Here is a 54,050-nt window from a genome sequence, read left to right as displayed (position 1 = left end):
GCCCCTCGCGTCGCCCAGAGCGGCACCTCGCCGCGTTGTCGTCGTCGCCCGTAGCCTCCGGCTACGAGCTCCTCCTCCGCCTTGCGATGCACCACTCTGGACACCGCTCGTTTCGGGCAAATCTTGCCGGTCAAGGCACTACCCTGATCGCAAAGGCGCCTTCGGAGGGGTCGGATGCGCAAGTTGGTCGTCGCCGTGGCCCTGCTGGCCATCGCGCTCGTCGTGCTCGACCGGGTCGCCGTGATCGGGGTGCAGCGCGAGATCGCCCGCCAGATCGAGGCCAAGTATGACCTCGAGGAGACCCCTTCGGTGCAGGTCAAGGGATTGCCGTTCCTCACCCAGGCCATCTCGGGGCGATACGAGGAGATCAGCATCGGCATCGGGAAGGTGGAGCGGGAGGGCGTGGAACTCGAACGAATCGACGCCACCGTCTACGGCGTCACCGCCCCGCTCTCCGACCTGATCCAGAACGCCGCGACCACGGAGATCAAGGCCGACCGCGTGACGGGCACCGTGGTCATCTCCCGGCAGACCCTGTCGGCCCGCGCGCCGCGCGGCATCAAGGTCGAGGGCACCGGCGACGACAAGATCCGCGTCTCGGGCAACGTGCCCGTGCTCGGAAACCAGGTGCCGGTCACCGCCGACATGAAGATCCAGGTGGTCAAGGGCGGGATACGGCTCACGCCCGCGAGCGTGAAGATCGCCGGAGGCATCCCCGTGCCTAACCCCGAGCGGTTCATCTCGTTCACGGTGCCGGTGAAGGACCTGCCGCTCAACCTCAGGATCACCCGCGTGAAGTCGACGAGCGAAGGGCTCGCGGTCCAGGGCACCGCGTCCGATGTCCCCCTTCGATGAGCCCCCGCGTGACGATGGTCACACCGCCGAACCGTCGCGGTCCGGCGTACGTGATGAGGGTGTGAGTCCAGCCGGAACAGCCGACGAGGAGCTCATACGCGCACTTTGGGAGGATCACGGAGGGCCGCTGTACGGCTACGTGCTGCGGCTGACCGGTGATCCGGGCAGGGCGGAGGACGTGGTGCAGGAGACGCTGCTTCGGGCCTGGCGGCATCCCTCCGGGCTCCAGGGACGTCCCGTTCGCGCGTGGCTGTTCACCGTCGCCCGCAACCTCGTCGTCGATCAGCACCGGGCCCGCAAGTCCAGGCCGCAGGAGACGGGGGACGAGGCGCTCGCCGTGCTGCCCGCCGACGACGAGCTGGAACGGGCCGTCGAGTCGTGGGGGATCGCGGAGGCGCTGGCCTCGCTCAGGGCGGAGCACCGCGAGGTGCTCCTGGAGACGTACTACCGGGGGAGATCGGTGAAGGAGGCGTCGGAGATCCTCGGCATCCCGCCGGGAACGGTGAAGTCGCGGACCTACTACGCCCTCCGGGCGCTGAAGCTCGCCCTGGAGGAACGGGGGCTGGCGCCATGACCTGCGAGGAGGTGCGGATCTCGCTCGGCTCGTACGTGCTGGGGGCGCTCGACGACGCAGAGACCGCCGAGGTCGAGGCCCACCTGGACACGTGCGCGGCCTGCCGGGCGGAGCTGTCCGAGCTGTCCGGGCTGCCGCCGCTGCTGGCCCGCGTGTCGGCCGAGGACATCGAGCGCGCCGCCGCGCCGCCGCGTGCCGTGCTCGACGGCGTCTTCGCGGGTGCGACGACGAGCGCGCCCCAAGCCGCGCAGCCCGTGCCCGAAGCCGTGTCCTTGGCGCTGGACGCGGTGGACGCGGTGGACGCCCCGCCCGCGCGTCGCGGGCGCCGATCCCGGGTGCTGCTGGCGCTCGCCGCGTCCGTCGTCGTCGCGGCCGCGGGTGGTACGGCGTGGGTGTCGGCGACGCTGCGGGGGACGGAGACGACGACGGCGGCGGGGTCGGCCGCGGCGGCCCCCGCCCAGGCGGACCAGGCAGGTCAGGGAGAGATGGCCCAGGACCAGTCGGCCCAGGACCAGTCGGCCCAGGACCAGTCGGCGAAGGATCAGAGGGCACAGGATCAGCGGGTGCAGGCCGACAGGTCGGCGGAGGCGCTCGTGGAGCCCTTCGCCGCCAAGGAGCCCCCGACGCCCATGCACTCGGCCGCGTCGTCGTCCGTGCCCTCGGCCGAGTCCTCCGCCGGGGGGGTGGCGCGAAAGGTCCAGCCGCCGCCCGCCGAGACGCCCGTGGCCGCGTCGCCCGTGCCGTCCGAGGTGCGCGGGAGCAGCGGCGACGTACGGATCGTCGTACGGCTCGTGCCGCACGACGGCGGCACGCAGGTCGTCGCCAGGGTCGCCGGCGTCCCGGCGGGCACGGTCTGCACGTTGCGCGCGGTGTCCAAGGACGGCGAGGTATCGACCCTCGGCAGCTGGACCGTGGGCAGGGGCGAGCTCCGCGGCCAGAACATGGTCCTCGAAGGCTCGACCGCGCTGCGCCCCGGCCAGATCGACCGGATCGAGCTCACCGACTCGGCCGGCCGCGTCCTGGTGACCGTCAGTCTGTGACCCTGCCGTTATCCGGCGCGGGAATCGGCCGCACCGGGCGTACGGTTGCAGACGGTGATGGCAGGAATCGCGACCCTCGCGGCCACGCTCGTGCTGGGCGTGGTCGTCGGGCTGCTCCTGAGACGGCGCGACGGAAGGATGCGAGTCGTGGGACACGCCGCGGTGACGAGTGCAGATCTCGGTGCCGACCTCGGCGAGCGCGCCACGCTCGTGCAGTTCTCGACCGCGTTCTGCCAGCCCTGCCGCGCGACCCGCCGCGTGCTGGACGAGGTGGCCGGCATGGTCCCCGGCGTCCGGCACGTGGAGATCGACGCGGAGTCGCGCCTCGATCTGGTGAGGCGCTTCGACGTGCTGCGCACCCCGACCGTGCTCGTCCTCGACGGGGCGGGCAACGTGGTGAAGAGGGCGTCCGGCCAGCCGCGGAAGGCCGACGTCATCGCCGTGCTCGGGGCGGCCGTGGACGGCGCGTCTCACGGGCCGTCTCAGCCATCGGACAAGGTGTGACAGATGCCGAGACGGAAGGTACTGTCGTGGTCATGACTCCCACGACAGAGCTGCTCACGAAGCGGCGCGCGGTGGACTTCTGCCGCGTGGCGACATCGCTCTGTCGCATGGCCTGAGGGTGATTCCTGCGGCTTCGTGCCGCGTTCCAAGAATCCTTCAGGAGCATCCCCACGATGCAGATCGACCCTCGTGGCCCGCGTTTCGGCGCGGCCGTGACCAGTGTGGTCCTCGCGGTCGTACTGGTCACTCAGAATCCCTGGCTGCTCGCCGCGCAGGCGATCGTCTTCGCGCTCGGCGCCGCTGACGCGTCGCCGTACGGGCTGGTCTTCCGCCGGTTCGTACGGCCGAGGTTGAGGCCGCCGGCCGAGATGGAGGACGCGGCGCCACCGCGGTTCGCGCAGGCCGTCGGGTTGGGGTTCGCGGTCGTGGGACTGATCGGATTCGCGGCGGGGATCACCGCACTGGCCTTGGGTGCGACAGCAGCGGCACTGCTGGCCGCCTTCCTCAACGCAGCGTTCGGCTTCTGCCTGGGCTGCGAAATGTACCTGCTCATTCGCCGTCTACAACCTGGGAGAATCCAATGAGCCGCTCCGCCGTTCTGGTGGACGCCGACTGGGTCGAGGCCAACCTCGACACGCCGGGTGTCGTGCTCGTCGAGGTCGACGAAGACACCAGCGCCTACGACAAGGGTCACATCCGCGGTGCCGTGAAGATCGACTGGCGGGCCGACCTGCAGGACCCGGTCCGCCGCGACTTCGTCGACAAGGCCGGTTTCGAGGCGCTGCTGTCGTCGCGCGGCATCGCCAACGACGACACCGTGATCCTCTACGGCGGCAACAACAACTGGTTCGCCGCCTACGCCTACTGGTACTTCAAGGTCTACGGCCACGAGAACGTCAAGCTGCTCGACGGCGGGCGCAAGAAGTGGGAGCTGGAGTCCCGCGAGCTGGTGACGGACGTCGTCGAGCGCCCGGCCACGCAGTACGTCGCCAAGGAGCCCAACAACGACATCCGCGCCTTCCGCGACGACGTCGTGGCGGCGATCGGCAAGCAGAACCTGGTCGACGTCCGCTCGCCCGACGAGTTCACCGGCAAGCTGCTCGCCCCGGCCCACCTGCCGCAGGAGCAGGCGCAGCGCGGCGGCCACGTGCCCACCGCCCGCAACATCCCGTGGTCGAAGGCGGCCAACGACGACGGCACCTTCCGCTCCGACGACGAACTCCGCGAGCTCTACTCCGGCGCCGGCGTGGACCTCTCCAAGGACACCATCGCCTACTGCCGCATCGGCGAGCGCTCCGCGCACACCTGGTTCGTGCTGCACGAGCTGCTCGACCAGCCCAACGTCAAGAACTACGACGGTTCGTGGACCGAGTACGGCTCGCTCGTGGGCGTGCCGATCGAGCTAGGGGAGGCCCGCTGATGACCACCATCCAGGGTTGCGCTGCTCCTGAGCAGACCGTCGCGCTGCCGGCCGGCATCGACCTGTCCAACCAGGCCGTGATCCAGGGCGTCGTCTCCGGCGCCGGCACGGCGTACGCCCGCCTGCTGGACCACAGCGGCGAGTTCACCGGCGAGGTCGTCGTCTCCGACGAGGGCATCTTCCGCTTCTTCGCCGCGCCCGGCCAGTGGACCGTCCGCATCATCGCCGGCGGTGGCGTCACCAAGGACGTCCCCGTCGAGGCCAAGCTCGGCGAGGTCGCCCAGCTCTCGGTCACCGTCTGATCCACCGCTTCACCAGAAGGCCGGTGCGTTCCCACGAACGCACCGGCCTTCTGCGTTTCCTGCCGGCGACTAGTATTACGTGCTACGTGTAATACGTGATGGGGACGAGCGCGATGCGACTGAACAGCAAGGGACAGGTGACCATTCCCGCCGAGATCCGGGAGAAGTACGGCCTGCACCCCGGCGACGAGGTCGACGTGATCGAAGTGGGGAACACCCTGCAGATCGTGCGCCGGGAGAGCAGCAGCACGCGGGGCAGCCGGGCCGCGCAGCGACTTCGGGGCAGTGCGACGACGTCCATGACCACGGACGAGATCATGGGGCTGCTGCGTGACGAGTAGCCCCCTGCGCGTCGTCCGCGAGCAGGTCACCCTCGTGGATTCCTGCGTCCTGCTCGACGTCGCCACCGATGACCCCAAGTGGGGGGCCTGGTCTGCCGATGCCCTGGCCCGGACGCTGGACGAGGGACGTCTGGTTCTCAATCCGGTCGTCTACTCCGAGGTGTCGGTCGGCTTCTCGAGCATCGAGCGCCTTGACGAGGCGTTGCCGCCCGAGGACTACGAGCGTGAGGACGTGCCCTTCGAGGCGGCCTTCCTCGCGGGCAAGGCGTTTCTCGCCTATCGCAGACGCGGGGGCGAGAAGAGGTCGCCGCTGCCCGACTTCTTCATCGGCGCGCACGCCGCGGTGCGGAAATACCGGCTACTCACCCGTGACACCACCCGATATCGGACCTACTTCCCCACAGTCGAGCTCATCGCTCCGTAGGGGGGACCGAGAGCCGATAGCATGCGGCAGGTGTCCGGAACGTCCGCACTTGCCGCCCCTCGCCAGGATGCCGCGCCGCGCCGGGCCTCCTGGACGATTTCGCCGTACGCGTTGCCGCTGAACGCCCTGCGGATCCTCGCCAGATGCGCCCTGCCGCTGATCCTCTGGTTCTCGGCCGGACGGCTGGTGCGGTGGGCGCTGCTCCTGCTGGCCGCCACCATCTCGCACGGCTCGTGGTATCAGGCCCGGCTGGTCCTGACGATGTTCCTGTTCACGCTCGTCGTGATGACGTCGCTCGCCACGACCGTCGGCATGCTGTACGTCGTCCGCGAGGCGTTGATGGAGACCCAGGCCCGGCGCGCGGGTGGCGAGGCCAAGGAGAGCCTGCTCAACGCGCTGAACCGGACCGCGCTCGTCTTCGCCGGCATCTACACGACCTGGGGGTTCGTCGCCGACGACGCCCGGGAGTTCGCCGACATCGACATGATGCGGCAGCCGGACCGCTACGTGCTCGACGCGGGAAGCGGCAACGACAGCGGGGTGGCGGCCGGGCTGCTCAACCTCGATCCGAAGGTCTCCCTGGCGACGATGATCGTCGCGTACGTGGTCAAGTGGTACTTCGGCCGTCGCCACGAGGCGGGGGAGGGCCGTTTCTCCGGCATCCTCGCCACGTTCGGGGAGCTCGCGTTCGCGTTCTACGGGCTCAACGCGATCGCCGCCGCCGTCGGGGCGCGCTCCGACTGGATCGGTCAGCGGTCCGCCGTCGCCGCCTGGCACGACTTCGCGGCCAACGCCGAGGAGAGCGTCCCGGGATGGAAGCCGGCCGCGGAGTGGCTGGGCGGCGTGTGGCCGCACGTCGTCGACGCCCTCGCCATCCCGCTCACATGGCTGACGATCGGCATCCTGGTCTACGGCGCGTACGCGGAGGACACCCGCACCACGATCAGGGGGACGCGCCTGGAGCAGGCGGCGGTCCACCTGGAGCGCACCCACAACTGGACGCGTCTCGCCCTCGCGAAGCTGAGCGCCGGCTGGACCGCGCGATGGATCCCGCTGCTCAACTCACTGCGCCTGACGGTGAGCGGGGGCGCCCCGCTGTTCGGGCTGTTCGCCCTCTGCTACGTCGGCCTGGACATCGGCGGCGACTATCTCCTCAGGGCCGGCCGCTATTTCACCGCAAGCGAGCAGCCGTACCTGTGGTTCGCGACCGGTGAGCCGGTCGTCTACGTCGTGGACCTGATCGTGACCCTGACGACGATGTGCCTGATCGCCGCCACGTTCGACCTCGCCGCGACCCGCCGCAGGCTCATCGCCGGAACCGGAGAACGTGATCGTCCCGCTCCGTCGAGCTGAAGGCGGCCTTCACGAAGTCTTCGGCGGACTGATCGGGCACGTCGCGGTAACTGCTCGGCCGTAGGACGACCTCGACCTCGTCGGCCACGGGCGGCGGCACCACGCCCATCATCTCCAGCCGATAGGGCGTGCCGATCTTGTTGTCCTTGACGTCGGGCGGCGTCTCGTCGTTCACCTTCTCCACCTGCCACGTGCGCCCGGCCCGGTCGGTGAACTTGACCTCCGCCGGTGCTCCGTGGCGAATGGCGCCCTCGGCGTCGAGCGCGGTCCTGGTGATCAGGATCTTCAGCCACTGGCGATCGGACCGCTCCGGCTTGCCGGTGGGATCCTTGATCTTCTCCACGGTGGCCCGCCATGACACGTGCTGCCAGACTCCCGCCTGGCCGGGCTGCACGGTTTGGACGATGTCGGCGGGCCGGCCGTACCTGTACGCCTGGTAGCCGAACGCCGTGGGGGCGCCGACGGCGAGCACGACGGACAGCACGGTTCCCCCCACGAGCAGGCCCGTACGCCGCTTGGGCGCGGCCGGCTCCTCCGGGGAAACCTCCGCGGGAACCTCCGCGGGCGCTGCCGCGGGCGGCACCCTGGGCGGCACCCTGGGCGGCATCCTGGGCGGCTCCGCGGGAGGCTCAGCGGACGACGGAGCGGGCGCGAGCGCCCCGGGCGGCGGCTGCCGGTTCGTCCGCAGCGCGGGGAAGGGCTGGGTGGACCTGTCCTCCCCCTCGGGCTCCTCGGGTTCAAGGGGCGGCCACACCCGCAGGTCGGTCGGCGGCTTCAGTGTGCCGGGGATGGGTATGGAGGGCGGCGCCGTCGGTACGGGCGGGGGAAGTGCCCCGCTGTAGGTGATGTCGGAGGGCTGCTCGGCCGGGGGCGCGAACCAGTCGCGGGCGTCGGGGCCGTTCCTCGGCGGGGTTCCGTCCATGGGCGTCTTGGTCATCGGCTCGCGCTCACGAGAGAGTGGTAGTCCTCCGCCTGTGAGATCAGCCGGCCGGCGGCGGCACCGGACAGCCCCAGGTCGATCTGCGCCTCGGGCGCGTAGTTGTCTCGCACCAGCGGGCTGACCGGAGGGATGAAGACGAGGTGCGCGCCCGGCACCGCGTCTTCGGGCACCTCGAAGACGAGCAGCCCGCTCGACCAGAACCCGGGCTGGATGTACTTGTTGAACAGCGTCAGGGAGTCGCTGACCTTGTCCGTCGGGTCATAGCGCCGGCCGTCCGCGGTCAGGAGGACCGGGGGGCTGAGCCTGCTCAGCTTGAAGGGCTCGCGCGCGCTCGTCGCCGAGACGTCGACCAGCAGGAACAGGTTGCTCGTGGCCACCTTGGACACCTTGTTGGAGTAGTCCGTGGTGTCCACGGCGTGAGCGGCCGTGACCGACAGGGCCTTGACGGTGAAGCGCTTGGTCTCCACCGTCTCGCCGATCCGGCCCTTGTAGGTCAGATAGGAGGTGCGCTGCTCGAAGGACACCGAGAAGTTCTGCTGTGCGTAGACCGCCGCCGCCGCGAGCACGATTCCCGCCACTCCGGCGGCGATCCGCCGCCCCACACCGCGCCGTGGCGGCTTCTTCCGCGCCGCGCGCCGTGCCGTGCGGCTCTCCACCTGGGTGATCGTCATCAGGTGCTCTCCTTCCGCACGGGAAGGGTGATCCGCGCGGCGACGTCGGGCTCGAAGTCGCCTTCGCCGTCTTCGTTCTCGCCGACGAGGAACCAGTAATGGGTCTGGTCGCGCATGCCGACCGTTTCGTACGCGAACGAGCCCACGTCGAGGCTGATCTCCGAGGGTGCGATCGCGGTGGGCTCGAGTTCGTACTTCACCACGACCGTGGTGGTGATCCCGGGTTGCAGCTGGTGGCTCTCGACGCCGAGACTGAGCACGGCGACGTCGGGGCCGTACTTGGTCTTGATCTCCGGGCGGGTCCGCAGCAGGGAGCTGGCGAAGGTCGTGCTCTGGTGGAAGCCCTTGCCGGGCTCGGGCATGACGCCGACCGAGGCGGTCTCCGTGCCCATGTTGGTGACCTTGAGGACGAGCTCCAGATAGCGCCTCTCGGTGTCGAAGTCGCCCTTTTCGGTGGTGTCGATCGCCTTGATGAACTGGGTGTGGAACTGCCCCTGGTCGATCACGTCCCCGGGCGAGACCGTGGGCGGCGGCTTCTCCGGGGCCTCCTCGAAACCGCCGAGTGCGGCGGTGACGCCGATGCCCACCACGGCCAGCGCGGTGGCGACCGGGACGAGGACCGGGCGTCGTCGGCGGGCGCCATTGGGGGATGACGTCATGGCAAGCGATCGTAGTACGACCACAGTTGCCCCATTGGTCGCATTGGTGCGGTCCCTCGCGCGGAAATACGTCCGAATGGCGAGAAGCGCGCCCTGACAGGGCTTCCAGCTCCTACGCTGAGACCGAGGCGGACATGGAGGGCCCGTGGGCGACCCGCACCCCGAGCATGCCCAGTTGCAGGCGGACCGGATCTACCTGGGCTGGCAGTACGCACTGCTGTACCCGGATCCCGGACCGCCGCCGAAGCGACCGGCGAGGGAGGACGTCACCGAGCCTCCGGTGGACACCGAGTGGGTCCACCGGGAGCGGCTGCAGAAGGATCTGCTCAACCGCCCGGTCAAGATCTTCCGTACGTTCATGGCCGTCGTGGCCGCCGGGATCCTGGTCCTCGGCGTGACCGGCCTGCTCACCTGGTCGTTCGTGCTGCTCGGCTTGGTCGCCGCCGGAGGCGTGGCCGCCATCTGCACCTACGCCATCCGGCAGGGCGACCGTACGGTCAACGAGCGGCTCGACGAGCGCCGGCGCAAGGCGCTGCGCGAGCAGGAACGCCGCCAGCGCGAGATCGTCATGGCCCAGGAGGAGCACGCCGCGAAATACCGCGACTGGGCCGAGAAGAAGAACCGCTTCGATCGGCAGATCACCTGGTATGCCGTGGCGGTGCCCGACGACATCGACCGGGTCGACGTGGCCGGGGGCACGCTGACCGGCTGGTCGGCGCTGGTCACGTTGATCGGCGCGACCCGGCTCTACAGCGGCGGCCACCTGACCGTGCTCGACCTGTCGGAGGGCGCGATCGCCAAGGACCTGATCGAGCTGGCGCGCAGGGGCGGGGACGACCCGCTCGTCTGGGTCCTCCCGGTGGACCTGCCCCGGCTCGACCTGGGCGCGACGCTCAAGCCCGAGGCGTTCGCCGACGTGCTCGCCCACGTGGTGAGCGTCAGCGAGGAGACCAGCAGGGACATCGGCTTCGACAACGCGATCCTGGAGCGCGTGCTGGAGGTCCTGGGCGAGAACGCGACGATCAGCCAGGTCACCGCCGCCCTGCGGGCGCTGGCCCAGGTGGGCGACCCGCGAGACGACATGAAGGACGGCCTGCTCACGGCGTCGCAGCTCGAACGCATCGGCACGCTGTTCGGCCGGGGCGTGGCCGACCGGGTGGTCATCGAGCGGGCCTGGGCGCTGGAGTCACAGCTGCGCAAGCTGGAGACGCTGGGCTCCCAGGCCGTACGGCTGCCGCCCGCGCGGCTGCGGGTCGTCAGCATGGACCGGCAGGCGGGGGTCTTCGGCAACCGGGTGCTCGGGACCTACGTCGCGACCGCGCTCACGCACATCCTGCGGCAGTCGCCGGCCAGCGAGCGGCCCTGGTATCACACGATCATCGTGGCGGGCGCGGACAAGCTGCGCGGCGACGTGCTCGACCGGCTCATGGACGCCTGCGAGACCTCGCGCACCGGGCTCGTGCTCACCTACCGCAGCCTCACCCCGACCGTGCGGGAACGGCTCGGCCGGGGACACGCGGCGGTCGCGTTCATGCGCCTGGGCAACGCCGAGGACGCCCGGGTGGCCAGCGAGCACGTCGGCACCGAGCACCGCCTGGAGCTCGCCCAGCTCACCGAGACGTTCAGCACGGCGGTGAACGGCCCGAGCGGCTACTACACCTCCACCGTCGGCGAGAGCCGTACGGAGGGGGAGGAGAAGGGCGAGGGCGACCTGCGCGAGGACATCACCGAGTCGACCGAGTGGGGGCGGCGCGCGCCCACGGTGGCCGACGGGGTCCTCCAGCGGTCGCGGGAGTTCCTGGTCGAGCCGCACCAGCTCCAGCAGCTCCCGACGACCTCCGTGATCGTCACCTATTCGACGGCGGAGGGACGCCAGGTGCGCCTCGCGGACGCGAACCCGGCGATACTCACCTTCCCCAAGACGACGCTGGGCGAGTTCGAGGAGATCCGGCGGGCCGCCCTCGCGCCCCCGGAGCCCGAGCCGGAGCCGGAGGAACCCGTGCTGCCCGACGTTCCCCCGAACCTGGGCCCCCCGCCGCCTCGCCTCGACTGGCGCAAGCGGTCATGAGGGGGCCCGCGTCAGATGTCCGTGCCGCCCGTGCCGCCCGTGCTGCCCGACGTTCCCCCGCTGCGCTTCCCCACGGTCGGGCCCCCGCCGCCCCGGCTCGACTGGCGCAAGCGGTCATGAGGGGGCCCGCGTCAGATGTCCGTGCCGCCCGTGCCGCCCGTGCTGCCCGACGTTCCCCCGAACCTGGGCCCCCCGCCGCCTCGCCTCGACTGGCGCAAGCGGTCATGACCGCCTCCGAAACGTCGTACGCGCCCATGACACCGTCCGCTCTCGGTAAGGGCATCGTCAACAGGGGTGTGCGGCCGTGATCGTTCGAGGAGTCTCTCCCCTGTTCGTCGTCACCTGAGGGGTCTGATGCAGCCGTTTCCCCTGAGCGGGCCGTGGTACCGGATTCAGGCGATCACCGCCCCATCGCGTAGTTCGTCCGCGGAGTGGGACTTCGTCACGGTGCTCCCCGCGGTCCTGTCCGCCGCGCAGCGCAACCGGCCGTTCGTCATCGGCTGGCTGTCGCGGGGTTCGGGTGCGCCGCTGGAGCTCATCACCAACGCGGGACCGCTCACACCGCCCAAGCCGCCCAAGCGCGCGGCGACCACGCCGGAGCCGCCGGTCACCGGCCCGCAGCCGCTGCTGTTCCCCGGCGGCGCGCGCGGCGTGGAGATCGGCGACGAGTGGCTGGCCGACCTTGCCGACCTCGTCTGGACGCCGTGCCCCGGCCGGCAGGCCCCGCCGCTGTACGGCAGGCGCGAGCCGGAGCCCGACGAGACCAAGCGGCCCACGCTGTTCGAGTCGACGCTGGTCACGCTCATGTCCCGGCCGTTCGCGTGGGTGGTGGTCGCCGAGCCGACCGACCTGCTCGACGCCGAGGTGGCCCACCTGCGCACCCAGCTCAACGTGCTGCGCCAGTATGGCGACGCCTCGGAGCGGTCGCGGTTCGACGCCGAGCGGGCCGAGCGCAGGATGCAGGAGCTCGACGCCTTCCGCGAGGCCGGGCTGTGGAACGTCCGGGTGCTGGCCGGCGCGGCCGGCCCCGACGAACTGCGCCAGATCGCGCCGGTGCTGGTCGGCTCGGTGGAGATGAGCCATCACCCCTATCGGCTGCGCAGCGCGATGTCGCTGCCCGCCCTGTCGGGCGACGGCGCCTGCGAGTCCGTGTACGGCTTCGGCGAGGCGCTGGCCGTCAACCTCCAGGACTCGGCCGACGGCGCGGCGGCGCCGTTCGCGGCGACGGCCGGGGCACTCGCCGCGCTCGCCGGGTTGCCGCGCCGCGAGGTGCCGGGGGTACGGGTGCTCGACGCGGGCTTCTTCGACGTGACGAGCGAGGCCGAGATCGAGGGGTCGGCGGAGACCGTCGATCTCGGCGCGATCGTCGACGGGCAGGACCGTGCGGTCGGGACGTTCCGGGTGCCGCTGGCCACGCTGAACCGCCACGCCTTCGTCACCGGCGCCACCGGCTCGGGCAAGTCGCAGACCGTACGCCACCTGCTGGAGCAGCTCACCAAGGCGGGCATCCCGTGGCTGGCGATCGAGCCGGCCAAGTCGGAGTACGCCGCGATGGCCGGCCGGGTGGAGCACCTGGCGCCGCTGACCGTCATCAACCCCTCGGCGCCCGACAACGTGCCGATCAGCGTCAACCCGCTCGCGCCTGAGCCCGGCTATCCCGTGCAGGCCCACATCGACATGGTCAGGGCGCTGTTCATGGCGGCGTTCGACGCCGAGGAGCCGTTCCCGCAGATCATGTCGCTGGCGCTGCAGCGCGTCTACGAGGCCAACGGCTGGGACGTGGTCACCGGCGGCGGCATCCCGGGGGCCGCCGTGCAGCCGGCCGTGCCCACCCTGGAGCAGCTCCAGCAGCAGGCGCTGGAGGTCATCCAGGAGATCGGCTACGGCAACGAGGTCCAGGCCGACGTCGAGGGCTTCATCAGTCTGCGCCTGCGCAGCCTGCGCGTCGGCAGCGCGGGCCGGTTCTTCGAGGGAGGCCACCCGGCCGACATCGGCGGCCTGCTCCAGCGCAACGTCGTGCTCGCCATCGAGGACGTGGCCAACGACGAGGACAAGGCGTTCCTCATGGGCACGCTGATCATCCGCATCGTGGAGCACCTGCGCATGCGCGCCCGCTCCGAACCGCGGGGCGAGGACGGCGCGGGCGGCCTGCGGCACGTCATCGTCATCGAGGAGGCCCACCGGCTGCTGCGCGACCGGGGCTCCCAGCGGGCCTCCACCCACGCCGTCGAGCTGCTGGCCGGGATGCTCGCCGAGATCAGGGCGTACGGCGAGGGCATCATCGTGGCCGAGCAGATCCCCACCAAGCTCGTCTCCGACGTGGTGAAGAACACCGCGCTCAAGGTCGTGCACCGGCTTCCGGCCGAGGACGACCGCGCGCTCGTCGGGGCGGCGATGAACCTGAGCGAGGACCAGTCGCGTCAGGTGGTGTCGCTCCAGCCGGGCTTCGCCGCGGTGTTCGCCGACGGCATGGACCGCCCGTTGCGCGTCCAGGTGCCGCTGGGCGAGGACCGCGAACGCGAGACGCTCGGCCCGGTGCCGCCCATCTGCGGGCGCCGTTCGGCCGCCTGCGGGCGCGAGTGCCGTACGGGGAAGGCGTGCACGCTGGTCGAGCTGCGCGAGGCCGACCTGCTCGCGGTGGCCCCGGAGTGGGCGTGGCTGCGGATCTGGACCGACACGGTCGTGCTCGCGTTCGTGACGAACCGGTCGCTGCCGGGCGTGCCGCGCGTGCTCGCCGACATCTGGGCGGAGCTGCCGGCCAAGCGGCGCGAGTGCCTGCTGGCCACGCTGGTCGAGCGGTCGGTCGCGCGCCGCGCCTGGTCGCTGCGCACGTGGTTCGACCCCGCGCTGCTCACCGAGAAGGCCGCCGAGGTCGCCGCCGGGCTGCTGGCGGCGGGCCAGGCGGACGGCGGGGAGAGCGAGCCGCCGATGCGGGCGGGCGAGCGGCCGGGCGCGGCCTGGGTGATTCCCCAGGTCCGCTGGCTGCACGAGGTGGACCGGCTGTTCCCGTTCGGGCATCCGGCGCCCAACCTGCGCAGCCCGGCCCCGGCGATGGAGTATCCGCTGTTCGGCACCGACCCCGCCGGCCGGCCGTACCCGCACCAGGGGGTCAACGGCGCCGAGCCGGCCGAGGGCGGGGTCGCCGTCGGCGTGCGCACCGAGCTGCTCGGCCACCGCGCCAAGGCGCTGCGCCACCACCCGCTGTCGATGGAGGTCGACCGCAACCGGGCCCTGGCCTGGCGGGTCATCCTGGGCGACGACGAGCACGAGGGCATCCAGCGCGACGTGACGACGGTCGCCATCGGGGTGGAGCCGCGCGAACGGGTCAAATACGTGGCCCAGACGATGAGCGCGGGCTGGCTGGAGACCGTGCTGTCCTGGCCGCGCCGGTTCGTCCTGCCGTTCGACGGCGACACCCCCGCGGAGCTGTCCTTCGGATCGTGATCCCCCAGCCCCGTAAGGAGTCCCGAGAGCCCATGCCCTCACCTCGCCTGCGGCGACTCGCGTCCCCGCTCACCTGGCACTGGGAGAACCAGCTCCCGCCACGCATGTCCGGCCTCACCGACACCGAGTGATCTTGCATGTGAACCGGGAGATCATCCACCACGGGGCCGAGATCGCGCTGCTCCGCGACCTCCTATCGGGCCACGCGGCCGGGTGACCGCGGGACGCCGTAGAGCGGCGCAGGCGTCGGGCGGGCGGCGTGCGGGCGGCGTGCGGGCGTCGGGCAGGCGCCGGGCGCGGTTAGGATCTCGGCATGAGTCAGCTTCCGTTGCGGGCGCAGCTCGCCAGCGCCCTGGGCCGCACGGCCGCGACGCTGTCCAGGGCCACCGGGCGTGGCGACGGCTCGGTGATCGGCGGCAGGGTCGGCCTCATGCTGGAGCCCGACCTGCTGCGCAAGCTCGCGGCCGACCGCAAGCTCGTCCTGGTCAGCGCCACGAACGGCAAGACCACGACGACGCGTCTGATCACCTCGGCGCTGCAGGAGCTCGGCGACGTCGCGACCAACGCCTTCGGCGCCAACATGCCCGCCGGCCACGTGTCGGCGCTCGCCTCCAACAAGGACGCGCCGTACGGCGTGCTGGAGGTCGACGAGAAATACCTCCCCGAGGTCCTCGACACGACCCACGCCGGCATCGTCTGCCTCATGAACCTGAGCCGCGACCAGATGGACCGGGCGGCCGAGATCTGGCTGCTGGCCCAGAAGTGGCGCCGCGCCCTCGCCGGCAGGCCCGTGCACGTGATCGCCAACTGCGACGACCCGCTGGTCACCTGGAGCGCGTCCACCGCCGCCCGGGTCACCTGGGTGTCGGCGGGGCAGCGCTGGCGTGAGGACTCGTGGTGCTGCCCCGAGTGTGGCGGCCCGCTCGACCGCTCCGGCTTCGGTAACGGCGGCCAGGGCCTCACCGCGGCGCAGATGGCCGAGACCAACTGGGCGTGCCGTGAGTGCGCCTTCCGCCGGCCCGAGCCGAGCTGGGTGCTCGACGGGGAGTACGTGACCGATCCCCGGGGCCAGCACTGGCGCCTGGACCTCCAGCTTCCCGGCCAGGCCAACCGGGCGAACGCCGCCGTGGCGCTGGCGGTCGCCGAGACCCTCGGCCTCGACCCCGCCCGGGCGCTGCCCCGGCTGCGTACGGTCACCTCCGTCGCCGGGCGCTACACGACCGTGGAGCGGGACGGCCGGTCGCTGCGGCTGCTGCTGGCGAAGAACCCGGCCGGGTGGCTGGAGGCGTTCGACGTCGCCGACCCGGCGCTGCCGATCATCCTGTCGGTCAACGCGCAGGGGCCCGACGGCCGCGACACCTCCTGGCTGTGGGACGTCGACTACCGCATCCTGCGGGGCAGGCCCGTCCTCGTCACCGGCGAGCGCCGCCGCGACCTCGCGCTGCGGCTTGCCGTGGCCGAGGTCCCGTTCCAGCTCTGCGACTCGTTCGAGCAGGCGGTGGGCCTCCTCGCGCCCGGCAAGATCGACGTGATCGCCAACTACACCGCGTTCCAGCAGATCCGAGCGGAGTTCGGCCGTGCAGTCTGAATTGTCCATCGTCTGGATCTATCCCGACCTTCTCAGCACGTACGGGGACCAGGGCAACGTCCTGGTGCTGGAGCAGCGGGCCAGGGCCCGTGGCATCCGGACCAGGACCATCCACGTGCGGTCGTCCGACCCCGTGCCGCAGCAGGGCGACGTCTACCTGATCGGCGGCGGCGAGGACCGGCCGCAGATCCTCGGGGCCGAGCGGCTGCGCCGTGACGGCGGCCTGCACGCCGCGATCCAGCGCGGCGCCGCCCTGCTGGCGGTCTGCGCCGGTTACCAGATCATGGGCACGGTGTTCGGCGGCGAGGAAGGGCAGCCGGTGCCCGGCATCGGCCTGCTGGACATCAGCTCGGGGCGGGGCGAGCGGCGCTCCGTCGGCGAGCTGGCCGCCGAGGTGGACCCCGCGCTGGGGCTGCCCACGCTGACGGGCTTCGAGAACCACATGGGCGTGACCAGGCTCGGCCCCGGCGTGCGCCCGCTGTCGCGCACCATCGTCGGCACCGGCAACGGGGACGGCACCGAGGGCTGCTACGCGGGCCGCATCATCGGCACCTACCTGCACGGGCCGGCGCTCGCCCGCAACCCCGCGCTTGCCGACCTGCTGCTGAGCTGGGTGGCCGGGCCGCTGCCGCCGATCGACGACCGCTGGTATCAGGCGCTGCGCGACGAACGCCTGCGCGCGGTGCTGCCGAGCTGACCCGCCGGCGAACCACGGCTCGCCGGCAGAGCCAGGTCAGTAGACCAGCGCCTGCACGCCCTCGCCCAGGGCCTCCTCGACGAACGTGGAGGCCCCGGCGATGCGCACGCCGTCGATCACATCGTCAACGGTGATGCCCCTGCGGGCCGCGCACTGGGTGCACAGCGTGACCCTGCCCGCGGCGAGCACGGCGTCGAGCAGGTCCTCCAGCGGGGCGGCCTCGGCCAGGGTGAACTCCTTGGCCCGGCCCGGCAGCGCGAACCACGCGGATTCACCGGTCAGCCACAGCGAGACCGGGACACCGCTCGCCAGCGCGGCCGCCGCGATCGTGAACGCCTGGTTGCACCGCTCCGGGGCGTCCGCCCCCGCCGTCACCTTTATCACCAGTGATCTCGCCATGGTGTTGAGCCTAGTCCGCCGGGGGTGGGTGGTGTGTCGGCGCATGCCGTACAAGTTGGGCAATCGGCGCATGCCGCGCATGGTGTGAGGGGTTGCTCGCGCGCCTCTAAGCTCGTGTCTATGGACGTACATCCCGACCTCGAGCCGATCGCCTTCCTCCTGGGCCGCTGGGAGGGGGCCGGGGTGATCGGATATCCCACCATGGAGAGCGCCAACTTCGGCCAGGAGATCGTCTTCGGGCACACCGGGAAGCCGTTCCTGACCTACGAGAGCCGCACGTGGCTGCTCGACGCCGAGGGCGACAAGGTCCGGCCCCTGTCCACCGAGACGGGGTTCTGGCGGATCCAGCCCGAGCGCCAGATCGAGGTGTGCCTCGCGCACCCGACCGGCATCGTGGAGATCTACGTGGGAGAGGTCGTCTTCCACAAGATCGAGTTGCGTACGGACGTGGTCGCGCGGACCACGACGGCCAAGGAGTACAACGCGGGTCACCGGCTCTACGGCCTGGTCAACGGCAACCTCATGTACGCCTACGACATGGCGGCGATGGGGCACCCGCTGCAGTCGCACGCCTCGGCGGAGCTCAAGCGGGTCGGCGACTTCGAGTCCGAATAGCGAAAAAAAAGAACCCCGGGCGCGCTCCGCCTCGTTTGAGGCGGGCCGGCTGGACCATGGCCGGGACGGTAGTCGTCCGCGGCCGCCGGCTGCCCGGGGTTCCGGTGTCTGTCGAGGATTCGCCAGGATGTCGTCCGACATCCAGACGGAAGGTCCAGATGGACGAGTCCTAGCGGACAGCCACCTCGCTAGCCCAAGAATGATCAACCATTGTTTGGACCACCTCCCTTCTGCGTGCCTTCACGCTATGCGATCGTCCCGCGGGCGGGCAAACAATTTATGTGGTGACGTTCCCGCCCTCCCGCCGCAGCCGAGAAGACGCCCCCCGGGGCACGACTTACACTCTGGGCATGGCCGAGACTTGGCACGAGGAGCTGCGGGCTCGCGGCTACCGGATCACCCCCCAGCGTCAGCTCGTGCTGGAAGCGGTCACCGAGCTGGGACACGCCACGCCCGAGGACATCTGCTGCCGGGTGCAGCAGACGGCCAGGGGCGTCAACATCTCGACCGTCTATCGGACCCTCGAACTCCTGGAGGAGCTCGGGCTGGTCACCCACACCCACCTCGGTCACGGCGCCCCCACCTATCACCTCGCCTCCGAGGCCGACCACGTCCACCTCGTCTGCCGGGGGTGCGGCGAGGTCACCGAGGTGGCCCCCGAGATGGTGGACGGCCTCGTCTCGGCCCTGGACAAGGAACTGGGCTTCGCGACCGACGTCCGCCATCTAACGGTTTTCGGGTATTGCAGCAAATGTCGCCTATGAGTATTCTGGTCCGTTTTGGGGGCAATGCTCGAGTGCCGGTAGCGTGACGAGTGGCGCATACGCCGATCGTCAGGAGATGAGGGTGACCGTTCCCGCGGAGGCCGCCAGGCGGCGCATAGTCGAGCTTTTTCTGTCCAGCGAGGAGTCGTTGCTCCGGCGGTGGACCCAATTGTCCGGAGCGTCTCCCGATGACCTTCGTGACCTCTACCAGGCATTGCGCACCGCTCTGAGCAGCGACGCCGGGGACTTCGCCGACGTACGCGGGCTGCTCGCCGAGCTCTCCCGCGCCCGCGTCCGGCAGGGGCACACCCCCTCCGACACCGCGCGGCTCGTCTTCTCGCTCAAGGAGGCGTTGTACGAGGCGGCCGAGGCCGACGGCGGCCCGGAGGCGCTGCGCGGGTTCGTGTGGTTCTCCCGGCTCGTCGACGACCTGGGCCTGTTCACCTTCGAGACCTACACCGCCGCCCGGGAGAGGATCATCCTCGACCAGGCCGAGCAACTGCTCGAACTCTCCACGCCCGTGGTCAAGCTGTGGGAGGGCATCGTCGCAGTGCCGCTCGTCGGCACGCTCGACTCGGCCCGCACCCAGGTCGTCATGGAGAAGCTGCTCCAGACCCTGGTCGACACCGGCTCGGAGCACGCGGTCATCGACATCACCGGCGTGCCCGCCGTCGACACGCAGGTCGCCCAGCACCTGCTCAAGACCGTCGTCGCCGCCCGCCTCATGGGCGCGGAATGCGTGATCTCCGGCATCCGCCCGCAGATCGCGCACACGATCGTCACGCTGGGCATCGAGTTCGGCGACATCGTCACCAAGGCCTCGCTGGCCGACGCGCTGTCGTACGCGCTGAAGCGGAGCGGCGTGGAGATCACGGGCGCGGCGAAGACGCGGGTCGCGGTCAGGGCGGAGCGCGCCTGATGGAACGCGTGCCGATTCTCAAGCTCGGCGACATCCTGATCGTCTCGATCCAGATCGACCTCGACGACCAGAGCGTGCTGGCCCTGCAGGAGGACCTGGCGGACACGGTGGTCTCCACGGGTGCGCGCGGGGTCATCATCGACATCACGGCCGTCGAGATCGTCGACTCGTTCATCGGCCGCATGTTCTCCACGATCGCCGCGATCACCCGCATGCTCGACGCGGAGACCGTCGTGGTCGGCATGCGTCCCGCGGTGGCGATCACACTGGTCGAGCTGGGACTGTCGCTCGGCGGCGTGCGCACGGCCCTCAACCTGGAGAAGGGCGTCGCGATGCTGGAGCACGTCAGGGACGGCGCGGGGTGAGCGCGACCCGGGAGCTGCCCATCGCCACCAACGGCGACGTCGTCGTCGTGCGTCAGCAGACCAGGATCCTGGCGGCGGAGATCGGGCTCTCCCTGGTCGACCAGACGAAGATCGTGACCGCCGCCAGCGAACTGGCCAGGAACGCCCTTGTGCACGCCGGCGGGGGCCGGGTGCTGATCGAGATGCTGGAAGGCGGGCGGCGGCCGGGCCTGCGGCTCGTCTTCACCGACGAGGGGCCGGGCATCCCGGACATCGCGCAGGCGCTGACCGAGGGCTGGAGCACCGCAGGGGGGCTGGGACTCGGGCTGAGCGGCTCGCGGCGGCTCGTGGACGAGTTCGACCTCGTCTCCGCGCCCGGTGAGGGCACCCGCGTCACGGTCACCAAGTGGGGCCGGTGACATGACGATGCCGCACCGGTATGAGGACGTCTGGGTCTCCACCGCCGATCCGAGCGTGATCGGCGCGGTGCGCCGGACGGCGGTCGCCCTGGCCACGGCCTCGGGGTTCGACCAGAACCGCACCGGCCAGGTCGCGGTGGCGGTGACCGAGGCGGTCTCGAACCTGGTCAAGCACGCGGTGGACGGCTCCGTGCTCGTACGCCCCCACCTGGAGCGGCCGGGCGCGGTCGAGCTCGTGGCCGTCGACAGGGGCCCCGGAATCGCCGACCTCGGCCGCGCCCTGCGCGACGGCTACTCCACCTCGGGCACGCTCGGCATCGGCCTCGGGGCGATCGCCCGCATGGCCACCGGCTGGGACGTCTACTCGGTGCCCGGCAGAGGCACCGTGCTGGTCATGCACTTCACCCCGGACGGGCAGCCCGGCCCGCCGCTGCGGGTGAGCGGGCTGCGCCGCCCCATCGGCGAGGAGAGCGTGTGCGGCGACGCCTTCGCCTTCGCCGACGACGGCGACACGATCAGCGTGCTGGTCTGCGACGGCCTCGGCCACGGCGACCCCGCCGCGCACGCCTCCCGCGAGGCCGTACGGATCTTCATGGAGGAGCCGCACGCTCTTCCGGCCGCCGCCCTCGAACGCCTCCATCAGGGGCTGGGCCACACCCGGGGTGGAGCGGTCGCGGTCGTGCGGGTGGGCCGGGAGAGCGTCACGTTCGCCGGGCTGGGCAACGTCTCGGGCTGGATCGCGCACGCCGAGGGCCGTCAGGGGATGATCTCGCTGCCCGGCATCGCCGGGCACAAGGGCAGGCGTCCCCGGCAGTACGAGTACGCGCTGCCGCCGCACGCCACGGTGGTGCTGCACTCCGACGGCCTCACCGATCGCTGGGACCCCGCCTCCTTCCCCGGCTTGTTCGCCCACTCCCCGGCCGTGGTGGGCGCGACCCTGCTGCGCGACGCCGGCAGCCGCAGGGACGACGCCTGCGTCGTCACGGTCAAACAGGGGCAGTGATGGGCGAGGTACTCACCCGCGTGGAGATCCGCAGGGAGCAGGACGTCTTCGCCGTACGGCAACTCGGCCGTTGGATCGCCGAACTCGTCGGGCTGGAATCCCAGGACCAGATCCGGGTGGCGACGGCGCTCAGCGAGATCGGCCGTGAGGCGCTGACCCGGGGCGCCGGGAGCGTCGTCGTCTTCGACCTGCGCGAGGACAGGCTGGTCATCACCGTGGACTATCCCGGCGGCGCCGGCGTGGGGCAGACCGAGGGTGTGAAGCTGGCCGGTCGCATGGTCGACGAAGTCACGCTCTCGGCCGAGGAGGGACGCGTCACGCTGGTGAAGCGGGTGCCCGGGCACCACAGCCGCCGTACGCTCGACGGCATCCGCGCGGAGCTGGCCCGCCGCTCGCCGTCCACGGCGGCCCTCGACGTGCTGCGGGAGCAGAACAGGGAGCTGGCCGCCACCCTGGAGGAGGTGCTCCGGCTCAACGCGGAGCTGACCGAGACCAACCAGGGCGTCCTGGCGCTCTACAACCAGCTGTCGGCCGAGCTGGAGGAGACCAACCGCGGCGTCGTGGCGCTCTACGCCGAGCTGGACGAGAAGTCGTCGCAGCTTCGGCAGGCGGCCGAGGCCAGGCAGCGGTTCTGGGCCAGCGTGAGCCACGAGCTGCGACTGCCGCTCAACTCGATCATCGGGCTGGTGCGGCTGCTGCTCGGCTCGGGCGGCGATCCGCTCAGCGAGGAGCAGGAGCACCAGATCACGCTCATCGGCACGTCCGCGGAGACCCTGCTGGCGCTGGTGGGGGAGCTGCTCGACCTGGCCAAGGCCGAATCGGGGCGGCTGGACCCGCATCCGTCGATGGTGGACGTGGTCGCCCTGGCCGAGGAGCTGCGCATGACGCTCCAGCCCACCGGACCGGCCGACAGGGTCACGCTGTCGGTCGACGTGCCGGGCGAGATCGGCGAGATGCTCGTCGACGAGGGCATGCTGACCACCATCCTGCGCAACCTGCTGTCGAACGCGCTGAAGTTCACCGAATATGGGGAGGTGCGGCTGGCGGCCGTCGTGGACACCGCCATGGCGGAGGTCGTCTTCACCGTCACCGACACCGGCGTGGGCCTTTCCTCCGAGCACCTGGAGCGCGTCTTCGAGGAGTTCTACCAGGTGCCCGGGTCGCTGCAGCTCAGGGCGAAGGGCACCGGTCTCGGCCTGCCGTACGCGCGGAGGCTGGCGGAGGCCCTCGGCGGCACGCTGGAACTGGCGAGCACGCCGGGCGAGGGCACCACGGCCACGCTGCGGGTGCCGCACCGGACGTCCGGTCCGGAGGTGGGCCGGGTGCTCGTGGCCGACGACGACGCGGGCTTCCGCGCGGCGGCCCGGCGGATGCTCTTCGGGTTCGCGGCCGCGGTGGACGAGGCGGCCGACGGCGTCGAGGCCCTGGAGCTGATGCGTGAGCGGCCTCCGGAGGTGGTCCTGATCGACCTGCTCATGCCGCGCCTCGACGGCACGGCGCTGCTGCACCGGATGGCCGAGGACGACGCCCTGCGCGGCATTCCCGTGGTCGTCGTGTCGGTGGCGTCCGAGCAGCCGGGACCGCCGCACGTGTCGTCCGAGCAGCCGGGACCGCTCGAGCAGCGGGGGCCGCTGCATCCTGTGCTGCTGCCGAAGCACGGGCTGCGCAGGGACCGGCTTCTGGAGGCGATCCGGGAGGCCGTACGCGACAGCGCTGGGAACGTGAGCGCCGGGAACGTGAAGGGGGACGGGCATGGCACCCGAGATTGACATCGCGGCGACGGTGCTGGTCGTCGACGACGTCCCCACCAAGCGCTACATCCTGGCGAGCTGGCTGCGCCGCGGCGGGCACCGGGTCATCGAGGCCGGCGGCGGCGAGGAGGCGCTGGCCCTCGTCGGCGAGCTCAAGCCCGACCTCGTCATCCTCGACGTACGGATGCCCGACGTGGACGGCATCGAGGTGTGCGAGAAGATCAAGGCCGACCCGGAGACCTCCTCGATCCCGGTGATCCAGGTGTCCGGCAACGCCGTCACTCCGGCCGACCGCGCCGAGGGGCTGGAACGCGGAGCCGATGCGTACCTGTCGGAGCCGATCCAGCCCGACGAGTTCGCCGCGACCGTGCGGGCCACCCTGCGCTACTACCGGGCGCGGCAGCGTGCCGAGCGGATGGCGGCCAGGCTCAGCGAGCTGGCCGAGATCACGCTGGAGATGAACCAGGCGGAGGACTTCGAGTCGCTCCTGTCCGTGGCCGCCGAGGGCTGCTCCCGCCTGCTGGAGCGCTACTCGCGGGTGCTGGCGATCCCGCCGGACGGCAGGGTGCGCAGGTTCTCCGCCCGGCCGGGGGAGCACGCGGCGCCGCGGCTGGTCCATCCCGACACCCTGGAACGGCTGAGCACGATCTCCATCGGGGAGTCCCCCGGCGTGCAGACGTTCGAGGTCGACAATGAGACCTGGGCCCGCCTCGTGCCCGACAGCGACATCGTCGCCCGTGTGGCGGGCGTGCTGTGCCGTACGAAGACGGGCCGGTCACCGGTGTTCCTCGGGGTGGAGACGGACGCGCCGCTCGACGGCGAGGAGCTGAGCCTGCTGCGGCAGCTCGGCCAGGCGCTGGCGCTGGCGGTCGACGCGGCACGCGCCTACGCGGAGGAGCACATGATCTCGCTCACGTTGCAGCGCAGCCTGCTGCCCGCCGCGATCCCCCGGGTGCCCGGCCTGCGGATCAGCGTGCGCTATCAGCCCGCGGTGGACAACGTGGAGGTGGGCGGCGACTTCTACGAGGTCCTGCCCCTCGGCGACCGGGTGCTGGTCGCGCTCGGCGACGTGCAGGGCCACTCGCTGCACGCCGCCACCGTGATGGCCGAGCTGCGCTACGCGCTGCGGGCGTCGGTGATCGACGCCGTCGATCCCGCCCGGTCGATGAGCCTGCTCAACGCCGTCCTGCGGCGCTATCACCCCGGCATGACGGCGACCGTCTGCCTGATGCTGATCGATCCCGCGACGGGGGAGACCGAGATCGTCAACGCCGGGCACATCCCGCCGCTGGTGGCCGGCGCGGGAGCGGCCTATCACCGGTTCGGCAACCTGCTGCTCGGCGTGGCCCACGAGCAGTATCGGGTGGACCGGGTGCGGCTGCCCGACGACGCCACCGTTCTGCTGTTCACCGACGGGCTGATCGAGGACCGCGACAAGCTGCTCGACGAGAGCCTGGAGATCGCCCGCCAGCAGGCCGAGGACGTGGGCGACGACCTGGAGGGCTTCTGCGACCGGCTGATCGCCACCTTCGGCGCCCGTGAGGACGACGTCGCGCTGGTCGCCCTCCGGCGGGTGCCGCTCTGACGGTCGTCCACAGGCAGGGGGTCGTCCACAGGCGAGCCGTCCGTCGCCGCGACCGCTGTGGGGGACCGAATAGCCTTGGACACATGCGGAGCCCTTTGCTTGACACACCCGGCGCGGTCGCCGCGCAGGCGCCGGACGAGACGGTCGCGGCCCATTACGGCGATCCCTACGCCGAGCAGCGCGCACTGGCCGCCGGGCGGGCGCTGGTCGACCGGAGCAACCGCGAGGTCGTGCGGGTCAGCGGGCCCGACCGGCTGAGCTGGCTCAACAGCCTCAGCTCGCAGAAGCTCGACACGCTCCAGCCGGGCACGCCCGCCCAGGCGCTGCTGCTCGACCCGCAGGGCCGCGTCGAGCACCACCTCACGCTCGTGGACGACGGCGAGGCCGTGTGGGCCCACGTCGAGCCGGGCACCTCGGCCGAGCTGGTCGGTTTCCTGGAGAAGATGCGGTTCATGCTGCGGGTCGAGGTCGCCGACGTCACCTCGGACTACGCGGTGGTCTCGCTCGCCCCGCCGTCTCCGGACGCGAACGCCGGAACATCCGTGGAAGGGGCCGTCGCCATCGGCGGCGACCTGCTCGTGCCGCGCGAGCGGCTGGGCGGCCTCCCCGAGGCGCTGGGCCTGCGCCCCGCCGGCCTGTGGGCCTACGAGGCGCTGCGCATCGCCGCCCACGTGCCCAGGCTCGGATTCGAGACCGACCACAAGACGATCCCCCACGAGGTCGGCTGGATCGACGTGGCCGTGCACCTGAGCAAGGGGTGCTACCGGGGTCAGGAGACGGTCGCCCGCGTGCACAACCTCGGCCACCCGCCCCGCCGTCTGGTGTTCCTGCATCTCGACGGCAGCGTGGACGAGCTGCCGCCGCACGGCGCACCGGTGACCCTCGGCGTCGGCGCGCCGGCCGAGGCCGAGCCGGATGCCGCCGTGGAGGGCTCGGCCGCGCCGGGCCAGATCGGTTTCGTGGGCTCGTCGGCCCGCCACTACGAGCTCGGCCCGATCGCCCTCGCGGTCGTGAAGCGTACGGTGCCGGTGGACGTCGACCTGCTGGCCGGCGGCGTGGCGGCGAGCCAGGAGGTCGTGGTGCCGCCGGACGCCGGGCGCAACGTGACGATCGACCCCGCCCTGCGCCGCCGGATCCGATAACCCCCGTTCAACCGGGCCTGTTTACCTGGTCCCCGTCCGGCGGGCCCACCACCGCCGGGTGCAGAGCGCGGCGAGCACCGCGCCCGCCGCGTTGAGGAGCACGTCGTCCACGGAGCTCACCCGGCCGAGCCGCAGGCCGAACTGGAGGAGCTCGACGGTGAGCGAAGCGGTGGCCGCGACGGCGGCCACCGCCGCGGGAGAGCCGAAGCGCGCGGAGCGGACCGGGAGCATCGCGCCGAGCGCGGCGAAGACCAGGAGGTTGCCGCCGATCTGCACGACCGCCGCACCCGGTGACAGGAGCGCGAGCTGGCCCGCCAGGTCCACCAGGGGGACGACGTGCACGCCCTCCTCCACCCCCGGGGTGAGGATCATCCAGATCCAGGGTGCGGTCCCGGCCACCATGACCACATCCGCGACGGACGTCCGGAGCGGAGCGGGATGCCCCCGGCGGGCGCGGCGGCGAGTGAGCAGCAGGACGGCGAGAGCGGCCACGGGAACGGCGCACACGGTCGCGACGACGACATGTCCCCAGGTGCTCCACGCATCCCGCATCCGATCATGATGACAGGCCCGGGAAGGCCGCGGCGCTCAGACGTCCAGGACGAGGGTGATCGGGCCGTCGTTGGTGAGGCCGACCTTCATGTCGGCGCCGAAGACGCCCGTCTCCACCCGCGCGCCGAGCGTCCGGAGCTCGGCCACCACGGCGTCCACCAGGGGCTCGGCCACCGGGCCGGGCGCGGCGGCCTGCCAGGTGGGCCTGCGGCCCCTGCGCGCGTCGCCATACAGCGTGAACTGGCTGATCACCAGCAGCGGCGCGCCGATGTCGGAGCAGGACTTCTCGCCGTGCAGGATGCGCAGCCCCCACAGCTTGGCGGCGAGCCGGGCCGCCTCGGCGCGCCCGTCGGTGTGGGTGACGCCCACGAGCACGAGCAGACCGGGTTCGTCGATGGCGCCGACGACCTGACCATCCACCACAACGGACGCGGAGCTGACCCGCTGTACGACCGCACGCATGGCCCCGAATTCTGCCATGTCCGAGGGCTCCATAGACTGCCCGTCATGTCGGAGATGGTGGTCGAGGTCGTGCGGTCGGGGTTCGTCGAGTCGGTGCATCGCGCACGCGTGCATGTGATCGGGGCGGACGGCGACCCGGTTCTGGTGTGCGGGGACACCTCCAGCCTCGCGTCGCCGCGTTCGTCCATGAAGCCGCTGCAGGCGCTCGCGATGGTGCGGGCGGGCCTGCCGCTGGAGAACGAGCTGCTCGCGCTCGCGGCCGCGAGCCACAGCGGCGAGCCCTTCCATATCGACGGCGTACGGAAGATCCTCGCGGGCGCGGGGCTGGACGAGACCTTCCTGCGGTGCCCGGAGGACCTGCCTCTCGACGAGGAGGCGCGCCGCCAGGTGCTGCGGGAGCACGGCGCGCCCGGCCGGATCCTGATGAACTGCTCCGGCAAGCACGCGGCGATGCTCGCCACCTGTGTGGTCAACGGCTGGCCGACCGACGACTACCGCCATCCCGGTCACCCGTTGCAGCGGGCCATCCGCGCCACGGTCGAGGAGTTCACCGGGGAGCGGGTCGCGGCGACCGGCGTGGACGGCTGCGGCGCGCCGCTGTTCTTCGTCTCGATGGCGGGCGTGGCGCGTGCCTTCCGCGCCCTCACGCTCGCCCCGGCCGGCTCGCCGGAGCGGCGCGTCGCCGACGCGATGCGCGCGCACCCCGAGTGGACGAGCGGCACGACCCGGGCCGAGAACCTGCTGATGCGGGCCGTTCCCGGGTTGCTGGTGAAGTCGGGCGCGGAGGCGTTCGACGCCTTCGCCGACGCCGAGGGCCGGGCCGGGGCCGTGAAGATCGTGGACGGTGGCAGCCGGGCCCGCGTGCCGGTCACCGTCGCCGCGCTGCGCGCCGCCGGGATCGACGCCACCGAGCTGGCCGGGCTGGCCACCTCCCCGCTGTTCGGCGGCGGGGCCCCGGTCGGCGAGGTCCGCGTCCGCCCCGCCTGACGCGCGTCACTTCCACACGCGGTCGAGGAACGCCGCGATCAGCGGAGCGATCTCGGGGAGCCGGTCCTCCAGCGCGAAGTGACCGGTGTCGATGACGTGCAGCTCGGCGTCGGGCACGTCGCGCAGGTAGGCGTGCGCCCCGGGCTCGGGGAAGAACATGTCGTCGCGGCCCCACGTGATCAGCGTCGGCGGCCGGTGCTCGCGCAGCCAGGCCTGCCACCGCGGATAGAGCGCCACGTTGGTGTGGTAGTCGAAGGCCAGCGCCACCTGGGCCTCCTTGCGCCCCGGCAGGTCGAGGAAGTGCTGGTCGAGCGTCCATCCGTCCGGGGCCACGAGCCGCGGATCGGCCGTGCCGCTCTCGTACTGGCCGCGGGTCATCTCCAGCGTCAGCAGCGCCCGCACCCTCTCCTCGTCGCCCTCCACGTCGGGGCGCAGCGCGATGAAGTCCCGTGCGCCGTCCGACAGGCCCTCCTCGTACGCGTTGCCGTTCTGCACGACGAGACCGGCGATCCACTCGGGGTGCCGGGTCGCCAGCCGGAATCCCACCGGGGCGCCGAAGTCGAAGACGTACATGACGAACCGGGTCAGCCCGATCCGTTCGACGAAGCCCTCCATCACATCGGCGAGGGCGTCGAAGCTGTACGCGAAGCCAGGAGGCGTCTCGGTGTGCCCGAACCCGGGGTAGTCGGGCGCGATCAGCCGATAGCGGGATCCGAGCACGTCGATGAGCCGGCGGAACTGGTGGGACGCGGACGGGAACCCGTGCAGCAGCAGCATCACGGGGGCGTCCTCGCCGCCCTCGTCGGGCACCGACTCACGGTAGAAGACCCGCACGTCCCCGACCTCGACATGCCGGTGGAGCGTGTGCGGAACAGTGAACGGCGTCATGACTAATGCCTCCTTGCGTCGATGATGCATTAGTTCTAGCGATCGCCTGCCTAATGTGTCAATCGTTTGTATTAGCATTAGCCGCATGACCGACCTGGTCCCCTTCACCGGGGAGCCGCTCGCCCTCGACCTGGTCAACACCCGGCCGCGCACGCCGGACGGCCAGGCCGACCTGATCGCCACCGCCGAGGGGCTGCGCGCCTGGCTGAGCCTGCAGGCGGACCGGCTGGCCGGCGCGCTCCCGGAGGACGGGCAGGCGCGGCTGACCGGCGACGATCTGGCTTTGGTGCATGAGGTGCGTGAGCATGCGGCGGCCGCGATCGATCAGGTGAGGCGGGGCCTGCGGCCGCCGGAAGGCGCGCTGCGCGGTCTGAACAGGGCGCAGCGCGCGGCGCCCGCCGTCCGTGAGCTGGCCTGGGACGGCGCCGCCGTGACCGCCGTGCCGCACCGGGAGGGCCCGTGGGGTGCGCGGCTGGCGGCGGTGCTCGCCGAGGCGGTCGCCGACCTGCTGACCGACCCGGCGGTCACGACCGTGCGGAAATGCGAGGCCGACGACTGCGTGATGCTGTTCCTGCCCGCCCACCCACGCCGGCGCTGGTGCTCGGCGGCGCGGTGCGGCAACCGGGCCAGGGTCGCCCGGCACTACCGGCGTCGCCGGGGCCTCGACCCGGGCTCGCAGGGGCCCGGCCCCGAGGGAGAGGGCCCCGAGGGAGAGGGCTCAGAGGGAGCGGAACTGGCGGGAGGTCGAGATCGCCCCTGAGGTGGTCATGACGAACGTCCGCATCGAGTCGGCGAACCGGGACAGGTCCCACTCGGCGGGGCCCTGATACCAGTACAGGTGGTCGGTCTGCCGTCCGTTGCCGTCGAACGCGCTGACCACCCGCGCCCACCGGTCCACGCTGTCGAAGATCACCGCGTAGGGCAGGTAGCGGGAGAACAGCTCCACGCGCTGGCCCGGGGGGATGTCGTCGACGGCCGCCCCGGCCAGGTAGTCGCGGAACCCGAGCGTGTGCGCCAGGGCCGCCGCTCCCTTGGCCGTCTTGGCCGGCATGTACTGGGCGCCGAAGGCCAGTGCGGCTCCGGCGATGATCAGGGCCAGCCCCAGCAGGCCGTACGTCGTGAGCCAGGCGAGCACGACGGTGGCGATCACCCCGAGCGCGACGACCACCAGGCCGAGGGTCGTCCAGCGCGACCGGGTGGAGTCGGGCCGCCGGGCGAACCAGCCCTGCGTCACGACGTCCTGATAGAGCGCGTCGCGCACCGTGGCCAGGCGGGCGGCGAACGACCCGTGCAGCTCCGACAGCAGCACCCGGTCACGCCCGTCGAAGATCGCGTCGTGGAGGGCCCGCTCGTACGGCAGCAGGTCGCCGAGCCGGGCGCCGGGCAGCTTGACCAGGCACCAGTCGGGGGTGTCGTAGGTCTGGCGCGGCTGCTCGTCGATGCGCAGGAAGTTGCGCACGGCGAGGTCCACGATGGTCGCGGTCACGTCGACCACGTCGGCCTGCTCGTCGAACAGCGTGCCGATCTGCCCGGGACGCACGTCGTCGGGCGGGCTGAAGCGGCCGTCGCGGTGGCCGCTGACCGGGCCGGACTCGCTGCCGACCACGCGGGCGTCGCGGCCCCGCGTCCAGTAGAGCAGCCCGATGCCGCCCAGCAGCAGCACCAGCAGCGCGGCCAGCGAGCCGCCGGTCACCGCGTTCAGCGTGAACGCGGTGGACAGCTCGAACCTGCGCTCCAGGATCGGCCCGGCCCCCGTGGCGCCCTTCGGGTAGCCGACGACGACCGTGAGCGCCTGGCCCTCGCCGAGGCCCTGCTGCTCGAAGGTCGAGGTGGTGCCGGTCTCCTCGACCGAGGCGCTGGTGCAGGCGATGGCCGAGCTCGGCTCGCCGGCGAAGCAGGACAGGTTCTGCACCCGGCCCGGGCCGGTCACGGTGACGACCGCGTCCTGCACGGGGCCGGACACCGCGAACCAGCGCAGCTCCTCGCCCGAGGCCGTGGGCGTCACGGCGCCGGTCACGTCGTACTCCACCGTGCCCTTGAACGTCAGGGTCTCCCCGTCGTACGAGCCGCCCTTGACGTTGGAGATGCGATAGACGCGGTCGTGGCCGTCGTCGTAGCGGATCCGGGTGAGCGGCGTGCGCCGCACCGTCTCGCCGGCGGGGGTGACCGCCTCCTTCACGTGGAGCACGCCGTTCTTGCGGAGCTCCATCGTCACCTCGTCCTTCGCCGGAGCCGCGGCCTCCGCTGGGGTGACGGCATGTGCGGCGACGGCGTGCGCGGGGGATGCGGCGAGGACGGCGAGCAGTGCCGCCAGTCCGAGCCGGCGCGCGAGATCCACCATGAGCCGCAACCCTACCGGTCCCGGTGCTCCAACCGAGGATCGGATGCGAACCGGCCAACCGGTCAGGAATCGAGAAGCCCCGGGAACACCCCCGGTCATAGCGTCGTGGGCATGGAACTCACCTTGCACTACTGCTACATCACGGTCGACGACGGCGACGCGGCGCTCGCCTTCTATCGGGACGTGCTCGGCCTCGAACTCCGCAACGACGTCGGATACGCGGGCGCCCGCTGGCTCACCATGGGCCCGGTGTCCCAGCCCGACGTCAACATCGTCCTCGAAACCGTCAACGCCGACCCGACCGCCTCCCCGGAGGAGCGCGCGGCGCTGAGCGACCTGCTCGCGAAGGGCAGGCTGCGCGCCGTCGTCTTCGCCACCCCCGACTGCGACGCGACGTTCGAGAAGATCCGCCAGTCCGGCGCCGAGGTCCTGCAGGAGCCGATCGACCAGCCGTACGGCGTCCGCGACTGCGCCTTCCGCGACCCGGCCGGCAACATGGTCCGCTTCCAGCAGCTCGCCAAGGGCTGACCCGGCGCCGCCCGGACACCACCGCCGTGCCCCGCGCGACCCCCAGCCCCGGCTCCGCCGCCGGGATTCCGGCGCCTCCTGCCGGGGGCGCCGGATCGGTAGGGTTACCGTCCATGGGACACACCCGGGTCTACCGGAACGGAACCCTGGAGGCCGAGGGCTTTCCGGTCGCCGACGTCTCCGAGAAGGTCAGGGACCCGTCGGCGGTGGTGTGGTTCGACATGTGCGCCCCCACCGAGGAGGACCTCCACGCCATCAGCGAGGAGCTGGGACTGCACGCCCTGGCCGTGGAGGACGCGCTGCAGCACCGGCAGCGGCCCAAGCTCGACGTCTACGACAGCCACATGTTCCTCAGCGTCTACGCGGCGGCCTTCGACAGCGCGTCGGGCCGGGTGCGCGTCGCCCCCGCCGCCGCCTTCATCACGAAGAACGCGCTGGTCACCGTGCGCCAGTCGGACGACTTCTCCATCGAGGAGGTGATGCGGCGCTGGGACGAGGGGGCGGACCTGGCCCGGCACGGCGTCGCGTTCCTGGTGCACGGCCTGCTCGACTACGTGGTGGACAGCCACTTCGAGGCAGTCGAGGCGATGGACGAGCAGGTCGAAGACCTGGAGGGCACGGTGTTCGGCGACCGGCCCGTCAGCTCCGAGGACCAGCGGCGCACGTTCGAGCTGCGCAAGAGCCTGGTCACGCTGCGCCGGATCGTGATGCCCATGCGGGAGGCCGTGAACACGCTGCTGCGCCGCAACGGCCTGATCGGCGACGGCGAGATGACGCCGTACTTCCAGGACGTGTACGACCAGGTGCTGCGGGCCACGGAGTGGACGGAGTCGCTGCGCGACCTGGTCAGCAACATCCGCGAGACGCACCTGACCATGCAGGGCAACAGGATGAACCTCATCATGAAGCGGGTGACGAGCTGGGCCGCGATCATCGCGGTGCCCACGCTGATCACCGGCTTCTACGGCCAGAACATCCCGTTTCCCGGCTTCGGGCACGCGTTGGGGTTCTGGACGTCCACCACGCTGATCGTCGTCGCCTCGGCGGCGCTCTATCGGGTGTTCCGGGCCCGAGACTGGCTCTGAGCCCGGCGCCTCGGCCGGCCTGTCACCCGGTGTCTGTCACCCGGCCTGTCACCCGGTCTGTCACCAGGGTCCGTACGGCCCCTGGTTGCCGCTGCCGCCCCGGTAGCCGTTGACCGCGGGCTTCACGTCGGCGAGGTAGATGCCCGCCGCGATGACGGCGGCGATCGTGAAGATGTTGGGCAGCCCCATGCCCATGCCGAGGTAATTGATCGCGGCGGCGAAGGTGAACAGCGTCGCAAGGCCGAGGATGATCAGCCAGAGGGGCTTGGTCTGCTTGCCGGCCGCGGGGAAGGCGTTCGCGGGGATCCGCAGGGCGTGCACCAGTGCCCAGCCGGACAACACGAAGGCCCCGACGGACAGCAGCCAGAAGATGATGTCGAGGATGCCGTACAGCCCGAACATGGACGCTCCCACACGGTCACAGTCACTGACGCCCCCAGACTAGTGGGCGGCGCCGACACGTGGCGCGGGCGCGAAGGACCGGTTCCCGTGGGAAGCGAAACGGCGGCGGCCCGCCTCCCCCGGAGGGAAGGCGGGCCGCCGCCGTGTGGTTCGCGTTGGCCGCGGATCAGCTCCGGGCAGTGGCGCGGGCGCGACCGGTGCGCTTGGTGGTGCTCTTGGCGGCGATCGCCGGCTCGGCGGTCTCGGAGACCTCCGTCAGCTCCAGCGCGGCCTCGCCGCTCACGCGGCTGACGACCTTGCGGCCACGGCTGGCCAGGTCGTCGTACAGCCGGGTGACCCGGGCGGCGGCGTCGGCGGCGTAGCCCTTGGCCTTCTCGGGCAGCTCACGGGCGACGGTCTCGGCCTTGTCCTGCACGGTGGAGGCGTAGCCCTTGGCCTTCTCGGGCAGCTCACGGGCGACGGTCTCCGCCTTGTCCTGCACGGTGGAGGCGTAGGCGCGGGCCTTCTCCACGGCGAAGTCGCCGGCGCCGGTGAGCGCGTAGAACGGCTTCGACTCCGTGATCTTCTTGGCCTGGGTTGTGATGGTCATGGGTTATCCTTCCCTCGAATCCGGTGTAATGCCGTCGCGTGGGAGAACCGGGTCGTCCCCGAGATGCTCAGCCGATTGCGGCGGCTGGGCGGAGTCGGCCCGGTTCTCCTTGCGAAACGACTCGTAGATGTCGATCAGCACCTGGCGTTGCCGCCCGGTGAGCGTGACGTCGGCCCGGATCGCGGCCAGCACGTCGCTGTGCGGCTCGCGGTCCTCGATGAGACCGGCCTGGACGTAGAGCGCCTGGGCGGAGATGTGCAGACCCTTCGCGATCTGGTTCAGGATCTCCGCGCTCGGCTTGCGCAGGCCCCGTTCCACCTGGCTCAGGTAAGGATTGGACACACCTGCCTGCGCGGCGAGCTGACGAAGCGAGATCTTCGCCTGCTGCCGCTGCTGGCGGATGTACTCACCGAGCGAGGCGACCTTGGGCAGTTCCATGCCCCCAGTCTGCCTCGCGCTGCTTGCAATTGCAAACACGATGGATAGTTCCAGCTAGCACCCATGGCCGGGCAAGAGCCGGGTCAACCGGGAAGCAGCCAGAGCAGCGGGGCGCTGATGGCGAGCACCACCGAGATGGCCAGGATCAGGAAGCGGTGGGCGGCCGGAAGCGTGACCTCGGGCCGTACGAGCCGGTCGACCCTGGCCATCACGCTGGACGGCGCGGACACGCCGAGCGCGCCCTGCGGCGTGGGCAGCGCCGCCGACGCGCCGAAGCGCAGCAGGGCGGTGGCCAGCCTGCGCGGGCAGCACCGCTGCCGGGCGCGGTCGTCGGCGGCCATCTCGACCAGCAGCTCCACCGACGCCTGCGCGTCGCGGACCAGCCTCGACCACGGCAGCGCGCGGCGCAGCGCGGCGAACGGCAGGAGCACCAGGTCGTGGCGCTCGCGCACATGGGCGGCCTCGTGCGCGAGCACGGCCTCCAGCTCCGCGGACGACAGCAGGTGCAGCGTCCCGTCGCTGATGACGACCTCCGACTTGAGCCCCGGCAGGCAGTAGGCGGCGGCCCCGGGAAAGTCGACCACCCGCACGCCGGGCACGGCCGGCTCGTCCCTGGCGACCAGCGAGAGCAGGAGCCGGTGGCGGCGGCGGGCCCGCAGCGTCTGCGCGCCTGCGGCGAGAGGCAGGGTCACCAGCACCGCGAGCAGCGCCAGGCCGGCGATCAGCGCGGCCAGCCGCAGGTAGTCGTACGGCTGTCGCGCGCCGAACTCCACGCTCAGCAGGAACTCCGCGAACCCGTGCACGATGCCCTTGCGGTAGGGGTCGAGCGCGAAGGCGAGCAGGGCGCCGATGGAGGCGAGCCCCCACGTCAGCCCGAGCGACTGCCACAGCAGGATCGCCGTGCGCGGTGCGCGCCAGGTCCAGCGCGCGAACGTCAGCCGCCACGCGGCGACCGCGCAGATCATCGCGAGCGCCGCGAGGACCGCCGCCGCGATCACTCTTCCTCCAGCTCCGTGAGGGCTTTCAGCAGGATCTCGGCCTCGGACCCGGAGACGGCGCGGGCGAAGCGGGTCAGCGCCGCGTCGCGGTCGCCGGTGAGGTCCAGGGCTTCGAGCATCAGCTCGGCGACGTACGCGTCACGGCTCGCGGCCGGCTGGTAGCGCCAGGCGCGGCCGTCGCGGGTGCGGTTGAGGAAGCCCTTGCGGGCCAGCCGGTCGAGCACGGTCATCACGGTCGTCGGCGCGAGGTCGCGGTCTTCGATGAGGCGCCCCACCTCGCGGGCGGTGAGCGGGGTGTTCTCCGCCCAGAGGATGTCCATGATGCTGCGTTCGAGCTCTCCCAGTCCCTTCACGTGATTCAGCCTACCCGGGGTAGTACTACGTCCTGTAGAGAGGTGGGTGGCATGAAAATCGTTCTGGTCGAAGGTGACATCACCGAGCAGCGGGTGGACGCGATCGTCAACGCGGCCAACTCCTCGCTCATGGGCGGCGGAGGGGTGGACGGAGCCATACACCGGCGCGGCGGCCCCGAGATCCTCGAGGAGTGCCGGGCGCTGCGCGCCTCCCGCTACGGGAGAGGGCTGCCGACCGGGCAGGCGGTCGCGACCACCGCCGGGCGTCTGCCCGCGCGATGGGTGATCCACACGGTCGGGCCCGTGCACTCGCGGAGCGAGGACCGATCCCATCTGCTCGCCTCCTGCTATCGGGAGTCGCTCGTCGTCGCCGACGCGCTGGGCGCCGGCACGGTGGCGTTCCCCGCGATCTCCACGGGGATCTACCGGTGGCCGGTCGAGGACGCCGCCCGCGTCGCGATCACCGCGGTACGGCAGGCGGCCCCGGCCGTGGTGGAAGAGGTGCGCTTCGTACTGTTCAACACCGCAGCTTATGCCGTGTTCGAATCGGCTCTACAGGACATTGGCTAAGCATTAGGCCAAAACTTTCACAGCCACTTGAGCATGTAGATCTCGTCGCGGTCGTCGCCGGGGGTCACCCGGATCGAGCGGGGCACCCGCCCGACCTCCTGGTAGCCCACGCTCGCGTAGAAGCGGTCGACCCCGGTGCCGCCGCGGCAGGTGAGCTGCAACGCCTCCAGGCCGAGCGACCTGGCGGCGTCGTCGGCGGCGAGCAGCAGCGCCCGGCCATACCCCTTGCCCTGGTGCTTGGGGTGGACCTGCACGCGCAGCAGCCACCGCCAGTGCGCCCGCAGGCCCGAGCCGTTGTCGCCCAGGATGAGCCACGCGCCGGGGGCGCCGTCGTCGCCGAAGCCGACGAGGAGGCTGTCGGGGGCCTGCGGCCCGGCGGCGGCGCGCGTGCGGGCGAACGCCCGGTCCGCCGTCGGCCTGATGTCCTCCGGCGTCACGGGAGGCACGAAGCCCACCGCGCCGCCCGCGTTGGTGACCTCCGCCCAGCAGCTCAGGAGCTCCTCGAAGAGCTCGGGGGTCATCTCCGGGTCGAGGACGAAACGCATGGGCCGGACGTTATCAACCGCCTCGTACGTCAACCGCGGGGGGAGACGCTGCTCCAGGGCAGGGTCAGCTCGCCGAGCCGCCAGCGGCCGGGACCGCCGGTCGGCGGGGTCGTCTCCACCGGCCAGTCGCGCGCCAGCAGCTCGGCCGCCTTGATCCAGCGCTGGCGCGTGCCGTACGCGCCGAAGGAGGCGCAGGTCGCCCAGGCGCGGTCCCAGTCGGCGAGGAACGCGTGGATCCGCTCGCCGGGCACGTTGCGGTGGATCAGCGTCTTGGGCAGGCGTTCGGCCAGGTCGGAGGGGCGTCCGAAGCCGGTGAACCGGGCCGCGAGGGTGAGCGTGCGCGGCCCCTCCGCGCCGAGCGCCACCCAGGTCGCCCGGTGGCCGACCTCAGAGCAGGTGCCCTCCACGAGCACGCCCGAGGGATGCAGGCCGGCCCGCAGCCGGTGCCAGTGCTCCCACGCCTCGGCCTCGCCGTACTGCCGCAGCACGTTGAAGGCGCGCACGATCATCGGCGGCCGGGGGACCGGCAGCTCGAAGCCGCCCCTGACGAACGACAACCCCTCCCGCTCGTACGGCTTGGCCGCCGCGACCCGCTCGGGGGCGATCTCCACGCCCACCACCTCGACCGTCGGGCAGACCCGGCGCAGCCGGGTGAACAGCTCCGTCGTCGTGGTGTGGGACGCGCCGTAGCCGAGGTCCACGACCAGCGGCGCCGCCCCCGCCCTGGCCGAGCGCAGCAGCGGGCCGTACACGGCGGCGATCCAGCGGTCGCAGCGGCGCAGCCGGTTGTGCCCGGTGGTGCCCCGCGTGACCGCGCCGACGGGCCGGCCCGGGCGCGCCGGCCTCATGTCCCCGCTGCGACCCGGTGCACCTTGTGCTGGGCGGCCTGCGCGCGGGGCCGGACGACCAGCCTGTCGATGTTCACGTGCGACGGGCGGGTCACGGCGAAGGCGATCACGTCGGCGACGTCGTCCGCGGTCAGCGGGTCGGGGACGCCCTCGTAGACCTTGGCGGCCCGCTCGGCGTCGCCGCGGAAGCGGGTCAGCGCGAACTCGTCGGTCTTCACCATGCCCGGCGCGATCTCGACGACCCGCACCGGGTCGCCGCACAGCTCCAGGCGGAGGGTCTCGGTCATCGAGGTCTGCGCGTGCTTGGCCGCGCAGTAGCCGCCGCCCCCCTCGTACGACACCAGCCCGGCCGTCGAGGTGAGCATCACGAGCACGCCGTCGCCCGACGCGATGAGCTTCGGCAGCAGGGCCCTGGTCATGCGCAGGCTCCCGAGCACGTTCACGTCGTACATGCGCTGCCAGTCGTCCACCCGGCCCTCGGCCACCGGTTCGAGCCCGAACGCGCCGCCCGCGTTGTTGACCAGGACGTCGCAGCGGTCCAGCGAGGAGGCCAGCGCGTCCACCGACGCCTGGTCGGTCACGTCCAGCGTCACCGGGCGGATGCCGGGCACCTCGGCCGCGAGCTCGTCGAGACGGTCGCGCCGTCGCGCCGCCGCCACAACCCGGTATCCCTCCGCGGCGAGCCGGCGGGCCGTCGCCTCGCCGATGCCGCTGCTCGCGCCGGTCACCACCGCGGTCCTGACCACGGTCTCGGTCGCCCCGGGACCGGTCGCGGGACCGGTCGCGGGATTGGTCATCGTCACCGCCATCGTCCTTCCATATCGCCTCAATCGGCAGGCGACATCCTCTCAGGACCCCCGGCGCTCACAGATGTCGGGGAATCCGGTGATGATTTTGGTGGTTATAACGCTCTCGGAGGTGGTTCGGGTGTCGGTGTTACGGCGTCGGGTCAACCGCGTCGCGACCATCAGCGTGCACACGTCCCCGCTGGACCAGCCAGGCACGGGGGACGCGGGCGGCATGAATGTCTACATTCTCGAGGTCGCCAAACGGCTCGCGGCGCTGGGCATCGAGGTGGAGATCTTCACCCGCCGCACGGCCCGTGACCTGCCGCCGGTCGCCGAGCTGACCCCGGGCGTGCTCGTCCGCCACGTCACCGCCGGGCCGTACGAGGAGCTCGACCGGGCCGATCTGCCCGGGCAGCTGTGCGGCTTCCTGTCCGGCGTGCTGCGCACCGAGGCGATGTACGACCCCGGCCGCTACGACGTGATCCACTCGCACTACTGGCTGTCGGGCCAGGTGGGCTGGCTGGCCAAGGAGCGCTGGGGCGTGCCGCTCGTGCACACCATGCACACGATGGCCAAGGTGAAGAACCTCCTGCTCGCCGAGGGCGACAAGCCCGAGCCGGCGGTGCGCGTGCTCGGCGAGGAGCAGGTCGTGGAGGTCGCCGACCGCCTGGTCGCCAACACCGCCGCCGAGGCCGAGGAGCTGATCAGCCTGTACGGCGCGCCGCGCGAGCGCGTGGCGGTCGTCAACCCCGGCGTGAACCTCGCCGTCTTCCAGCCCGCGTCAAAGGGTGCGGCACGCCGCCGTCTCGGCCTGCCGCAGGACGCCCACGTGCTGCTCTTCGTGGGCCGCATCCAGCCGCTCAAGGCCCCCGACGTGCTGCTCAGGGCCGCCGCCCGGATGCTCGTGGAGGACCCCTCGCTGCGCTCGCGGCTCCTGGTGGCCTGCGTGGGCGGGCCCAGCGGCAACGGCCTCGCCCGCCCCTCCCTGCTCAGCGACCTCGCGGCCGAGCTGGGCATCACCGACGTCGTACGGCTCGCGCCGCCCGCGCCGCAGCCGGAGCTGGCCGACTGGTATCGGGCCGCCGACGTGACCGTCGTGCCCTCCTACAACGAGTCGTTCGGGCTGGTCGCGCTGGAGTCGCAGGCGTGCGGCACGCCGGTCGTCGCCGCGGCGGTCGGCGGCCTGCGCACGGCCGTCAAGGACGGCGTGTCCGGGGTGCTGGTGGCGGGCCACAACCCGCACGACTGGGCGCGGGAGCTCGCCGTGCTGGCACGGCGTCCGGACCGGCTCGCCGAGCTGGCCGCCAACGCCGTGCACCACGCCACGGGCTTCGGCTGGTCGGCGACGGCCGCCCGGCTGGCCGACGTCTACGCCGGCGCCATGGCCCAGCTCCACCAGACCCCCGTCGCGGTCAGCTCGTAGTGTGGGGCGTATGAGACCGGATCTGGAAGCGGTCATCGCGTCGGCGCTGGAGTCCGCCGAGCTGTCCTACGAGCGGCCGAAGCCGGGCGCGTTCCTGGTCAGGCTGCCGGGCCAGCACAAGCTCGCCACGCTGACCTGGCTCGTCATCGGCGACCAGGCGCTCAACATCGAGGCGTTCTTCTGCCGGCAGCCCGACGAGAACCACGCCGAGTTCTACCGCTGGCTGCTGCACAAGAACGGCTCGATGTACGGTGTCCACTTCGCCGTCGACGCCACCGGCGACGTGCACCTGGTCGGCCGGCTGCCGCTCGACGCGGTGACCGAGGAGGAGATCGACCGGGTGCTCGGCTGCGTCCTCACCTACTCGGACGAGTCGTTCGACCGCGCGCTGGAGCTGGGCTTCGCGTCGTCCATCAAGCGCGAGTGGGAGTGGCGGGTCAAGCGCGGCGAGTCGCTGGCCAACCTGCGGGCCTTCGCGCGGGTGGTCGAGTCCTGACCAACGGGGCCTCTGCCGCACGCCGATAGGATTGGCCGTATGGCGACTTTGGTGCTGCTGCGGCACGGCGAGAGCGAATGGAATGTCAAAGGCCTGTTCACCGGCTGGGTGGACGTCACACTCTCGCCGACCGGCGAGGAGGAGGCGCGGCGCGGTGGTCAGCTGCTGCTTGAGGCCGGCATCCGGCCCGACGTGGTGCACACCTCGGTGCTCACCCGGGCCATCAAGACCGCCGACCTCGCGCTTGAGGCGGCCGACCTGCTGTGGCTGCCGGTCAAGCGTTCCTGGCGGCTGAACGAGCGCCACTACGGTGCGCTCCAGGGCAAGGACAAGGCCCAGACCCGCGCGGAGTTCGGCGACGAGCAGTTCATGCTGTGGCGCCGGTCCTACGACGTGCCGCCGCCGCCGATCGCCGACGACGACGAGTACTCCCAGCTCGGCGACGGCCGCTACTCCCTGCTGCCCTCCGAGCTGGTGCCGCGCACGGAGTGCCTCAAGGACGTCGTCGCGCGCATGCTGCCGTACTGGTATGACGAGATCGTGCCCGACCTGGCGGCCGGCCGCGACGTGCTGGTGGTGGCGCACGGCAACTCGCTGCGCGCGCTCGTCAAGCACCTGGAGGGCATCAGCGACGCCGACATCGCGGGCCTGAACATCCCCACCGGCATCCCGCTGCGCTACGAGCTGGACGCCGACTTCCGCCCGGTCGGCAAGGGCGAATACCTCGACCCGGAGGCCGCCAAGGCCGCCATCGAGGCCGTCGCCAACCAGGGCAAGAAGTAACCTCTCACGTCTGTCACGAAGGCCGCGTCCCGCTGTGGGGCGCGGCCTTCTGTCACTTGCAGACGACCGCTGTCACTTGTGGACGACCGGCTTCTTCGCCTTACCGGGGAACACCTGGACCAGGAGCTCCACCGCGCCGTCCGGGGGATAGGCCACCTGGTAGACCAGCTCGCGGCCGCGCAGGTGGACCCGGACCCGGTAGGAACCCGGGCCGCGCGTGGTGAGCCCCCTCAGCCTCGTCCCGTAGCCGTCCGACAGCGCCAGGGCTCCGGTCGGGCTCTCGTACCCGACCTCGACCACCGCGATCCGGCGATTCGCCGGATACGCGAAAGCCCCGGCCCCCCGAGGACCGGAGCTTTCGCGCCCCCGTACGCGGCTGAGTCAGCCGGCGGGGGCGTCCAGGTCGCGCGTACCCGTGACCAGGTACACGACGTCGGCGGCGACGCGTACGGCGTGGTCGGCGTACCGCTCGTAGTAGCGGCCGGCCAGCGTGATGTCGATGGCGGCCTCGACGCCGTGCTCCCAGTCCTTGGAGAGCAGGACGCGGAAGAGACGGCGGTGACGGCGGTCCATCGCGTCGTCGTCCTCCTCCAGCTCCTTGGCGAGCTCGATGTCGCGGGAGGCGATGCAGCTGCCCGCCTTGGTGATCAGGTTCTCGGCGATGGCGCCCATCTCCACGAACGTGTCACGCAGCTCGGCCGGGATGGCGGATTCGGGGTGGCGCATGCGGGCGAGCTTGGCGATGTGCTCGGCGAGGTCGCCCATACGCTCCAGATCGGCGGCCATCCGCAGGGCGGTGATGACGTTACGCAGGTCGACCGCCACCGGCTGCTGCGTGGCCATCAGCTCGAAGATCGAGGCTTCGAGTTCCTGGTGCAGCCGGTCGACCTCGTTGTCCTGGGAGATGACGCTCTCCGCCAGCTGGAGGTCGGCGTCGAGCAGGGCGGTCGTCCCCCTCGACATGGCCGACCGCACCAGGCGGGTCATCTCCACCAGGCGGTCGGTCAGGGCCGCAAGCTCTTCGTGATAGGCGTCGCGCATGGCCGCCACGCTACGCGCGCGTCTGTGAACGAATTCCGACCGCCGGATGAACTTTTCCGGAAACAGGGCGTAGTGCCAGGTCGGGCAGGTGGAACAACCAGAAATGCCGCCTAGGCTGCTGAATGTGAACGAGTTGCTGGCGAGCTTGGCGGCGATGGGCGGATTCGTCCTCGGCTCCTTCGTCATGCTCGCGATCCGACGGCAGGCGGACAAGCCCCGCACACCGGAACCGGTGGACGACGGCCTGCCTCCGGGGGTGGCGTCGGTGCTCGCCGTGCTGCCCTCCTCGGCGGTCGTCCTCGACCGCGAAGACCGCGTGCTGCGCGCCAGTTCGGCCGCGCGGGCCTTCGGTCTCGTACGCGGTGAGTCGCTCATGGCGGCCGAGTTACTCGCACTGGCCAGGAAGGTCCGCAGGGACGGCGAGATCCGCGAGAGCGAGATCGAGACCGCCGGCCGCAAGTTCGGGCAGGAGTCCACGTCGTTCGCGGTGCGGGTCGCTCCGCTGGGCACCCACGGGCAGGTGCTCGTGCTCGCTGAGGACCAGACCGAGCGGCAGCGGGTCGAGGCGGTGCGCAGGGACTTCGTGGCGAACGTCAGCCACGAGCTCAAGACGCCGGTCGGCGCGCTGAGCCTGCTCGCCGAGACCGTCGAGGACGCGGCCGACGACCCCGAGGCCGTACGGCGGTTCGCCGGCCGGATGCAGCACGAGGCCGCCCGCCTCACCTACCTGGTGCAGGACCTGATCACGCTGTCGCGGATCCAGGGCGGGGAGCCCATCCCGGCGCCCGAGCAGGTGTCCGTGGACGAGGCCGTGCACGAGGCCATCGACCGGTGCAACACGAAGGCGTCGGCCAAGGACATCGCGCTCGTCGCGGGCGGCACCGAGGGCCTCAAGGTCTGGGGCGACGACGAGCTGCTCGTCACCGCGCTGCGCAACCTCATCGACAACGCCGTCGCCTACAGCCCCGAGCACACCCGCGTCGTGATCAGCGCGAGGCCGGCCGGGGACACGGTCGAGGTGAGCGTGAGCGACCAGGGCATCGGCATCCCGGAAAGCGCGCAGGAGCGCATCTTCGAGCGGTTCTTCCGCGTCGACGCGGCCAGGTCCCGGGCCACCGGCGGCACCGGGCTCGGTCTCGCGATCGTCAAACACGTGGCCGTCGCCCACGGCGGCGAGGTCACGGTGTGGAGCAAAGAGGGCTCCGGCTCGACCTTCACTCTTCGCCTTCCCGCGTTCGGCGGTCAGGCGGTCCCCGTACCAAGCACGACCATTCCCCAGGAGGCCGCTCAGTGACTCGGGTACTCGTCGTCGAGGACGAGGAGTCGTTCTCGGACGCCTTGTCGTACATGCTGAGGAAAGAGGGGTACGAGGTCGCGGTGGCGGCCACCGGCCCCGACGCGCTGGACGCGTTCGACCGCAACGGCGCCGATCTCGTCCTGCTCGACCTGATGCTCCCGGGCCTGCCCGGCACCGAGGTGTGCCGCTCGCTCAGGCAGCGGTCGAAGGTGCCGGTCATCATGCTGACCGCCAAGGACAGCGAGATCGACAAGGTCGTCGGCCTCGAACTCGGCGCCGACGACTACGTGACCAAGCCGTTCTCGTCCCGCGAGCTGGTGGCGCGCATCCGCGCGGTGCTGCGCCGGCAGGGCGACGTCGAGGAGGTGGAGTCGGCCGTCCTGACCGGGGGACCGGTCCGCATGGACGTCGACCGGCACATCGTGGCCGTGCGCGGCCGGCAGGTGCAGCTCCCGCTGAAGGAGTTCGAGCTGCTGGAGGTGCTGCTGCGCAACGCCGGGCGGGTGCTCACCCGCGGTCAGCTCATCGACCGGGTGTGGGGCGCCGACTACGTGGGCGACACCAAGACCCTCGACGTGCACGTGAAGCGGCTGCGGGCCAAGGTCGAGGCCGACCCGTCCAACCCCCGCTGCATCCTCACCGTGCGTGGTCTGGGCTACAAGTTCGACCCCGCCGACGAGTGAGCCTGTAAGGGCTCGTACGGCTCACGCGGCCCCTCGGACGAAAAGGAGCCCCTGTCCGGCCGGACAGGGGCTCCTGCGCGTCTACAGGACGTCCAGATGGACGTCCGCACGGCCGTCAGCCGGCGTTCTCGGCGGGCGTACCAGTGGAGGTGCCCTCGGTGGTCTCCGGGGTGGCGGCGTCCGACGGCACCGGGCTCCCGGTGGCGGGCGGGGCCGTGGGCGTGGCCGTCGGCGCCGGAGGCAGCGTCGCGTACTCGCGGCTGCGGGCGATGACCGGCACGGTGAGCGAGATGTCGCCGGCGTTCTTGAACTGGAGCGAGAGCTTGATGCTCTCGCCGCCGCGCAGCGCCGTCTTCAGGCCGTCGACCGTGACCCCGGGGGTCTTGACGAGCACGCCCGGCTGGAGGTCGATGGGGCTCTGCACGTTGACCGAGGTGGCCTTCTGTTCCTCGGGGACGATGCTGGTGAGCTGGTCGTCCGTTCCCGTGCTGTTCAGGAGAGTCAGGTAGAGCGGCGCCGACCCGCCCTCGGCGAGCTGCTGGCCGGAGTCGGGCCCGAGGATGAACGCCTGCGGGATCATGACGCCGTTCTTGCCGTATGCCTTGTCGGGGCCGTCGCCGTCATAGAGGACACCCGCCTCATTCGGGGCGTACGGCGCGTTGGTGTTGGCGTCGAAACCGGCGCCACACGCGGCCAGTGCAGGGATGGCGGCGGCGAGGAGCGCGGCAACGGCGATCGCCCTGCGACGGCTGCTGCTGGTCACGGTTCGAGGTCTCCTTGGTACGCACGTGTATGGGCAGCAATCACCTTATCCGCGCCGGTCACCGGTCCGGCGTCGGCTCCCGGTCCACAGGCCGCAGCAGTGCAGGTCACCCGGTATGTCCTGTATGCCGATTCACAGAGTGGATGGCTTGTCAAGCCCCAAAACGAGGCTTTGACCTGCAGTTATGTTCCTTTCACTGTTCCGGGAGGCGGTAACCGCGTGGTACCCTGGAGTACAGCGGAAGGGGTACTCGTCACATGACTTTCCAGGTCGGCGACACTGTCGTCTACCCCCACCATGGGGCTGCTCGGATCGAGGCCATCACGACCCGAACCATCAAGGGTGAGGAAAAGACCTACCTGGTGCTGAAGGTCGACAAGGGCGACCTGACCGTACAGGTACCAGCGGAAAATGCCGAGCTCGTCGGTGTGCGCGACGTCGTCGGCCAAGAGGGACTCGAGCGGGTCTTCGACGTGCTGCGCATGCCGCACACGGAGGAGCCCACCAACTGGTCCCGCCGCTACAAGGCCAACCTTGAGAAGCTGGCGTCGGGGGACGTCAACAAGGTGGCCGAGGTGGTGCGTGACCTGTGGCGGCGCGACAAGGAGCGCGGCCTGTCCGCCGGTGAGAAGCGCATGCTCGCCAAGGCCCGCCAGATCCTCGTCAGCGAGCTCGCGCTGGCCGAGAAGACCAACGAGGACAAGGCGGAGGCCCTGCTCGACGAGGTGCTGAACTCCTGAACATCACATCGCCAAGGGTGGGCGTCGGAGTCGACGTCCACCCTTTCGCATCAGGTAGGGAGCTTCACCTCGCCGGCCTTTTCTGGCCGGGGGAGACCGGGCTTGCCGGTCACTCCGACGGCGACGCCGCGGCGCACGCCTGCTGCGACGCGCTGCTGTCGGCGGCCGGGCTCGGAGACGTGGGCGCGCTCTTCGGCACCTCCGATCCCCGCTGGGCGGGTGCCGCCGGTGTGACCCTCCTGGAGGAGGCGGCCCGCCAGGTGCGGGCGGCGGGATTCGAGATCGGCAACGTGGCCGTCCAGATCATCGGGAACCGCCCGAAGGTCGCACCTCGCCGTGCGGAGGCGGAGAAGGCCCTCGGGGCCGCCGCAGGGGCGCCGGTGAGCGTCAGCGCGACCACGACCGACGGCCTCGGGCTCACCGGTCGCGGCGAGGGCGTCGCGGCCATCGCGACCGCTCTGATCATCCCGGTCTGAAGGTCCTCTCGGCATGAATGTTCCGTTCCAATCGGACATGCCAACCAGAATGAGACCCGGAGCGTCTCACTAACGCGTGGGCGGCGGCTCGAACCAAGGCGCGGAATCGAGCCGCCGCCCTCTTTTTTCTTTCATGGGACGCATATTTCCCTTCCATGGGGTAGCCCACTGTCCGAGGATGAAAGGGTCACCCTCATCGGGAGGTCGATATGACAATCGAGTCCATTCTCGGCGCCATCGTCATCGGTGCGGTCATCGGCGCTCTGGGCCGACTGCTCCTGCCGGGCCGCCAGCCGATCGGCTGGATCCTGACGATCGTCGTCGGTATCGTCGCGGCGCTCATCGGCACCGCGATCGCCCAGGTCCTGGGCGTGGCGACGACGGATGGCATCGACTGGATCGAACTGGTCATGCAGGTCGTACTGGCCGTCGTGGGCGTCGGCATCGTCGCCGGCCTCAAGCGAGGGTCGCGGGTGTAAGGCATTCACTCGGTGGGGCGGCCCCCCGCCCTCACCCCCTAGCGCGCAGGCCCGTCCGGCTGGTTCTCCAGCCGGGCGGGCCTACGCGCTTCAGCAGATGGAGCGCTGCTGTCCAGGTGGGTGTCGTTCAGGTGGGCGCTGTGCGGCGGGGTGCTGTAGCCGGGGCGGTCAGGCGGGCGGGCGGGGCGTGCTGCGCATCCGACCGGACGGAGGCGCCATCGGGACATCGCTGTTTCCGTCGGTGTCTTTCCCGGTGTCCCCGGCTTCCGGCGCGTCCTGGCCGCCTTGCGCGGCGTACGGCTCGCGCCCGCCGTCCTGCTCGCCGGGATCGGCGCAGTCGGACGCGTGGGCGGGATCCGGCACGTCCCTGATCTGGCGGAGCGGCTGGGTGTCGACGCCCGCCTCGTCTTCGGCCCGCTCAGGCTCGGCGTCGGCGGGCTCGTCCGGTTTGGGGCGGGGGTGCACGAGGACGTCACCGGTGTGCGGCCGTACGAGGTCGCCCCAGCGCACGGGACGGTTGCGGCGGGGCTGCGCCGGGCTGCCACCCGTCTCGGCGGGGGCGGGTGCCTCCGGAGCGGGCTGGGCGGCCGTCTCGGCGCCGGGCTCCGTCACGGCCGGCTCCGTCATAGCCGGCTCTGCGGCGGCCGGTTCTGTTACGACGGGCTCCGTGATGGCAGGTTCTGCGGCGGCCGGTTCTGTTACGACGGGCTCCGTGATGGCAGGTTCTGCGGCGGCCGGTTCGGCCTGTTCAGTGACGGGCGGGGTGTGGGGCGCCGCCGTCGGAGGTACGACCGGCAGGGCATCGGGCTCGTCATCCGCCTGGTCCGCGACCGTCTCGGATGCGGTCTCGGATGCGGTTTCCTGCGCGGGTTCGGAGACGTCTTCCCTGATCGCCTCGGATGGCAGCCGTACGCCGTCCTCATCCTCGGCCTGCGGATCCTCGGCCTGCGGAGGGGCGACGGGCAGCGGCGGGGCGAGCTCGGGCGGCGCGACGGTCTCCGAGACCGGGCTGACCGGCAGCGGAGGGACGTAGCCGGGGGGTGCCACGGCCTCGGGAACCGGCTGCAGGGGCGGCGCGCCGTGCTCCTCGGCGACGGCGTGCACGGCAGCGGTGTGCGGGTGCGCGGGGGCAGGGCGCGGGTGCGCGGGAGCGGTGTGCGGGTGCGCGGGAGCGGGGTGCGGCTGCGCGGGAGCGGGGTGTGCGGTGTGCGGGTTTTCGGGGCCGGAGGGGGCGGTGACGTCGGGCGCGGATGTGGGGCGCTCTCGCGCGGCCACCGGATAGGGAGAGGTGACGGCGGTCCGGCGCTCGCGCGCGCCGTCGAAGGGCACCAGGTCGTCATCGGAGTCGTCGTCGGACTCGTCATCAAGGTCGTCGTCCAGATCGGCCCGGTTGGTGCGCACGTGCTTCAGCAGGAGCAGCAGCAGCCACAGTCCGACGGCGAGCATCACCCAGGGCGCCAACGCGACGACGAGCGCGGAGGCGTCGGGGTCGAAGGAGATGCCGACGGCGGTCGCGGCGTTCGCGGCGGCGGCCGACGCCAGGAGCAGGATCAGGACGAAGCCCGCCTGGAAGCGGACCAGGAAGCGCGCGCCCCGCAGCAACGGCACGCTGACCAGGGCGACGACCAGCAGAACGTCGAACGCCGAGGGGTACAGGTAGGCGAGCTGCGGCTCGGCACGCCCGGAGACGGCCAGAGCCCGCAGGTCGTCGAAGGACAGCGCGCAGGCGATCCCCGCGAGAACCGCGATGGCGGCGCCTGCGAGGCCGATGGCCAGGCGGCGCAGCACCAGCGGGAATCCGGAGGGGGTGTTTCGGGACGGGCGGGAGGCCGTGCCTGCCGCGCCGGGGGGAGTCACGTCCATGGCGTTTCGAGCCTACAGAATCGGAGTGACGATCGATCGCAATCGCGTGATCACCCGCTTCGTGTCGGTAATCGTGATCATCGGCTTCGTGACGGTAATCAACGACCGCGCCGGGAACCTTCGACGCGCTCTCGTTGCGCCCGGCCCCGCCCGGCTCGGCCCTGCCTTGGCCCGGCTCGCTTCGGGTCCTGGCCCCCGGCTGCCCCCGATCTGGTTCCCGCGCGGCTCGGTTTGGCACCCCCGGGTCCGGTTAGGTTCCGGCCCGCCCTGGCGCGGTCCGGCTCGGTTCGGCCCCAGCTCAGGGCAACCGGCTCCGATCCGGCTCCGGCTCCGGGTCCGGCTCCGGTCCGGCGCGGTATTGGCGACGCTGCGTGTCCGGCCGGGCTTCGTGCCGGTCCGATGAAGCCCGCGCGGCCGGCCGTACAGATCGTGACGGGTTTTGTTTCGGGTTATATCAGGACTTATGTGTCGGAAGTTTCCATGATCGGCCGCATCAAGCCGTTCACGGACGCCCAACTAGCCCTGTGCTGTGCTGCCAGGCGTTAGCCTTGCCTTCGTGAGCCTGCACTTCTACGACACCAGCACGCGTACGGTCCGTGAATTCGTACCGGTCGAGCCCGGCCGGGTCTCGATGTATCTGTGTGGTGCGACCGTTCAGGCTCCGCCGCACATCGGGCACATCAGGTCCGGCGTGAACTTCGACGTGCTTCGCCGGTGGCTGACGCGGCAGGGCTACGACGTGACCTTCTGCCGCAACGTCACGGATCTCGACGACAAGATCATCAGGGTGGCCGCCGAGGAAGGCGTGCCCTGGTTCGTCGTCGCCGAGCGCAACCAGCGCGCCTTCACCTGGGCGTACGACCAGCTCGGCTGCCTGCCGCCGACTGTCGAGCCCCGGGCCATGGGTCACGTGCCCGAGATGATCGAGCTGATGCGGCGACTGATCGACAAGGGTCACGCGTACGCGGCGGGTGGCGACGTCTACTTCGACGTGATGTCCTACGCCGACCGATACGGCAAGCTCTCCAACCAGAAGCTGGAGAACATGTGGGCGGCGGGGGACACCGACACCGACTCGCTCAAGCGCGACCCGCGCGACTTCGCGCTGTGGAAGGGTGCCAAGCCCGGTGAGCCCACGTGGCCGACGCCGTGGGGCAAGGGCCGTCCCGGCTGGCACCTGGAGTGCTCGGCCATGGCGACCAAATATCTCGGGAGCACGTTCGACATCCACGGCGGCGGGGTCGACCTGATCTTCCCGCACCACGAGAACGAGATCGCCCAGTCGCAGGCGGCGGGCGACGGCTTCGCGCGCTACTGGCTGCACAACGGGCTGCTCACGCTCGGCGGCGAGAAGATGAGCAAGTCGCTCGGCAACTCGCTGTTGATCCCCGACATGCTCCGCAAGGTGCGCGCGGTCGAGCTCCGCTACTACCTGGTCGCGGCGCACTACCGCTCGCCGATCGACTACTCCGACGAGGCGCTCCAGGAGGCGGCGGCCGGCTACCGCCGGATCGAGGGGTTCGTCACACGGGCGGCCGAGGTGATCCACGACGTGGACGCCGCCGCGCCGCTGCCCCAGGCGTTCGTGGACGCCATGGATGACGACCTGAACGTCTCGCAGGCGCTCGCCGTGATCCACGAGGTCGTCCGCGAGGGCAACGTCGCGCTGGCCCAGGGCAACAAGGAGCAGGTCGCCCGGCTGCTCGCCGAGACGCAGAACATGCTCGACGTGCTCGGCCTCGACCCCAGGTCGGCGCAGTGGCGTACGACCGGCGACTCGGGGCTCCGGGAGGTCGTTGACGCGCTCGTGGCCGTGGCGCTGGAGCAGCGACAGGCCGCGCGAGCCCGCAAGGACTACGCGGCGGCCGACGCGATCCGCGACCAGCTCGCGGCGGCAGGGATCGTGGTCGAGGACACCCCGCAGGGCCCGCGGTGGGAGCTGGCACAGTAGGCGTGGCCCTACGCTAGAGACCATGGCGGGAAGGGCTTCAGGGAAGCCGTCGAAGAAGCAGGGGCCGGCAAAGGGCTCGGGTGGCAAGGTCAGGCGCTCCCTTGAGGGCAAGGGAGCGACGCCGCCCGCGCACATGCGGCACTGGTACAAGGACAAGGCCCGCGCCGAGCGGATCGAGCGCGAGGCCCGGGGCGGCGGGAGTTCGTCCTCGCGTACGCCGAGCCGTACGCGCCGGGAGGACGCCCCCGAGATCATCGGTGGGCGCAACCCCGTGCTCGAGGCGCTGCGTGCGCACGTGCCCGCCAACGCGCTGTACGTGGCGCAGCGGATCGACAACGACGATCGCGTGCGTGAGGCCATCAAGCTCGCGGCCGACCGCGGCATCGCGCTGCTGGAGGTCACGAGGGACAAGCTCGACCGGCTGACCGAGAGCACCGTCCACCAGGGCATCGGCCTGCAGGTCCCGCCGTACGACTACGCGCATCCTGAGCAGCTCGTGGAGCGGGCGAGGGACGCCGCCGAGGTGCCGTTGATCGTCGCCCTGGACGGCGTGACCGACCCGCGCAACCTCGGCGCCATCGCGCGCTCGGCGACCGCCTTCGGCGCGCACGGGCTGCTCGTCCCGTCCCGGCGTTCGGCGGGCGTCACCGCCGGGGCGTGGAAGACCTCGGCCGGCACCCTCGCGACCCTCCCCGTCGCCCGCGCGTCGAACCTCACCCAGACGCTCCAGGCGTACCGGGAGGAGGGCCTGTTCGTGATCGGGCTCGACGGCACCGCCACAGTGGACATCGCCGATGTCGAGCTCGCGACCGAGCCGCTCGTCGTGGTCGTCGGCTCGGAGGGCAAGGGCCTGTCCCGCCTGGTCAGGGAGGCGTGCGACCAGATCGCCCGCATCCCCATGAACGCCGCCGCCGAGTCGCTGAACGCCGGTGTGGCCGCCGGGATCGCCCTCTACGAGGTCGCCCAGCATCGTCGCCGGTGATTTCATCGTGACGGTACGGCCCCGGGCCCACTAAACTCGTCTGGGTAACAGGCCGCCTTAGCTCAATCGGCAGAGCATCTGTCTTGTAAACAGAAGGTCTGGGGTTCGATTCCCCAAGGCGGCTCTCGTACGACAGGCCCCTGAGCAGCAGTTTCGCTGTCAGGGGCCTTGTGCTGTCGCGGCTCATCCAGTCTCTTCCGTGCCTTTGGGAGCCACTTCGCGAGGGGTTGTTCAGCCAAGTCGGCGACGTCAGCCATATTGGGTGTGGTGCCGCAGGCGCGTGCTCGAGGGCAACTTTGAGGTGCCGGCCACCGCCCGCGCGCAACGCTGGGACCTCGCCGAAGTCGTTCGTGTCCTGCTGAATGAGGAGGTCGTCGGCCGCGACAGCGCCACCCGACGCAACCGGCGCAAGAGCGCGGGCTTCCCCTCCGGCAACACCTTCTCCTCCTGGCGCAGCCAGGACTCCACGATCAGCGAGGCCACCCAGAACGGCGTGTCCGCCAGGGTTACCGGCGGCATCGGTCAGGTTTGAAGAAGCGCCGGTCGGGCCGCCGCTTCTATCGTCGAGTGACACACGCGCCGGGGTGGCGTCCGGGACCTGCCTGGATGCCTGACCGGGCACATGATCACCCGCACCACGTAACCATCTCTTCTAATGGAGTAAGACATGAAAGCGCACGTCAGCTCGATCCTTCTTGGTGTCCGGGACATGGAGCGGGCCAAGAGGTTTTACGTCGAGGGGCTCGGCTGGAAGATCCAGAAAGACTTCGGCATCTCGGTGTTCTTCGAATCGGACGGAGCCTCGCCTGTCGGCTTTTACAGTCGTGACGGCCTGGCCGCTCAGGTGGGCACGGACAAGGAAGGCAGTGGCTTCAGCGGACTGGTCCTGACCTACGTCGTTCGCAGCCAGGCGCGGGTCGACGAGGTCATGGCGGAGGCCGAGAAGGCCGGTGCAACGATCCTCAAGCCCGCCGGCGCTCTGCCGTGGGGCGGGTACGGCGGCACCTTCGCCGACCCGGACGGCTACATCTGGAGCCTCGGCTACAGCGACCAGGGAACCGACCAGCCGTACGCGGAGTAGTCGCGAACTTTGCCACACAGCCGTCCGAGACGGCGGGGGCGTGTTGCCGCCGCCGTCCCGGACGGCTGTGACCCCGAGTGCCGGTGAACCGGCAGGACGAACAGGAGAAGATCATGAAGTTCCGGACCCACGTTGAGCCACCTGAGCCCATGCGGGGCCTGGAAGTTCCGTCCGAGGTGGTGGCGGCGCTCGGCGGGGGCCCGCGGCCGCCCGTGACGATCACAGTCAACGGGCACTCCTGGAAGAGCCGGGTCGCCCTCCTACGCGGCCGCCACCTGCTCGGTCTCAGCAATGCCAACCGGCAGGCCGCAGGTGTCGCGATCGGCGACGAGGTCGAGGTCGAACTGGAGCTCGACACCGAGCCGCGCGTCGTCGTCGAGCCAGAGGACTTCGCACAGGCTCTGGACGCCGACCCCGTCGCCCGTGCCGCGTACGACGAACTCGCGTACAGCCGCAAGCGTGAGCATGTACGCGCCGTCGAGAGCGCGAAGAAGCCCGAGACGCGTCAGCGGCGTATCGAGAAGGTCATCACCACCCTGCGGGGCTGACCCGAAGGTAAGACTCCGGCGGCAATGCAATCACCGTGCGGAGGCATCACATTGTGTGGCACGGCGGGGAACCGCTCACCATCGGCGTCAGCCGGTTCACCGCGATGCCGGCCCCGTTCGAGGAGTCGTGCGAGCAGCGCCGCATCCGCCACCACCTGCAGACCAACGCCACCCTGATTTCCGCGGAGGTCAGCACGAGGGCGGGGCCGTCCGGCGTCGGGAGAGCGCGGTTGTGCCCCGAGCCTACGGTCCGGGGCCTCCCGGCGGCCTGCGGAGCCGGCTCGCCTACGCTCGTCGTGAGCGGCAACACCGCCGCCGACGGGCTGTTTCCCGTCTTCGAGCAGGTCTTCATCTCTAGGTGGGAGCGGAGCACACCCGTATGACCGTTGACGCCCGCGCGCTGCTGCCGTTAGCCGAGCAGGCCGTCACCATCGCCGGCCACATCATCACGACCAAGCTCCCCGGAGTGGTCACCGCCAAAGGCGACCGCGACATGGTCACCGAAGTGGACTACGCCGTCGAGCACGCCGTACGCGACTTCCTGTCACGGGAAACCCCGGAGATCGGGTTCCTGGGAGAGGAGGAAGGCATCACCAATGCCGGCGATGGCATCATGTGGGCGCTCGATCCCCTCGACGGCACCGCCAACTTCACCCACGGCATCCCGCTGTGCGGGACCTCGCTTGGCCTGATCGACCACGACCGCTCCATCCTCGGCGTGATCGACCTCCCCTTCCTGAGCACGCGTTACGCGGCAGCGGAAGCCGCCGGAGCCACCGCCAACGGCCGGCCGATCAGCGCGAGCATCACCGACGCCCTGGAGGCCGCCATCGTCTCCGTCGGCGACTACGCCGTAGGTGAGGACGCCGAGGCCAGGAACCGCGTCCGGCTTCCGCTCAACTACCGGCTCGCCGCCCGCGTGCAGCGCGTCCGCATGTTCGGCTCCGCCGCCGTCGATCTCGCCTGGGTCGCGGACGGCAAGACCGACGCCTGCATCATGCTGTCCAACAACCCCTGGGACACCGCCGCAGGCGTCGCCATCGCCCGCGAAGCCGGAGCAATCGTCACCGACATCGACGGCACCCCGCACACGATGAGGTCCCGAGTAACCATCGCCGCGACCCCGAAGATCCTGGCCGACCTGGTCGAACTCGTCGCAGAAGCCGAAAAGGACGCGGACCGTAAGGTCTAGCCGGCTCTGTTGGGGGTCGCCCCGGGCCGACGAGGCGTGCGCTGGGTGTGTCACTGT

Annotated in this window: 63 protein-coding genes and 1 tRNA gene; 44 read left to right on the top strand and 20 right to left on the bottom strand. The window is 71.2% G+C overall.

Annotated features, from left to right (window positions below):
* The first annotated feature begins 174 nt into the window (after positions 1-174).
* The 10 genes from HCK04_RS34305 (at position 175) to HCK04_RS34260 (ending at position 6,813) form a co-directional block, all read left to right on the top strand.
* Entirely contained in the window at positions 175-855 is a 681-nt protein-coding gene (locus tag HCK04_RS34305) for a DUF2993 domain-containing protein (protein WP_142651511.1), read from the top strand.
* Between the two features lie 61 nt (positions 856-916).
* The gene (locus HCK04_RS34300) at positions 917-1,429 is read left to right on the top strand and encodes a sigma-70 family RNA polymerase sigma factor (RefSeq protein ID WP_244313069.1); all 513 of its coding nucleotides are present in this window, start codon (positions 917-919) and stop codon (positions 1,427-1,429) included.
* Positions 1,426-2,469 (top strand): zf-HC2 domain-containing protein, encoded by a 1,044-nt coding sequence (locus HCK04_RS34295; RefSeq protein WP_142651509.1) that lies wholly within the window; start codon positions 1,426-1,428, stop codon positions 2,467-2,469. The genes HCK04_RS34300 and HCK04_RS34295 overlap by 4 nt, the downstream gene beginning before the upstream one ends.
* 138 nt (positions 2,470-2,607) lie before the next feature.
* A complete protein-coding gene (locus HCK04_RS34290; protein ID WP_240972086.1) occupies positions 2,608-2,973 on the top strand; it encodes a thioredoxin family protein in 366 nt (121 codons plus the stop codon).
* A gap of 173 nt (positions 2,974-3,146) precedes the next feature.
* On the top strand, positions 3,147-3,557 hold the full coding sequence (locus tag HCK04_RS34285; RefSeq protein ID WP_142651508.1) for a DUF4395 domain-containing protein: 411 nt from the start codon (positions 3,147-3,149) through the stop codon (positions 3,555-3,557).
* Complete coding sequence (locus tag HCK04_RS34280) at positions 3,554-4,393, top strand: sulfurtransferase (protein WP_142651507.1); 840 nt, start codon at positions 3,554-3,556, stop codon at positions 4,391-4,393. Before HCK04_RS34285 ends, HCK04_RS34280 begins: the two co-directional genes overlap by 4 nt.
* A complete protein-coding gene (locus HCK04_RS34275) occupies positions 4,393-4,695 on the top strand; it encodes a DUF1416 domain-containing protein (protein ID WP_142651506.1) in 303 nt (100 codons plus the stop codon). Before HCK04_RS34280 ends, HCK04_RS34275 begins: the two co-directional genes overlap by 1 nt.
* A 113-nt stretch (positions 4,696-4,808) precedes the next feature.
* Positions 4,809-5,036, top strand: a complete 228-nt coding sequence (locus HCK04_RS34270) for an AbrB/MazE/SpoVT family DNA-binding domain-containing protein (protein ID WP_142651505.1) — start codon at positions 4,809-4,811, stop codon at positions 5,034-5,036.
* Complete coding sequence (locus HCK04_RS34265) at positions 5,026-5,460, top strand: type II toxin-antitoxin system VapC family toxin (protein ID WP_142651504.1); 435 nt, start codon at positions 5,026-5,028, stop codon at positions 5,458-5,460. The genes HCK04_RS34270 and HCK04_RS34265 overlap by 11 nt, the downstream gene beginning before the upstream one ends.
* A gap of 30 nt (positions 5,461-5,490) precedes the next feature.
* A complete protein-coding gene (locus tag HCK04_RS34260; protein ID WP_142651503.1) occupies positions 5,491-6,813 on the top strand; it encodes a hypothetical protein in 1,323 nt (440 codons plus the stop codon).
* Here HCK04_RS34260 and HCK04_RS34255 read toward each other — a convergent pair.
* Genes HCK04_RS34255 through HCK04_RS34245 form a run of 3 tightly spaced genes read right to left on the bottom strand, consistent with a single transcriptional unit; the run spans position 6,767 to position 9,083 of the window.
* Positions 6,767-7,750 carry a hypothetical protein gene (locus HCK04_RS34255; RefSeq protein WP_142651502.1) on the bottom strand — a complete coding sequence of 328 codons (984 nt, stop codon included), beginning with the start codon at positions 7,748-7,750 and terminating at the stop codon, positions 6,767-6,769. The genes HCK04_RS34260 and HCK04_RS34255 overlap by 47 nt on opposite strands.
* Entirely contained in the window at positions 7,747-8,424 is a 678-nt protein-coding gene (locus HCK04_RS34250) for a DUF4352 domain-containing protein (RefSeq protein ID WP_142651501.1), read from the bottom strand. The genes HCK04_RS34255 and HCK04_RS34250 overlap by 4 nt, the downstream gene beginning before the upstream one ends.
* Positions 8,424-9,083, bottom strand: a complete 660-nt coding sequence (locus HCK04_RS34245) for a hypothetical protein (RefSeq protein ID WP_142651500.1) — start codon at positions 9,081-9,083, stop codon at positions 8,424-8,426. Before HCK04_RS34245 ends, HCK04_RS34250 begins: the two co-directional genes overlap by 1 nt.
* A 145-nt stretch (positions 9,084-9,228) precedes the next feature.
* Between HCK04_RS34245 and HCK04_RS34240 the strand changes: the two genes are divergently transcribed.
* From HCK04_RS34240 to HCK04_RS34225, 4 genes are all read left to right on the top strand, one after another.
* Positions 9,229-11,151: a hypothetical protein gene (locus HCK04_RS34240; protein WP_142651499.1), complete on the top strand. Its 1,923-nt coding sequence runs from the start codon at positions 9,229-9,231 to the stop codon at positions 11,149-11,151.
* A gap of 354 nt (positions 11,152-11,505) precedes the next feature.
* The gene (locus HCK04_RS34235; protein ID WP_142651498.1) at positions 11,506-14,595 is read left to right on the top strand and encodes an ATP-binding protein; all 3,090 of its coding nucleotides are present in this window, start codon (positions 11,506-11,508) and stop codon (positions 14,593-14,595) included.
* A gap of 313 nt (positions 14,596-14,908) precedes the next feature.
* Entirely contained in the window at positions 14,909-16,183 is a 1,275-nt protein-coding gene (locus HCK04_RS34230) for a MurT ligase domain-containing protein (RefSeq protein ID WP_142651497.1), read from the top strand.
* On the top strand, positions 16,173-16,880 hold the full coding sequence (locus tag HCK04_RS34225) for a glutamine amidotransferase (RefSeq protein WP_142651496.1): 708 nt from the start codon (positions 16,173-16,175) through the stop codon (positions 16,878-16,880). Before HCK04_RS34230 ends, HCK04_RS34225 begins: the two co-directional genes overlap by 11 nt.
* 36 nt (positions 16,881-16,916) lie before the next feature.
* Here the strand turns inward: HCK04_RS34225 and HCK04_RS34220 are convergent, their stop codons facing one another.
* The gene (locus tag HCK04_RS34220; RefSeq protein WP_142651495.1) at positions 16,917-17,279 is read right to left on the bottom strand and encodes a DsrE family protein; all 363 of its coding nucleotides are present in this window, start codon (positions 17,277-17,279) and stop codon (positions 16,917-16,919) included.
* A gap of 120 nt (positions 17,280-17,399) precedes the next feature.
* On the opposite strand from HCK04_RS34220, the gene HCK04_RS34215 reads away from it, so the two are divergent.
* The 9 genes from HCK04_RS34215 to HCK04_RS34175 all read left to right on the top strand — a co-directional run bounded on the left by HCK04_RS34215 (position 17,400) and on the right by HCK04_RS34175 (position 25,821).
* Positions 17,400-17,894, top strand: a complete 495-nt coding sequence (locus HCK04_RS34215; protein ID WP_142651494.1) for an FABP family protein — start codon at positions 17,400-17,402, stop codon at positions 17,892-17,894.
* Positions 17,895-18,244: 350 nt separating this feature from the next.
* Complete coding sequence (locus HCK04_RS34210) at positions 18,245-18,658, top strand: Fur family transcriptional regulator (RefSeq protein WP_142624056.1); 414 nt, start codon at positions 18,245-18,247, stop codon at positions 18,656-18,658.
* A gap of 82 nt (positions 18,659-18,740) precedes the next feature.
* Positions 18,741-19,577, top strand: a complete 837-nt coding sequence (locus HCK04_RS34205) for an STAS domain-containing protein (RefSeq protein ID WP_260617508.1) — start codon at positions 18,741-18,743, stop codon at positions 19,575-19,577.
* On the top strand, positions 19,577-19,942 hold the full coding sequence (locus HCK04_RS34200; protein ID WP_185949086.1) for an STAS domain-containing protein: 366 nt from the start codon (positions 19,577-19,579) through the stop codon (positions 19,940-19,942). The genes HCK04_RS34205 and HCK04_RS34200 overlap by 1 nt, the downstream gene beginning before the upstream one ends.
* On the top strand, positions 19,939-20,340 hold the full coding sequence (locus tag HCK04_RS34195; protein ID WP_142651492.1) for an anti-sigma regulatory factor: 402 nt from the start codon (positions 19,939-19,941) through the stop codon (positions 20,338-20,340). The genes HCK04_RS34200 and HCK04_RS34195 overlap by 4 nt, the downstream gene beginning before the upstream one ends.
* A gap of 1 nt (position 20,341) precedes the next feature.
* Positions 20,342-21,343, top strand: a complete 1,002-nt coding sequence (locus HCK04_RS34190) for an ATP-binding SpoIIE family protein phosphatase (RefSeq protein ID WP_205831061.1) — start codon at positions 20,342-20,344, stop codon at positions 21,341-21,343.
* Positions 21,343-23,112, top strand: coding sequence for an ATP-binding protein (locus HCK04_RS34185; RefSeq protein WP_142651491.1), 1,770 nt, complete (start codon positions 21,343-21,345; stop codon positions 23,110-23,112). The genes HCK04_RS34190 and HCK04_RS34185 overlap by 1 nt, the downstream gene beginning before the upstream one ends.
* Positions 23,096-24,679 carry a fused response regulator/phosphatase gene (locus tag HCK04_RS34180; RefSeq protein ID WP_142651490.1) on the top strand — a complete coding sequence of 528 codons (1,584 nt, stop codon included), beginning with the start codon at positions 23,096-23,098 and terminating at the stop codon, positions 24,677-24,679. Before HCK04_RS34185 ends, HCK04_RS34180 begins: the two co-directional genes overlap by 17 nt.
* A gap of 83 nt (positions 24,680-24,762) precedes the next feature.
* Entirely contained in the window at positions 24,763-25,821 is a 1,059-nt protein-coding gene (locus HCK04_RS34175) for a folate-binding protein YgfZ (RefSeq protein WP_142651489.1), read from the top strand.
* 21 nt (positions 25,822-25,842) lie between these two features.
* Here HCK04_RS34175 and HCK04_RS34170 read toward each other — a convergent pair whose 3' ends face one another.
* Entirely contained in the window at positions 25,843-26,373 is a 531-nt protein-coding gene (locus HCK04_RS34170; protein ID WP_142651488.1) for a VanZ family protein, read from the bottom strand.
* A gap of 36 nt (positions 26,374-26,409) precedes the next feature.
* Entirely contained in the window at positions 26,410-26,835 is a 426-nt protein-coding gene (dtd, locus tag HCK04_RS34165; protein ID WP_142651520.1) for a D-aminoacyl-tRNA deacylase, read from the bottom strand.
* 45 nt (positions 26,836-26,880) lie between these two features.
* Here dtd and HCK04_RS34160 point away from each other — a divergent pair, with 45 nt between their 5' ends.
* Positions 26,881-27,822 (top strand): asparaginase, encoded by a 942-nt coding sequence (locus HCK04_RS34160; protein WP_142651487.1) that lies wholly within the window; start codon positions 26,881-26,883, stop codon positions 27,820-27,822.
* A gap of 6 nt (positions 27,823-27,828) precedes the next feature.
* On the opposite strand, the gene HCK04_RS34155 is transcribed toward HCK04_RS34160, so the two are convergent.
* Complete coding sequence (locus HCK04_RS34155) at positions 27,829-28,710, bottom strand: alpha/beta hydrolase (RefSeq protein WP_240972083.1); 882 nt, start codon at positions 28,708-28,710, stop codon at positions 27,829-27,831.
* A gap of 85 nt (positions 28,711-28,795) precedes the next feature.
* Here HCK04_RS34155 and HCK04_RS34150 point away from each other — a divergent pair, with 85 nt between their 5' ends.
* Positions 28,796-29,470 carry a CGNR zinc finger domain-containing protein gene (locus tag HCK04_RS34150; protein WP_142651485.1) on the top strand — a complete coding sequence of 225 codons (675 nt, stop codon included), beginning with the start codon at positions 28,796-28,798 and terminating at the stop codon, positions 29,468-29,470.
* On the opposite strand, the gene HCK04_RS34145 is transcribed toward HCK04_RS34150, so the two are convergent.
* A complete protein-coding gene (locus tag HCK04_RS34145; RefSeq protein WP_205831060.1) occupies positions 29,429-31,051 on the bottom strand; it encodes a DUF2207 domain-containing protein in 1,623 nt (540 codons plus the stop codon). The two genes, HCK04_RS34150 and HCK04_RS34145, sit on opposite strands and share 42 nt — an antisense overlap.
* Positions 31,052-31,162: 111 nt before the next feature.
* Here HCK04_RS34145 and HCK04_RS34140 point away from each other — a divergent pair, with 111 nt between their 5' ends.
* The gene (locus HCK04_RS34140; RefSeq protein ID WP_142651484.1) at positions 31,163-31,579 is read left to right on the top strand and encodes a VOC family protein; all 417 of its coding nucleotides are present in this window, start codon (positions 31,163-31,165) and stop codon (positions 31,577-31,579) included.
* Positions 31,580-31,692: 113 nt separating this feature from the next.
* Entirely contained in the window at positions 31,693-32,664 is a 972-nt protein-coding gene (locus HCK04_RS34135; RefSeq protein WP_142651483.1) for a magnesium transporter CorA family protein, read from the top strand.
* Positions 32,665-32,724: 60 nt separating this feature from the next.
* Here the strand turns inward: HCK04_RS34135 and HCK04_RS34130 are convergent, their stop codons facing one another.
* From HCK04_RS34130 to HCK04_RS34110, 5 genes are all read right to left on the bottom strand, one after another.
* Positions 32,725-33,066 (bottom strand): DUF2516 family protein, encoded by a 342-nt coding sequence (locus HCK04_RS34130; protein ID WP_142651482.1) that lies wholly within the window; start codon positions 33,064-33,066, stop codon positions 32,725-32,727.
* Positions 33,067-33,232: 166 nt separating this feature from the next.
* Positions 33,233-33,655: a hypothetical protein gene (locus tag HCK04_RS34125; RefSeq protein ID WP_142651481.1), complete on the bottom strand. Its 423-nt coding sequence runs from the start codon at positions 33,653-33,655 to the stop codon at positions 33,233-33,235.
* A gap of 3 nt (positions 33,656-33,658) precedes the next feature.
* Positions 33,659-34,093: a helix-turn-helix transcriptional regulator gene (locus HCK04_RS34120; RefSeq protein ID WP_142651480.1), complete on the bottom strand. Its 435-nt coding sequence runs from the start codon at positions 34,091-34,093 to the stop codon at positions 33,659-33,661.
* Between the two features lie 83 nt (positions 34,094-34,176).
* Complete coding sequence (locus HCK04_RS34115; RefSeq protein WP_142651479.1) at positions 34,177-35,091, bottom strand: M56 family metallopeptidase; 915 nt, start codon at positions 35,089-35,091, stop codon at positions 34,177-34,179.
* Complete coding sequence (locus HCK04_RS34110) at positions 35,088-35,444, bottom strand: BlaI/MecI/CopY family transcriptional regulator (RefSeq protein ID WP_079316189.1); 357 nt, start codon at positions 35,442-35,444, stop codon at positions 35,088-35,090. The genes HCK04_RS34115 and HCK04_RS34110 overlap by 4 nt, the downstream gene beginning before the upstream one ends.
* 51 nt (positions 35,445-35,495) lie before the next feature.
* On the opposite strand from HCK04_RS34110, the gene HCK04_RS34105 reads away from it, so the two are divergent.
* Positions 35,496-36,014: an O-acetyl-ADP-ribose deacetylase gene (locus HCK04_RS34105; protein WP_142651478.1), complete on the top strand. Its 519-nt coding sequence runs from the start codon at positions 35,496-35,498 to the stop codon at positions 36,012-36,014.
* Positions 36,015-36,031: 17 nt separating this feature from the next.
* Here HCK04_RS34105 and HCK04_RS34100 read toward each other — a convergent pair whose 3' ends face one another.
* From HCK04_RS34100 to HCK04_RS34090, 3 genes are read right to left on the bottom strand one after another with little or no spacing between them, the layout of a single operon-like run.
* Positions 36,032-36,559 carry a GNAT family N-acetyltransferase gene (locus HCK04_RS34100; RefSeq protein ID WP_142651477.1) on the bottom strand — a complete coding sequence of 176 codons (528 nt, stop codon included), beginning with the start codon at positions 36,557-36,559 and terminating at the stop codon, positions 36,032-36,034.
* Positions 36,560-36,588: 29 nt separating this feature from the next.
* Entirely contained in the window at positions 36,589-37,407 is an 819-nt protein-coding gene (locus HCK04_RS34095; RefSeq protein WP_142651476.1) for a class I SAM-dependent methyltransferase, read from the bottom strand.
* Positions 37,404-38,153, bottom strand: coding sequence for an SDR family NAD(P)-dependent oxidoreductase (locus tag HCK04_RS34090; protein ID WP_221890018.1), 750 nt, complete (start codon positions 38,151-38,153; stop codon positions 37,404-37,406). The genes HCK04_RS34095 and HCK04_RS34090 overlap by 4 nt, the downstream gene beginning before the upstream one ends.
* A gap of 181 nt (positions 38,154-38,334) precedes the next feature.
* On the opposite strand from HCK04_RS34090, the gene mshA reads away from it, so the two are divergent.
* Genes mshA through HCK04_RS34075 form a run of 3 tightly spaced genes read left to right on the top strand, consistent with a single transcriptional unit; the run spans position 38,335 to position 40,897 of the window.
* Positions 38,335-39,618, top strand: coding sequence for a D-inositol-3-phosphate glycosyltransferase (gene mshA / locus HCK04_RS34085; protein ID WP_260617507.1), 1,284 nt, complete (start codon positions 38,335-38,337; stop codon positions 39,616-39,618).
* 10 nt (positions 39,619-39,628) lie between these two features.
* Entirely contained in the window at positions 39,629-40,114 is a 486-nt protein-coding gene (locus HCK04_RS34080) for a YbjN domain-containing protein (RefSeq protein WP_142651474.1), read from the top strand.
* Positions 40,115-40,153: 39 nt separating this feature from the next.
* The gene (locus tag HCK04_RS34075) at positions 40,154-40,897 is read left to right on the top strand and encodes a phosphoglyceromutase (RefSeq protein WP_142651473.1); all 744 of its coding nucleotides are present in this window, start codon (positions 40,154-40,156) and stop codon (positions 40,895-40,897) included.
* 72 nt (positions 40,898-40,969) lie between these two features.
* Here HCK04_RS34075 and HCK04_RS34070 read toward each other — a convergent pair whose 3' ends face one another.
* Positions 40,970-41,197 (bottom strand): hypothetical protein, encoded by a 228-nt coding sequence (locus tag HCK04_RS34070; RefSeq protein ID WP_142651472.1) that lies wholly within the window; start codon positions 41,195-41,197, stop codon positions 40,970-40,972.
* An 81-nt stretch (positions 41,198-41,278) separates the two neighbouring features.
* Entirely contained in the window at positions 41,279-41,938 is a 660-nt protein-coding gene (gene phoU, locus HCK04_RS34065; RefSeq protein ID WP_142651471.1) for a phosphate signaling complex protein PhoU, read from the bottom strand.
* 184 nt (positions 41,939-42,122) lie between these two features.
* Here phoU and HCK04_RS34060 point away from each other — a divergent pair, with 184 nt between their 5' ends.
* Both HCK04_RS34060 and HCK04_RS34055 read left to right on the top strand, forming a co-directional pair.
* Positions 42,123-43,232 (top strand): ATP-binding protein, encoded by a 1,110-nt coding sequence (locus HCK04_RS34060; RefSeq protein WP_240972085.1) that lies wholly within the window; start codon positions 42,123-42,125, stop codon positions 43,230-43,232.
* A complete protein-coding gene (locus HCK04_RS34055; protein ID WP_142651470.1) occupies positions 43,229-43,918 on the top strand; it encodes a response regulator transcription factor in 690 nt (229 codons plus the stop codon). Before HCK04_RS34060 ends, HCK04_RS34055 begins: the two co-directional genes overlap by 4 nt.
* 115 nt (positions 43,919-44,033) lie before the next feature.
* On the opposite strand, the gene HCK04_RS34050 is transcribed toward HCK04_RS34055, so the two are convergent.
* Positions 44,034-44,681, bottom strand: coding sequence for a copper chaperone PCu(A)C (locus HCK04_RS34050; protein ID WP_142651469.1), 648 nt, complete (start codon positions 44,679-44,681; stop codon positions 44,034-44,036).
* A 257-nt stretch (positions 44,682-44,938) separates the two neighbouring features.
* Here HCK04_RS34050 and HCK04_RS34045 point away from each other — a divergent pair, with 257 nt between their 5' ends.
* From HCK04_RS34045 to HCK04_RS34035, 3 genes are all read left to right on the top strand, one after another.
* The gene (locus tag HCK04_RS34045) at positions 44,939-45,421 is read left to right on the top strand and encodes a CarD family transcriptional regulator (protein ID WP_030510364.1); all 483 of its coding nucleotides are present in this window, start codon (positions 44,939-44,941) and stop codon (positions 45,419-45,421) included.
* Between the two features lie 17 nt (positions 45,422-45,438).
* Positions 45,439-45,897, top strand: a complete 459-nt coding sequence (gene ispF, locus HCK04_RS34040; protein ID WP_142651468.1) for a 2-C-methyl-D-erythritol 2,4-cyclodiphosphate synthase — start codon at positions 45,439-45,441, stop codon at positions 45,895-45,897.
* 209 nt (positions 45,898-46,106) lie between these two features.
* Positions 46,107-46,376, top strand: a complete 270-nt coding sequence (locus tag HCK04_RS34035) for a GlsB/YeaQ/YmgE family stress response membrane protein (protein ID WP_142651467.1) — start codon at positions 46,107-46,109, stop codon at positions 46,374-46,376.
* A 168-nt stretch (positions 46,377-46,544) separates the two neighbouring features.
* On the opposite strand, the gene HCK04_RS34030 is transcribed toward HCK04_RS34035, so the two are convergent.
* Positions 46,545-48,239: a DUF2637 domain-containing protein gene (locus HCK04_RS34030; protein ID WP_142651466.1), complete on the bottom strand. Its 1,695-nt coding sequence runs from the start codon at positions 48,237-48,239 to the stop codon at positions 46,545-46,547.
* Between the two features lie 556 nt (positions 48,240-48,795).
* On the opposite strand from HCK04_RS34030, the gene cysS reads away from it, so the two are divergent.
* From cysS to HCK04_RS33990, 8 genes are all read left to right on the top strand, one after another.
* Positions 48,796-50,190 carry a cysteine--tRNA ligase gene (cysS, locus tag HCK04_RS34025; RefSeq protein WP_142651465.1) on the top strand — a complete coding sequence of 465 codons (1,395 nt, stop codon included), beginning with the start codon at positions 48,796-48,798 and terminating at the stop codon, positions 50,188-50,190.
* Positions 50,191-50,212: 22 nt separating this feature from the next.
* Positions 50,213-51,172, top strand: coding sequence for a 23S rRNA (guanosine(2251)-2'-O)-methyltransferase RlmB (rlmB, locus tag HCK04_RS34020; protein ID WP_142651464.1), 960 nt, complete (start codon positions 50,213-50,215; stop codon positions 51,170-51,172).
* 51 nt (positions 51,173-51,223) lie between these two features.
* A tRNA-Thr gene (locus tag HCK04_RS34015) sits at positions 51,224-51,296 on the top strand.
* A gap of 156 nt (positions 51,297-51,452) precedes the next feature.
* On the top strand, positions 51,453-51,704 hold the full coding sequence (locus HCK04_RS34010) for a hypothetical protein (protein WP_205831059.1): 252 nt from the start codon (positions 51,453-51,455) through the stop codon (positions 51,702-51,704).
* A 135-nt stretch (positions 51,705-51,839) separates the two neighbouring features.
* Positions 51,840-52,253 (top strand): VOC family protein, encoded by a 414-nt coding sequence (locus HCK04_RS34005; RefSeq protein WP_142651463.1) that lies wholly within the window; start codon positions 51,840-51,842, stop codon positions 52,251-52,253.
* 113 nt (positions 52,254-52,366) lie between these two features.
* Positions 52,367-52,801 (top strand): YdeI/OmpD-associated family protein, encoded by a 435-nt coding sequence (locus HCK04_RS34000; protein ID WP_142651462.1) that lies wholly within the window; start codon positions 52,367-52,369, stop codon positions 52,799-52,801.
* A gap of 35 nt (positions 52,802-52,836) precedes the next feature.
* Positions 52,837-53,184, top strand: coding sequence for a hypothetical protein (locus HCK04_RS33995; protein WP_142651461.1), 348 nt, complete (start codon positions 52,837-52,839; stop codon positions 53,182-53,184).
* On the top strand, positions 53,181-53,993 hold the full coding sequence (locus tag HCK04_RS33990) for an inositol monophosphatase family protein (protein ID WP_142651460.1): 813 nt from the start codon (positions 53,181-53,183) through the stop codon (positions 53,991-53,993). The genes HCK04_RS33995 and HCK04_RS33990 overlap by 4 nt, the downstream gene beginning before the upstream one ends.
* Positions 53,994-54,050: the final 57 nt, after the last annotated feature.

It is taken from the genome of Microbispora sp. CL1-1, assembly GCF_012034195.1.
GTDB lineage: Bacteria > Actinomycetota > Actinomycetes > Streptosporangiales > Streptosporangiaceae > Microbispora.
Note: the sequence above shows the minus strand (reverse complement) of the source record. Positions and strands in the feature narration are given on the sequence as shown.

Bases quoted from the DNA above. Each gene is read 5' to 3' on its own strand.
- HCK04_RS34075 (WP_142651473.1), top strand. From the start codon at position 40,154: ATGGCGACTTTGGTGCTGCTGCGGCACGGCGAGAGCGAATGGAATGTC.
- HCK04_RS34035 (WP_142651467.1), top strand. From the start codon at position 46,107: ATGACAATCGAGTCCATTCTCGGCGCCATCGTCATCGGTGCGGTCATC.
- HCK04_RS34230 (WP_142651497.1), top strand. From the start codon at position 14,909: ATGAGTCAGCTTCCGTTGCGGGCGCAGCTCGCCAGCGCCCTGGGCCGC.
- HCK04_RS34255 (WP_142651502.1), bottom strand. From the start codon at position 7,750: ATGACCAAGACGCCCATGGACGGAACCCCGCCGAGGAACGGCCCCGAC.
- HCK04_RS33990 (WP_142651460.1), top strand. From the start codon at position 53,181: ATGACCGTTGACGCCCGCGCGCTGCTGCCGTTAGCCGAGCAGGCCGTC.
- HCK04_RS34190 (WP_205831061.1), top strand. From the start codon at position 20,342: ATGACGATGCCGCACCGGTATGAGGACGTCTGGGTCTCCACCGCCGAT.
- HCK04_RS34060 (WP_240972085.1), top strand. From the start codon at position 42,123: ATGCTCGCGATCCGACGGCAGGCGGACAAGCCCCGCACACCGGAACCG.
- HCK04_RS34185 (WP_142651491.1), top strand. From the start codon at position 21,343: ATGGGCGAGGTACTCACCCGCGTGGAGATCCGCAGGGAGCAGGACGTC.
- HCK04_RS34250 (WP_142651501.1), bottom strand. From the start codon at position 8,424: ATGACGATCACCCAGGTGGAGAGCCGCACGGCACGGCGCGCGGCGCGG.
- HCK04_RS34200 (WP_185949086.1), top strand. From the start codon at position 19,577: ATGGAACGCGTGCCGATTCTCAAGCTCGGCGACATCCTGATCGTCTCG.
- HCK04_RS34170 (WP_142651488.1), bottom strand. From the start codon at position 26,373: ATGCGGGATGCGTGGAGCACCTGGGGACATGTCGTCGTCGCGACCGTG.
- HCK04_RS34245 (WP_142651500.1), bottom strand. From the start codon at position 9,083: ATGACGTCATCCCCCAATGGCGCCCGCCGACGACGCCCGGTCCTCGTC.
- HCK04_RS34155 (WP_240972083.1), bottom strand. From the start codon at position 28,710: ATGACGCCGTTCACTGTTCCGCACACGCTCCACCGGCATGTCGAGGTC.
- HCK04_RS34160 (WP_142651487.1), top strand. From the start codon at position 26,881: ATGTCGGAGATGGTGGTCGAGGTCGTGCGGTCGGGGTTCGTCGAGTCG.
- HCK04_RS34135 (WP_142651483.1), top strand. From the start codon at position 31,693: ATGGGACACACCCGGGTCTACCGGAACGGAACCCTGGAGGCCGAGGGC.
- HCK04_RS34175 (WP_142651489.1), top strand. From the start codon at position 24,763: ATGCGGAGCCCTTTGCTTGACACACCCGGCGCGGTCGCCGCGCAGGCG.
- HCK04_RS34005 (WP_142651463.1), top strand. From the start codon at position 51,840: ATGAAAGCGCACGTCAGCTCGATCCTTCTTGGTGTCCGGGACATGGAG.
- HCK04_RS34295 (WP_142651509.1), top strand. From the start codon at position 1,426: ATGACCTGCGAGGAGGTGCGGATCTCGCTCGGCTCGTACGTGCTGGGG.
- HCK04_RS34180 (WP_142651490.1), top strand. From the start codon at position 23,096: ATGGCACCCGAGATTGACATCGCGGCGACGGTGCTGGTCGTCGACGAC.
- HCK04_RS34030 (WP_142651466.1), bottom strand. From the start codon at position 48,239: ATGGACGTGACTCCCCCCGGCGCGGCAGGCACGGCCTCCCGCCCGTCC.
- HCK04_RS34140 (WP_142651484.1), top strand. From the start codon at position 31,163: ATGGAACTCACCTTGCACTACTGCTACATCACGGTCGACGACGGCGAC.
- HCK04_RS34120 (WP_142651480.1), bottom strand. From the start codon at position 34,093: ATGGAACTGCCCAAGGTCGCCTCGCTCGGTGAGTACATCCGCCAGCAG.
- HCK04_RS34080 (WP_142651474.1), top strand. From the start codon at position 39,629: ATGAGACCGGATCTGGAAGCGGTCATCGCGTCGGCGCTGGAGTCCGCC.
- HCK04_RS34285 (WP_142651508.1), top strand. From the start codon at position 3,147: ATGCAGATCGACCCTCGTGGCCCGCGTTTCGGCGCGGCCGTGACCAGT.
- HCK04_RS34210 (WP_142624056.1), top strand. From the start codon at position 18,245: ATGGCCGAGACTTGGCACGAGGAGCTGCGGGCTCGCGGCTACCGGATC.
- HCK04_RS34220 (WP_142651495.1), bottom strand. From the start codon at position 17,279: ATGGCGAGATCACTGGTGATAAAGGTGACGGCGGGGGCGGACGCCCCG.
- HCK04_RS34105 (WP_142651478.1), top strand. From the start codon at position 35,496: ATGAAAATCGTTCTGGTCGAAGGTGACATCACCGAGCAGCGGGTGGAC.
- HCK04_RS34150 (WP_142651485.1), top strand. From the start codon at position 28,796: ATGACCGACCTGGTCCCCTTCACCGGGGAGCCGCTCGCCCTCGACCTG.
- HCK04_RS34215 (WP_142651494.1), top strand. From the start codon at position 17,400: ATGGACGTACATCCCGACCTCGAGCCGATCGCCTTCCTCCTGGGCCGC.
- HCK04_RS34000 (WP_142651462.1), top strand. From the start codon at position 52,367: ATGAAGTTCCGGACCCACGTTGAGCCACCTGAGCCCATGCGGGGCCTG.
- HCK04_RS34045 (WP_030510364.1), top strand. From the start codon at position 44,939: ATGACTTTCCAGGTCGGCGACACTGTCGTCTACCCCCACCATGGGGCT.
- HCK04_RS34130 (WP_142651482.1), bottom strand. From the start codon at position 33,066: ATGTTCGGGCTGTACGGCATCCTCGACATCATCTTCTGGCTGCTGTCC.
- HCK04_RS34275 (WP_142651506.1), top strand. From the start codon at position 4,393: ATGACCACCATCCAGGGTTGCGCTGCTCCTGAGCAGACCGTCGCGCTG.
- HCK04_RS34270 (WP_142651505.1), top strand. From the start codon at position 4,809: ATGCGACTGAACAGCAAGGGACAGGTGACCATTCCCGCCGAGATCCGG.
- phoU (WP_142651471.1), bottom strand. From the start codon at position 41,938: ATGCGCGACGCCTATCACGAAGAGCTTGCGGCCCTGACCGACCGCCTG.
- HCK04_RS34100 (WP_142651477.1), bottom strand. From the start codon at position 36,559: ATGCGTTTCGTCCTCGACCCGGAGATGACCCCCGAGCTCTTCGAGGAG.
- rlmB (WP_142651464.1), top strand. From the start codon at position 50,213: ATGGCGGGAAGGGCTTCAGGGAAGCCGTCGAAGAAGCAGGGGCCGGCA.
- HCK04_RS34235 (WP_142651498.1), top strand. From the start codon at position 11,506: ATGCAGCCGTTTCCCCTGAGCGGGCCGTGGTACCGGATTCAGGCGATC.
- HCK04_RS34280 (WP_142651507.1), top strand. From the start codon at position 3,554: ATGAGCCGCTCCGCCGTTCTGGTGGACGCCGACTGGGTCGAGGCCAAC.
- HCK04_RS34145 (WP_205831060.1), bottom strand. From the start codon at position 31,051: ATGGTGGATCTCGCGCGCCGGCTCGGACTGGCGGCACTGCTCGCCGTC.
- dtd (WP_142651520.1), bottom strand. From the start codon at position 26,835: ATGCGTGCGGTCGTACAGCGGGTCAGCTCCGCGTCCGTTGTGGTGGAT.
- HCK04_RS34125 (WP_142651481.1), bottom strand. From the start codon at position 33,655: ATGACCATCACAACCCAGGCCAAGAAGATCACGGAGTCGAAGCCGTTC.
- HCK04_RS34305 (WP_142651511.1), top strand. From the start codon at position 175: ATGCGCAAGTTGGTCGTCGCCGTGGCCCTGCTGGCCATCGCGCTCGTC.
- HCK04_RS34095 (WP_142651476.1), bottom strand. From the start codon at position 37,407: ATGAGGCCGGCGCGCCCGGGCCGGCCCGTCGGCGCGGTCACGCGGGGC.
- HCK04_RS34290 (WP_240972086.1), top strand. From the start codon at position 2,608: ATGCGAGTCGTGGGACACGCCGCGGTGACGAGTGCAGATCTCGGTGCC.